Below are 56,263 nucleotides of genomic sequence, written 5' to 3' on the forward strand. Positions count from 1 at the left end.
GCACCCACCACAAACCCAGCCCGCCGCAGGCGCAACGGCGAACAACAACCGCGGCGGGACGGCCAAGTACGTGCGGGGCGCCGCAAAGCGCAACGGCGACCAAGCCCCGCGACGCAGCAGACGGCTACGTGCGGGGCGCCGCAAAGCGCGCAACGGCGAACAACCCCGACGGCGGGACAGACAGCCACGTGCGGCGCGCCGCCAAGCGCAGCGGAACGGCGGGAGAGACGGGTACGTGGGAAGTCAGCGCAGGCGCCAAACGCGTAGGCCGGAGGCCGGGGCGAGGGTGGCTGCGGAGGCGACCGTGCGGGGGCCGGTGGGGAGGTCGCGTACGTAGGCGATGCCGCCGGGGTGGGCCAGGGACGCCGGGATGACGACCTTGCCGTCGCGCGCCTCGCTCAGCGCGTCGATCTCGTCGGCGAGGGCCAGCCCGCCGCGGCCGGTCAGCCGCAGGGCCGCCTCCTTACGGGTCCACAGCTGGGCCAGCCGGTGGGCCCGCCGGTCCTCCGGGGCCTCCTGGACGTAACGGCGCTCCAACGAGGTGAAGGGCAGCAGCAGTTCGCCTACCGGGCCGCGCGGCACGGTGTGGACGGAGAGCGCCACCGGGAGGTCCCTGGACACGGCGAGGAACTGGCGCCCGGGGTCGGTGGCGATGCCGAGGCAGAGACGCGTGCCCGGAGGCCAGCCGGCCGCGGCCGGGGGCGCGGCGGACACCGGGCGGCCGAACCCGTCGTGGGTCACCGGAATATCCCGCGGAGAACACTCGAGTAACCGGCCGAGAAATTCTGTCAAACAGTGGGGTTGGCGAATGTCTTCGCCGTCCGACCAGAATATGTGTAATGCGCCGTCGGCTAATTCGTCGGTGCGATCCGGGTGCCAAATACCCTCGTCACCAGGCACGTTGGACGTGCCACCGGGGTCGGCGGGTATGAGCGAATGGCCGCTCGGGTGCGTGTCACAGAAAGGCTCGTCCCCCCGCATACATCCCCTCGCACCATGTCTCCTTTCTACGGATGGATGACATCCGAGAAAGCAGTGCACTGAGTCGATTTGATTTACCGTTCGGAGATCCTCAAGGTAACCCTGGTCTATGCCTGCGTCAACAAGCGACGACCGAAAATCAACTCTGGTTTACTCATCGGCATTACCAGATTTCGCCAAGTTTGTGGCCGAGGTGGCGATGCCGGGCGCTCCCCGGCCCTGCTCCGGCCAGGCCGACCGGGGGCGGCTCGCGCAGGGCCTTGACCTGCGAGGTAGCCGCAACTGCCGTGTGTGCGTTGCCAGTTGTGGCGCCTGACCGATATTCACATTCGCCGCCGCCCAGGGCGACAGCGGCGCGCTCCTGCCGGGCGGGACCGCACGCCGGCAGGAGCGCGCGCCGGCCCAGGGGACCGCGTGGCGTACGCGTTCCGGGCGGGCCTCAGGACGCCAGCTGCTTCTCGACCCGGAGCACAATGTCCAAAACTCTACGCATGTCCTTCATTTCCTCTTCGGGCAGTGCGATCCCGAAGCGCTCCTCGGCGACCACGATCACCTCGGCCATGGCCAGGGAGTCCACGTCCAACTCCTCGACCAGCGACTTCTCTTCGGTCACCTCGGCCGGTACGACGCCGGCCACCTCGTGCAGGATCTCTGCGAGCTGAGCAACGATCTCTTCTCTGGGTGGAACGGTCATGACGATCACCTCTCTGTCGGACACGGGCGGGGCATGGGCCTTCGGCCGGATGGACGGCCGCACGGGTGCCGGGCGTACGGCCCGAGCGTGGCCCGAGTACGGCCCGGGTGGGTGGCCGGGCGCACGGCCGGATGCACGGCCGAATGCACGGCGCCCGCACTGCCGCCCACGCGAAGTGACGGAGTGCGGCCGCGCCGGCGCGCATACGTGACCCAAGAGTCACTGTTTTGACTATGCTTGACTATTCCAGTCAACTGGAGGTCGGATAGGTTGTCAATGACGACCTATCAAGACCAAGGCCGGACATTGGTGTTGAGTTTTGTCCGGTGACTCTGAAGTCGAGGACGAGTCAGACGGAGGCACCGCATGAGCGGTCTGCTCGACGGAAAACAGCTGGTGATCACCGGTGTGATCACCGAAAGCTCGATCGCCTACGCGGTGGCCCGGCTCGCCCAGGAAGAGGGCGCCAAGATCGTCCTCACCGCGTACGGGCGGCCGAGTCTGGTGTCCCGGCTCGCCCGGCGGCTGCCGGTGGAACCGCCTGTCGTGGAACTGGACGTCACCGACGAAGCCCAGCTCAGCACGCTCGCCGACCGGGTCGGCGCCCATCTGGACGGACTCGACGGCGTACTGCACTCGGTCGCCCACGCCCCCGCCGCCTGCCTGGACGGCGGCTTCCTGACCGCCCCGTGGCGCGATGTGTCCGCCGCGCTGCACACCTCCACGTACTCCCTGGTGGCGCTCACCATGGCCTGCCGGCCACTACTGCGCCCGGGCGCCTCCGTCGTCGGCGTGGATTTCGACGCCTCGCGGGCCTGGCCCGGCTACGACTGGATGGGCGTCGCCAAGGCGGGGCTGGAGGCCTGTTCCCGCTATCTGGCGCGGGACCTCGGCGGCCACGGCATACGCGCCAACCTTGTCGCGGCCGGTCCGCTGCGCACCCTGGCCGCCCGGGGCATCGGCGGCGACGGCCCGTCCTTCGAGAAGAGCTGGTCGGCGCGGGCCCCGCTGGGCTGGGACCCGCAGGACGCGGAACCGGTGGCCCGTACCTGCCTGGCCCTGCTCTCGGACTGGCTGCCCGCCACCACCGGCGAGATCGTCCACGCGGACGGCGGCCACCACATGATCGGCGACTGACGCACGATGGCGGTCAGAGCGACCTCCGGGCCGGCCGACCGTCCGGCGCCCGACACCGGCACCCGCCCAGGCAGCACCGGCACCGTCCCCGGCATTGGCTCAGGTGGCGGGGCCGGGCCTACCAGGCCCGACGGCGGTATCCGCACCACCGGCCGGGCACCGGATGGCCTCCGCTGCGGCCCGTACGTGCTCGACCGGGCGCGGATCGCCGGGTTCGCCGCCGCGGTCGGCGACCCGCACCCCGCCTACACGGACCCGGTCGCCGCCCGCGCTCTCGGCCACCCCGACACGCTCGCCCCGCCCACCTACCTCGTCACCCTCGCGGCGCACGCCGAGGACCAACTGCTGTGCGCCCGGCCGGACATACCCGGTCTCGACGGTGCCGTGCACCGCGCCCAGAGCCTGCGGCAAGCCCGCCCCGCCCACGCCGGCGACGTCCTCCACGCGACCGTCCGCCTCACCGACGTCACGCACCTCGCCGGCCGTCGGCTCCTCACCCTCGACTGCGCCTTCCACGACGCGGACGGCCTGTGGGTGGCCACCACCACCTCCACCCTGCTGTGCCGCCCCCTCGCCCCCACGGGATCGGAGCACCCATGACCGACACCATCGCCCCTCCGGTCGCCGCCGCCCGGCTCGTCGACGGCACCGCGGCCCCGCGCGGCGGCACCCAGAACCCGCCCGACGCCGCCGGCGCCCTCGACGGACCGGCGCTCGGGCACCGGCTGGCGGCCACCGCGCACGCGCTGCACGGGCTCGGCATCCGCGCCGGTGACCGGGTCCTGGTCCAGGGCGACAACAGCATCGACTACGTCGTCACGCTGCTGGCCCTGATGCGGCTGGACACCTCACTCGTCCCGCTCGACCACCGGCTCTCCGCCGCCGACGCCGCCGCGGCCGCCCGCCAGGCCCGGGCCCGCTGGCTCGTCACCGCCGCGGACCGCACCACCGGCTTCCCCGGCATCCCCGACCACCGCATCGTCCACTACCCGCACCTCGCCCCCGTCCCCCCACCCCCGCCCTCATCCGTATCCGCGTCCGCGTCGGCGTCCGCCCTGGCGCCCCTGGCCCCCGGGGCCGACCCCCTCGACGCCTGGTTCCGCCGCCCCGACGCGCTCGTCCTGTGGTCCTCGGGCACCACGGGACGCCCCAAGGGCATCGTCAAACCCGGCCACGCCGTCCTCGACAACTCGCTGCGCACCATCCGTGCCATGGGCTACCGCGCGGACGACGTCCTCGCGCCGCTGCTGCCCTTCTCGCACCAGTACGGACTCTCCGTCATCCTGCTGTGGTGGCTGGCCCGTTGCACCCTGCTGGTCACCCCGTACCAGCGGCTCGACGCGGCGGTCGGCCAGGCCGCCGCGCACGGCGCCACCGCCGTGGACGCCGCACCGTCCACCTACCACTCGCTGCTCGGCGTCGTCCGCCGCCGCCCGGAAGTACGCGCCGGTCTCGCCGGCGTCCGCGTCTGGGGTGTGGGCGGCGCGCCCCTCCCGGCGCCCCTGGCCGAGTCCTTCCGCACGACAATGGGCCGCCCGTTGCTGGACGGCTACGGCCTGACGGAACTCGGCAACGTCGCACTGGCCACACCGGACTCACCGCACGGCTGCGGGCACCCACTGCCCGGCATACGGCTCCGCGTGCTGCGCCCGGACGGCACCGTTGCCGCGCCCGGCGAACTCGGCGGCATCGAGGTGCGCTCCCCCGGCCTGATGGCCGGCTACCTCCGCGAGGACGGCTCACTCAGTCCCGTCGACCCGGCCGCCTGGTACCCGACGGCCGATCTCGGCAGCGTCGACGCCGACGGCACCGTACGGGTGGCGGGCCGCAATCAGGCCGTGCACCGGCTGGGCTTCACGCTCTACCCCGAGAGCCTGGAGCGCCGTGCCGAGGCCTGCGGCCGCCCGGTCAAGGTCCTGGCGGTGGAAGACCAACGCCGCGGTAGCGCACTGCACTTCGTCGTCGCGGACCCGGAGGGCGGTGCCCCGCTCACCTGGCGCCGGCGCCTCGCCGAGCACCTCGCGGAGTACGAACAGCCCAACGCGGTCCATGTCGTCGACCACTTCCCCCTCACCGCCAACGGAAAGCCGGACACGCGTGCGTTGCGTGCTCAGCTGGGGCTGGGGTCCTGAGGGGGATGGATTCTCAAGTCTTTTGGGGTTGCAGGTTGTTCTTGTTCAGCTAGGGATGGTGCGTTGCACCGCACATCGTGCTGCAGCGGTGCCTCTGCGTCTCGTCTTGCCTCGTCTTGCCTTGGCTTGCTCTTCTTGCCTTGGCTTGCTCTTGTCTCGGCTCGGTTCGGCTCGGCTCGTCTCGGCGACGCGGAGCTGTCACGCGCCGTCCCGCCCGTGTCAGGGCCGGCGGGCCTGGCCGGTGGAAATGATCGCGAAGACCTGCCGCCGGGCTCAGACCGTACGGGCGGTGTGCGCACGGCGACGGGCCGCCGGGATGACCGCGGGGCGCGGGTTCACGGTGTCGGGGGTCTGCGGTGCGGCCCCGGCGGTGGCGGTGGGCAGCGGCTCGGTGCCGCGGATGCAGCGGCTGCGCAGACCGGGAGAGGCACCGTGCGCCTCGGCGTGGATGCGCTGCTTGATGGTGGGCGGCAGCTCGGGCCGGGTAAGCATCGGCAGGGCGGGTGCGGCGGTCTGGCCGTACCGCGTCACCGTGCGCGGCGCCGGCACCGTGGGCCCCTCGACGACCGGTGTCTCCAAGGCGGGCGTCTCCGCCCGCTGTGTCGGGGCAGCGGGTGCCGCCGCGACGGGTGTCCCTGGTGCCGGGGTATCCGGGCCCGGGCCGTCCGCGCCCCGCGGCTCGGTACCCGCGTCCGTCTTGCCCAGCGTCCGCTCGTAGAGCGCGGCCTCCCGGCGCGCCGCCGATGCCGGCGCGGAGACACCCAGCGATGCCAGCAACTTGCCGAGCACGGCAAGGCACATCGCCCAGAACGTCATGACCTTGTTCGCAGCCATGGCTCCTCACTTCCCATCAGGATCTCCGTAGTGGAGATCCGCTTGCTTCCCTCTGTACTTCGGTTGCACCGCCGCAGTTGCACCGCTCCGCTCGCATCGCTTACGTTGCGCCGCTTCTGTTGCGTTTTCTTATGATGAGTACGCAATGGGAGGATTCACGGACCGACGCCCCCGGGTCGGCGTTCTTCCGATGAACACCACCCGTACGCAGTAGCTGCCGCGGGTGCGCGCCGCGGACTCCCGGGTTATGGCGGGTCGGGGCAGCCGTGCCCGGCCCGCGATCCAGGCCGGTCGAAGCAGGGGGCGGGGCAGGGGCGGGGCAGAGGTCGATACAGGTCGGCGCAGCTCGGGCAGGCCGGAGCAGGCCGGAGCAGGCCGGGGCAGGGGCCCGCAGGCGGAGTGGGCCGGGGTTCAGGCCGGGGTGACCGGGTGCAGCGCTCCCGTGCGGGCCATCTCGGCCATCATGCGGACGGCCTCGGGTTCGGGGGTGGCGGGCGGGATGATCAGCAGGTCCCAGCGGCCGTGGCCGGTGGAGACGAGGCAGAGGGTGTCCGGGCCGTGGTGGCCGGTGGTCCGGCGCAGGCGGACGACGTGCCCGTCGACGATGATCCGGGCCGGCAGGGCGGGCCAGGCATCGCCGTTGACGGTGGCGTGGGTGATCCGCGGCCAGTCGAAGGGCAACGCCATCAGCAGCGCCGGGAGTTCGGCCAGCAGATCGGTCGAATGCGGCCACCAGACACCGTCGATGCGCCGGACCGTCTCGCTGTGCGGGGCGATGGCGACCCGGGCGACGGGCGGCGGGGCGTGGTGCTGCCCGGCGGTCGTCACAGGTCGCCACCCGTCTTGCCGGAGGGCGGTGGGGAGGGTGGTGGGCCGGCCAGTGGTCCCGGCCCGGCGCCGTCGCGCTGGCGCCTGCGGATCCGCTGCCGCATCGACTGCATCCGGTCCGCGTGCCGGTGGGTGGCCATCCGTCCGGCCTGCTGGGCATTCACCCGGGCGATGAGCAGCGCTCCCAGCGCGATCAGCGCCAGCAGTACGACCACGGTCAACAGAGTCTGCATGGTGCTCACCTCACTCGGGCGAACCGCGGCAGATCGGCGGACGGCGGACGGTCTGTGCGCGGCGGACGATCTCTGTACGGCGACCGATCGGTGTCCGGCAACCGCTCGGTGTCCGGCAATCGGTCCGTGTCCGGCAGACGATCATCCGGGTCCCACAGACGGTCGGTGGATCGCGGCCGATCCTGGTGCGCCCGGTGTTGTGGGTCCCCGAGTCCCTTGGTGCTTTTACGGTACCCCGCACGGGCCCGGCGCATCCCTCCGTAGCAGGTGAAGGGCCCTGTGCGCTCGGTAACGGGACCGACCGGGCCGCCTGCCGACCGGCCCTTGCCCAAGCCTGCCAACGGCCGGCGGCCGACGGCTGGCGGCCGGCGGCCGGCGGCCGGCGGCCGTGGTCCGCCAACTTCGACGCCAACTTCGACGTCGACTTCGACGTCGACTTCCATGCCGCCTTCTACACCGACTTCTACAAGCCTGTAGATTTTACTTCCGTACGGCCTCGGCGCACCTCAGGCGTCGGCGGGTGCCGGTGTCCAAGATGCCCCGGCGTCCCGGCCTGCGGGGCCCCGCGCGATGGGAGGCGGCGGCATGGGCGAGAAGCCCTTCGGCACGGCGCCCGGCGCCGGGGGAGCCGGCCACGGGGATCCGGGGCCCGGGGGTCCAGGTCGCGGGAAACCGGGACGCGGGGACCTCGGCTCGGCGGGGCGGGAGCACGGCCGCCGGCGCGGGCAGGGTCAGCTGGAGTCCCAGGTGCTGGCCGCCCTGCAGCACGCACCGGGGCCGGTCACCGCCGCCTGGGTGCGGGAACGAATCGGCGGCGACCTCGCGTACACGACCGTGATGACGATCCTGTCGCGGCTGCACGCCAAGCAGGCCGTCTCCCGCGAGCGCTCCGGCCGCGCCTACGTGTGGACCCCGGCCGCCGACGAGGCCGGGCTCGCCGCGCTGCGGATGCGCCGCGTCCTGGACGGCGAACCGGACCGGGACGCGGTCCTCACCAGCTTCGTCTCCACCCTCTCGCCCCACGAGGAGCAATTGCTGCGCACCCTCCTCGACCGCGCCACGGACGACTCCCCCGGCCAGGACGCGCCCACGGACGACACCCCCGGCCGGGACGTGGCCACGGGCGACGCCCCCGGCCCGACCCACCGGACGAAGCGCAGACTCTTCTGATCCGGTCCGTCCGGTCTGTTCTGATCCAGTCCGTCCGGTCTGCTCCCGTCCCTCCGCATCGGCGTTCTTCTACACCCATGTAGAACTTGCCGGTAGAGTTGCCCGCACATATGCGCAACAGGCTTGTCCGGAGGGGGCGATGGCGACGAGGTGCGGACTCCTGAGCCGGGACCGCCCGCCGCCCGAGGCGGAGGTGCGGTGGGTCTACCAGCCGGTGGAGGTCCAACTCCCGGACGATACCTGGGTCTTGGGCCGGATCAGCGGCTGGTGGACGGATGCCGCCGGCGAGGTGTGGTGCCGGCTGCGTACGCTGCCCGGCGGCGACGGCCCCCGCTGGTGCCCCTACGACCCGGAGTCCGTCCGGCTGTTGCCCAGCGCGGGCATCTGACCCGCCGCCTCCGCACCGGCCCGGCCGCGCCGGGCCGCGACTTTGGCGTCCTGTGCAACCTTCGGGCCGCCCTAACCATCTGCATCAGCAGACCGGCGCACTCCTCGTACCGAATGCGCCGGACATGAGCAGTTCGACCAGCACCATCCCCAGACCAGCAGAACCAGCAGCAGGACCGGCAGGACGAGCTTTCCCGGCAGGAACGGCTTACCCGGCGGGTCCGGCGCGACCAGAAGAGCCAGAAGGGCCATCCGCGTGCACGACAGGCAGCCGCACCAGCAGACGGCCCGATGGGACGACGACGCGACCCCCGACGCCACACCCCGCTCCTCCCCCGACGGGCCAGGCCGCCGCTCCGGTGGTTCCCGCAGGGCGGGCAGGGCGAAGCCGTCGGGCCGGAGGAACGCGTCGGAAGGGAAGGTCCGGATGACCCGCCGCGGCCGGATCGTGGCCTGGACCGGTGGTGTGCTCGGCGTCCTAATCCTCGGCACGGCCGGGGTCGGGGCGTGGGTCTACCAGCACCTGGACGGCAACATCCACGGCGTGGACATCGGCGTGGACGGCAAGCGGCCGGTCAACCTCAGCCCCGGCTCCAAGAACATCCTGGTCGTCGGGTCCGACAGCCGGGCCGGCGCCAACGCCAAATACGGCAAGGGCCTGACCACCATGCAGTCGGACACCCTGATGGTGCTGCACATCGCGGCCAACCATAAGTGGGCCACCGCGGTGTCCTTCCCCCGAGACTCATGGGTGCAGATCCCCGCCTGCACCCGCAGCAACGGCTCGAAGTCCTCCGTGCACCACTTCAAGATCAACGAGGCGTTCTCGATCGGCGGCGACGGCGGAAGCGTCACCAAGGCCGCGGCCTGCACCATCAAGACCGTCGAGAAGAACACCGGGCTGCGGATCGACCACTTCACCTCGATCGACTTCCAGGGCTTCAAGGGCATGGTCAACGCGCTCGGCGGCATCGAGGTCTGCCCCAAGCACGCCATCCACGACAAGAAGGCGCACCTGGACATGGACGCTGGCTGCCAGAACGTCCAGGACGAGAAGGCGCTCGGCTACGTCCGCACCCGCTACAGCGTCGGCGACGGCTCCGACCTCGGGCGGATCGGCCGCCAGCAGGAGTTCATGAAGGCGCTGGCCGCGAAGGCACAGTCCAAGCTGACCAGCCCGGGCGAGCTCTACGACTTCCTCGACTCGGCGACCAAATCCCTCACCACCGACAACGACCTGGCCGGGCTCAAGCAGCTCTACGACCTGGCCTCGACGGTCAAGGACATCCCCAGCGACCGCCTCACCTTCCTGACCGTGCCCAACTACTACCGCGAGGCCGACGTCCCCACCGACCACGCCAATGTGATCTGGCAGTACCCGCAGGCCGGCGAGTTGTTCAGCGACCTCGCCCATGACCGCGAGATCGGCGCGGCCGGCAAGGCGAAGTTCGCCGAGGCCGCCAAGAACCCGATGACCGCGCGCTCCGTGCGGGTACGCGTCCTCAACGGCACCGGCACCTCCGGCCAGGCCGCCACCGCCGCGGAGCAGCTGCGGCGGCTCGGCTTCACGGTCATCGGCACCGGCAACGCCCCGGCGACGGACCGGACCACGCTCACCTACTCGGGCTCCCTCCAGCCGCAGAGCGAGGTCCTCGCCGCCCGCCTCCCGGGCCTGAAGCCGAGCCGGTCCGCCGATGCGGCAGCGGGCGCGGTGACGCTGACCATCGGCCCGGACTTCACGGCGTTGATGGGCAGCTAGCCACGCGGCGGGCGGGGGCGTGCCTGCGCCCCCGTACACCCGCCGGACGCATCCGTACGCGCCCGGACGGCACGCCGTGCCACCAGCAGCACAGCGGGTCCGGGTCTCACCTTCACCTGCGCCTTCGCCCAGGCCTGCGCCTCAGCTGTGCCCCTCAGCCCTGCGCTTCAGCCCTGCGTGTTCCTCACGCCTGCAGCCGCTCCACCGGCCGGGCGGTGTGCACCTCGATGTCGTGTGCCGCCCGCTGCAGCAGCTGGTGGCTGAGGTCCGACATCGCGCGGGCCACGGCCAACTCGTCGCCGATGGCCGGGACGTTCTCGTCCGCGGGGTTGCACCGCGCCGAGCCCTGGCCGACCATCTGGCCGCCTTCCTTGCCGCGCAGCCTGGCCTCCGCCCGGACCTCGCTGCCGGTCTCGGTGATGCTGATCTCGGTGTTCCATGTCTTCGTGGCACTCACCGGAAGCCTCCTCATCCGCCCGTACGCAGCACATGTACCGCCCCCACGAAAATCCTCGCACCGGGGCCCGCGGGCCGCACCTGCAGCTTTCCGCACCCCCACTCTCGGGTTTTCCCCATGGTCCGTGCCCCCGCCGCCGCCTTAGTCTCTTTCCTCGCGGCCGTCCGGCGGCCCGCCTGTACCGACCACCAACTGCCGTTCACCCCGGGGGATTTCATGCATCACCGCCACCACCACCGCGCCCGCCTCCCCCGCCGCACCTTGGCGGCCACCGCGGCGGCCGTCGTCGGGGTGTGCGGGATCAGCGCCTGCGGTCTGCTGCCCGGGGAGACGTTCGAGGACGACGCCGTGGTGTCGAAGAAGATCACGGCCGTCCGCCTGGACTCCGACTCGGGCGGCGTCACGGTCCGCGGCGGCGAGGGCGGCGGCAAACACGGGGACGCGGTTTCGCTGCACCGCTCGGTGGAGTACCACGACGACCGCCCGGAGGGGGCGACGTACCGGGTCGAGGACGGTGTGCTGGTGCTCGGCGGCTGCGGCGACGCCTGCTCGGTGACGTACACGATCGAGCTTCCGGCGGGCATCCCGGTCAGCGGGGAGACCTCGAACGGGGCGGTGCACCTGAGCCGGGTGGGCGCGGTGAAGGTGAGCACCAGTTCCGGGGCCGTCGATCTCGACGGCGTCACCGGCCCGGTCGACGTGCGGACCAGCAACGGTGCGATCACCGGACGCGGCCTGTCCGGCGGGCACATCACCGCCGAGACGTCCAACGGCGCGATCGACCTGACCCCGGCCCGGCCGCAGGACGTCCGCGCGAAGACCTCCAACGGCTCGGTCACCGTACGGATGCCGAAGGGCCGCTATGACCTCTCCGCGTCCACCAGCAACGGCGCGAAGCACATCGGCCTGACCGACGACCCGTCGGGCCGCTACCGGCTGATCCTGACCACCTCGAACGGGGACATCACCGCGAAGGCGGCGTGACCGGCCGGTGCCCGGCCGGCCGGCCGGGCACCCGGGAACGCTACTCCTCGCCCTCCAGCTCGCCCTCGGTCTCCAGGAAGACGTCCCGCAGCGCGGCCAGGGTCTCCGCGTCCGGCTTCTCCCACATGCCGCGGGACTCCGCTTCCAGGAGGCGTTCGGCGATGCCGTGCAGGGCCCAGGGGTTGGCGTCCTGGAGGAAGGCGCGGTTCTCGGCGTCGAGGACGTAGGTCTGGGCGAGCTTGTCGTACATCCAGTCGGCGACCACGCCCGTGGTGGCGTCGTAGCCGAACAGGTAGTCCACGGTGGCGGCGAGTTCGAAGGCGCCCTTGTAGCCGTGGCGGCGCATCGCCTCGATCCAGCGGGGGTTGACCACCCGGGCGCGGAAGACCCGGGAGGTCTCCTCGACCAGCGTGCGGGTGCGGACGGTCTCGGGACGGGTGGAGTCGCCGATGTACGCGGCCGGGGCCTGGCCGCCGCGCAGCGCCTTCACCGTCGCCACCATGCCGCCGTGGTACTGGAAGTAGTCGTCCGAGTCGGCGATGTCGTGTTCGCGGGTGTCGGTGTTCTTGGCGGCGACCGCGATCCGCTTGTACGCGGCCTCCATCTCGTCCCGGGCCGGGCGCCCCTCCAGGCCGCGGCCGTAGGCGTAGCCGCCCCAGACGGTGTAGACCTCGGCGAGGTCGGCGTCGGTGCGCCAGTCGCGGGAGTCGATCAGCTGGAGCAGGCCGGCGCCGTAGGTGCCGGGGCGGGAGCCGAAGATGCGGGTGGTGGCGCGCCGTTCGTCGCCGTGGGCGGCCAGGTCGGCCTGGGTGTGGGCGCGGACGAAGTTGTCCTCGGCCGGTTCGTCCAGGCCGGCGGCGAGCCGCACCGCGTCGTCCAGCAGGCCCGTGACGTGCGGGAACGCATCGCGGAAGAAACCGGAGATGCGCAGTGTGACGTCGATGCGGGGGCGGCCGAGTTCGGCGAGCGGGACGGCTTCGAGGCCGGTGACACGGCGGGACGCGTCGTCCCATACGGGGCGGACACCGAGCAGGGCCAGGGCCTCGGCCACGTCGTCGCCGCTGGTGCGCATGGCGCTGGTGCCCCACAGGGACAGGCCGACGGACTGCGGCCAGTCGCCGTTGTCCGTGCGGTAGCGCTCCAGCAGGGAGTCGGCGAGGGCCTGACCGGTCTCCCAGGCGAGCCGGGAGGGGACGGCCTTGGGGTCGACGGAGTAGAAGTTGCGGCCGGTCGGCAGCACGTTGACCAGCCCGCGCAGCGGCGAGCCGGACGGGCCGGCCGGGACGAAACCGCCGTTCAGGGCGTGTACGGCGTGGTCGATCTCGTCGGTGGTGGCGGCCAGCCGCGGGACGACCTGGCGGGCGGCGAAGTCGAGGATGTCGGCGACCTGCGGGCCGTGGCCGGCGGCCACGCCGGGCACCGCGGCCGGGTCCCAGCCGGCGTCCTCCATCGCCTGGACCAAGGCGCGGGCCCGGGCCTCGGCGTCGTCGGCGGTGGTGCGGGTCGCGGCGGACTCGTCGAGTCCGAGGGCCTCGCGCAGGCCGGGCAGGGCGGAGGTACCGCCCCAGATCTGACGGGCGCGGAGGATGGCCAGGACGAGGTTGACCCGGGCCTCGCCGGACGGCGCGGCGCCCAGGACGTGCAGACCGTCGCGGATCTGGGCGTCCTTGACCTCGCACAGCCAGCCGTCGACGTGCAGCAGGAAGTCGTCGAAGCCGTCGTCGTCCGGGCGCTCCTCCAGACCGAGGTCGTGGTCGAGCCTGGCGGCCTGGATCAGCGTCCAGATCTGGGCGCGGATGGCGGGCAGCTTGGCCGGGTCCATGGAAGAGATCTGCGCGTACTCGTCGAGCAGCTGCTCCAGGCGCGCGATGTCGCCGTAGGAGTCGGCGCGGGCCATCGGCGGGACGAGGTGGTCGACGAGGGTGGCGTGCACCCGGCGCTTGGCCTGGGTGCCCTCGCCGGGGTCGTTGACCAGGAAGGGGTAGACGAGCGGGAGGTCGCCGAGGGCGGCGTCCGGGCCGCAGGCGGCGGACAGGCCGGCGTTCTTGCCGGGCAGCCACTCCAGGTTGCCGTGCTTGCCGAGGTGGACCATGGCGTCCGCGCCGAAGCCCCCGTCCTCGCGGGACGCGGCGATCCAGCGGTAGGCGGCGAGGTAGTGGTGGGAGGGCGGCAGATCGGGGTCGTGGTAGATCGCGATCGGGTTCTCGCCGAAGCCGCGCGGCGGCTGGATGAGGACCAGCAGATTGCCGCGGCGCAGCGCGGCGAGCACGATGTCGCCGTCGGCGTTGTGGGTGCGGTCCACGAACATCTCGCCCGGCGGCGGCCCCCAGTGCTCCTCCACCGAAGTGCGCAGCTCCTCCGGGAGGGTGGCGTACCAGCGCTTGTAGTCGGCGGCCGGGATGCGGACGGGGTTGCGGGCCAGCTGTTCCTCGGTGAGCCACTCCTGGTCGTGGCCGCCGGCCTCGATGAGGGCGTAGATCAGCTCGTCGCCGTCGCCGGATTCGAGGCCGGGCACCGGCTCGGCACTCTCGTCGCCGAAGTCGTAGCCGTCCGCGCGCAGCCGCCGCAGCAGTTCGACGGCGGAGGCCGGGGTGTCCAGTCCGACGGCGTTGCCGATGCGGGAGTGCTTGGTGGGGTAGGCGGAGAGCACCAGCGCGAGGCGCTTCTCGGCGTTGGGGAGGTGGCGCAGCCGGGCGTGGCGCACGGCGATGCCGGCGACCCGGGCGGCGCGCTCGGGGTCGGCGACGTAGACCGGGAGGCCGTCCTCGTCGACCTCCTTGAAGGAGAACGGGACGGTGATCAGCCGGCCGTCGAACTCGGGCACGGCGATCTGCGAGGCCGCGTCGAGCGGCGAGAGTCCCTCGTCGTTCTCCTCCCAGGCGCTGCGCGGCCCGGTCAGGCACAGCGCCTGGAGGATCGGGACGTCGAGGGCGGCCAGCGCGCCGGCGTCCCAGGACTCGTCGTCGCCGCCGGCGCCGGCCTCGGCGGGCTTGGTGCCGCCGGCGGCGAGGACGGTGGTGACGATGGCGTCGGTGGTCCGCAGCGCGTCGATGAGTTCGGGCTCGGGGGCGCGCAGCGAGGCGACGTAGAGGGGGAGCGGGCGGCCGCCGGCCGTCTCGATCTGCGCGCACAGTTCGTGCACGAAGGCGGTGTTGCCGCTCATGTGGTGGGCGCGGTAGTAGAGCACGGCCACGACCGGGCCGGTGCCGTCGACGGCCGGGCGCTCCAGGTGGCCCCAGGTCGGGGCGGGCTCGGGCGGTTCGAATCCGTGGCCGGTGAGCAGCACGGTGTCGGAGAGGAAGCGGGCGAGCTGTTCGAGGTTGCCGGGGCCGCCGTGCGCCAGGTAGGCGTGCGCCTCGGCCGCGATGCCGACCGGGACCGTGGACTGCTCCATGAGCTGGGCGTCCGGGGCCTGTTCGCCGGTGAGGACGACCACCGGCCGGTGCTGGCCCTCGGCGAGCAGCAGGTCGAGGCCCTCCTGCCAGGCACGGATGCCGCCGAGGAGGCGTACGACGACGAGGTCGGTGCCGTCGAGCAGGTCGGGCAGCCCGGAGACGTCGAGGCGGGCGGGGTTGGCGAGCCGGTACGCCACCGGGCCGGTGGCCGCGCGGGCACTGAGCAGGTCGGTGTCGGAGGTCGACAGCAGCAGGATTCGGGGGGCCGCGGGGTGGTCCCCGGACGAATGCAGCATGCGAGCGCTGGCCTTCCTCGGGGTGTCCGCGCCCCGGGTGGTCGTAAGGACGGCGGGAGTTCCTGACTCACCCGGCACCGGCCGGGTTCACAGTGGCGGGACCGCGCCGGATTCTCACCGGGCTTCCTCCCTCGGGCCCGAGGGCCCGGCGCCGTCGCTGGCGTCCGACGGGTCAGCCGACCCGCCGACCTGCATAGTAAGGGCTGCGGGCGGCGGAGGTAAGCGGGCCTTGGCGGGGGCGGGGCGCCGCCGCGGGCGGGGGCTTCCGTACGCCCGGGACGCGGGCCTACGGGGCCCATGCCGCGGTGGCCGGATTCGTCCGTTTCATGGCCGGATCCGCCCCGGATCGGTCGCGCACCGTCGTAGGTATGCTCGCCGCCATGCCGCCCTCCCCCTCACCACGGCCCCGACGGGCCGAACCGCCCGTACGGGCCCGCGGTGACGCCTGCCCGGGAGCCCTGCGGCTGCATCCGGCCGCCGACGGCCATCTCGCCCGAGTACGCATCCCCGCCGGGGACTTGACGGGCCATCAGGCCCAGGCGCTGGCCGATGCGGCGGACCTGCTCGGCGACGGCCGGCTGTCCCTGACCTCGCGCGGCAACGTCGAGCTGCGCGGCCTGCCGGACGGCTGCGGCGGCCACCTCGCCGAGCTGCTGCACGACGCCGGCCTGCTGCCGTCCGAACGCCACGAACGCATCCGCAACATCCTCGCCTCCCCGCTGGCCGGGCTGGACATGAACACCCCTGCTGACGTGCGGTGGTGGGCCCGCCGGCTGGACGAGCTGCTGTGCGCGAGCGACTCCGCGACCGCGCTGTCCGGCCGTTTCCTGTTCGTCCTGGACGACGGGCGGGGCGATGTGGCGGCGCTCGGCGGCGATGTGACCTTGGTCGCAGAATCGGGCAGCACGGGTGACGGGGTGACCGGCGGCGGGGCGCTGCTGCGGGTCGGCGACGACCCGGCGGCGCTGCGGATCGCCGGCCCGGACGCACCGCGCGCGGCACTGGCCGCCGCCGAGACGTTCCTGACCGCCGCGGCGGCCGGCGACACCGGCGCCTGGCGGGTGCGCGAACTCCCGGACGGCCACGCACTGTCGGCGCGGGACGTGGCGGAGGGACTGCGCGCGGCGGGGATCGAGGCGTCGTACGTACCGGACGGGGTGCGGGTGGCCGAGCCGGTGGTCCGCCACGCGGACTCCTCCGCCCCCGGCATCATCGAGGGCCGCGACGGCCGCCGCGCGCTGTCCGTACTGGCGCCGCTCGGCAGGCTGTCGGTGGCCCAGTGGCGGCTGCTCGCCACCCTCGCGGCCGACGAGGGGTCCGGCGAACTCCGCCTCACCCCGTGGCGCGGCATCGTCGTCCCCGGCCTGCCGGCCGCCGCGGCCGCGCCCCGCCTCCGCGAACTGGCCGCCGCCGGCCTCGTCACGGACCCCTCCTCCCCCTGGCACCGCATCGGTGCCTGCACCGGCCGACCGGGCTGCGCCAAGTCCCTTACGGACGTCCGCGCGGACGTGACGGCGGCGGTCGAGGCGGGCGTACCTCTGCCGCCGGGCCTCCCCGTATCCACCCCCGTACCGGAGGCAGCCCCCCTCTACTGGTCCGGCTGCGAACGCCGCTGCGGGCACCCGCACGGGACCTGGATCGACGTACTGGCGACGGAGGCGGGGTACCGGGTCACGGTCGTCGCCCCGGACGCATCGCGGCCGACGCCGCCAGCGACAGCAACACCGACCGCACCGACAGCACCACCCGCAACACCAGGAACGCCAGAAACGAGGCCAGAGTGACCGCGTTCGACTACGAGAAGGACGGTGCGGAGATCTACCGCCAGTCCTTCGCCACCATCCGCGCCGAGGCGGACCTCTCCGGCCTGCCCGCCGATGTCAGCCGGGTCGCGGTCCGGATGATCCACGCCTGCGGCATGGTCGACCTCGTACGCGATCTGGCCTTCACCCCCGGTGTGGTGACCGCCGCCCGCAAGGCGCTGCGCGACGGCGCGCCGATCCTCTGCGACGCCAACATGGTCGCCAGCGGCGTCACCCGCAAGCGGCTGCCGGCCGGCAACGAGGTGCTCTGCACGCTGGCCGACCCCGCAGTGCCGGACCTGGCCGCCCGTATGGGCACCACCCGCAGCGCCGCGGCGCTGGAACTGTGGCGGGACCGCATGGAGGGCGCCGTCGTCGCGTTCGGCAACGCCCCGACCGCCCTCTTCCGGTTCCTCGAAATGATCGAGGAGGGCGCTCCCCGCCCGGCCGCCGTGATCGGCATACCCGTCGGCTTCATCGGCGCGGCGGAGTCCAAGGACGCCCTCATCGCCCATCCGTCGGAGCTGGACCACATCGTGGTGCGCGGACGGCGCGGTGGCAGCGCCATGGCCGCGGCCGCCCTCAACGCCCTTGCTAGCGAGGAAGAGTGAGCGTGAGCGAGCAGCAGGAAACCGGCACCGGCTCCGGCGCCCGCACCGGGACCACCGGCCGTCTCTACGGCGTGGGCCTCGGCCCCGGCGACCCGTCCCTGATGACCGTACGAGCCGTCGAGGTCATCGCCGAGGCCGACGTCATCGCCTACCACAGCGCCCGCCACGGCCGCTCGATCGCGCGCTCCATAGCGGAACGGCACCTGCGCGCCGACCACATCGAGGAGGCGCTGGTCTACCCGGTCACCACCGAGTCGACCGACCATCCCGGCGGCTACCGCGGCGCGCTCGACGAGTTCTACGAGGAGGCCGCGGAGCGCCTGGCCGCGCACCTCGACGCCGGCCGCACGGTGGCGGTCATCTCCGAGGGCGACCCACTCTTCTACGGCTCCTACCAGCACATGCACAAGCGGCTCGCGCACCGTTACCCGACCGAGGTGATCCCCGGCGTCACCTCGATCAGCGCCGCCGCGGCCCGCCTGGGCAAGCCGCTCGCGGAGGCCGACGAGGTCCTGACGATCCTCCCCGGCACGCTGCCCGAGGAGGAGCTGATCGCCCGGCTGGCCTCGACCGACACCGCCGTGGTCATGAAACTGGGCCGCACCTTCCCGACCGTCCGCCGCGCCATGGAACGCGCCGGCCGCCTCCCCGAGGCGCACTACGTCGAACGCGCGACGATGGCGGGCGAGCGCACCGCCGAACTCGCCTCGATCGACTCCGACACGGTCCCCTACTTCTCCGTCACGGTCATCCCCAGCCGCATCGCGGCCCAGTCGGCACCGGAGCCGCCCGAGGCCCCGGCGGCCGAACGGGGGGCGAGCGAGGTGGGTGAAGTGGGCGAAGTGGTCGTCGTAGGCACCGGCCCGGCGGGCCCCCTCTGGCTCACCCCCGAGTCCCGCGGCGCCCTCGCCGCCGCCGAGGACCTGGTCGGCTACACCACCTACCTGGACCGCGTCCCGGCACGCCCCGGCCAGCGCCGCCACGCCTCCGACAACAAGGTCGAGTCCGAACGCGCCGAACTCGCCCTGGATCTGGCCCGACGCGGCCGCCGGGTGGCCGTGGTCTCCGGCGGCGACCCGGGCATCTTCGCCATGGCGACAGCCGTCCTCGAAGTGGCCTCCCAGGACCCGTACCGCTCGATCCCAGTCCGCGTCCTCCCCGGCGTCACCGCCGCCAACGCGGCCGCCGCCCGCGCCGGCGCCCCGCTCGGCCACGACTACGCGGTCATCTCCCTCTCCGACCGCCTCAAGCCGTGGGAGGTCATCGCCGAACGCCTCCACGCCGCCGCCTCCGCCGACCTGGCCCTCGCCCTCTACAACCCCGGCTCCCGCAGCCGCACCTGGCAGGTGGGCAAGGCCCGCGAACTCCTCCTGGAACACCGCGCCCCGGACACCCCGGTCATCCTCGCCCGCGACATCGGCGGCCCCGAGGAATCCGTCCGCACCGTCCCCCTCGCCGACCTCGACCCCGCCCAGGTCGACATGCGCACCCTCCTGATCATCGGCTCGTCCCAGACCCAGAAGGTACGGCGCGACGACGGCACGGAGATCGTCTGGACACCGCGGCGGTATCCGGAGAAGTAGCACGCAGGGGGTGTGACCCCCGGGAACGAACCCGGGGGTCACGCCCCTTGCCGGCAGATCTGGCACCGGTCCGTGCCGTCCCACTCCTCCCACCCGAAGACGGTGGGCGCGAAGGGACGGCCCTCCAGTTCTTCGCGCACGGCCACGCGGTAGGCCCAGACCGCGTCAAGGTAGGGGTGGTAGACGTCGTGGAAGGCCCGCGAGCTGTGCCGGGCGCCTTCCGCCACGGCTCGCTGGAGCGCCCGCAGCCGTTCGAACATGGCCTGCCCCGCGCCGGCGACGGCGGTGCTCGCATCGATGAACAGCCGCTCGCGCACCTCGTGGATCGCGGCGTCGGTCAGCGCCGCCCGAGCGGCGCCACCGGCATCCACCTCGTCACCTGTTCCCTGGGCAATCTGCCGAAGCCGCGCGTGGCACACCCCGGCAGCGGAGATGAACTCGATATAGACCGCCCGCCGCCGCTCCGCACTACTACGGGCCTTCTCGTGCCGCTGCTTGAGCTGATCCGCGAGCACGGTCCCGGAAATGGCGATCAGACCACCACTCACGGTCGCGACGAGCGTCCCCCAGTCCACGCGTCCCCCTTCACGGTGGCTATGAATGACGACCAGGCGGCAGCGGGGATGCGCAGTGCCGCACCGTCCGGGTCCTTGCTGTCGCGGACGGGGACGGTGTGCGGGGGCCCGTCGGCTACCTCCACGCAGTTGTCAGCTCCGCCGTCGCTGTAGCTGCTCTTGCGCCACACCGTGCCGCTCCGGCCAGGCAACGTCGTCACGATCGGCCGCCCTTCACCGTTTCTATGAACGACGACCAGGCGGCAGCAGGAAAGCAGAGCACCGGCCCATCCGAAACCTTGCTGTCACGGACGGGGACGACACCGGGGAAACCATCGGCAACCTCGATGCAGTTGTTGTCCCCGCCATCGCTGTAGCTGCTCTTGCGCCACACCGTTCCGCCCCACGCAGGCAAGGCCGTCAGGACCGGACTGTGTCTATGAACGACGCCCATGCGGAAGCCGGGAAGCAGAGCACCGGGCCGTCGGGAACCTTGCTGTCACGAACGGGCATCAGGCCAGGGAAACCGTCGGCGACCTCTACGCAGTTGTCGTCTCCGCCATCGCTGTAGCTGCTCTTGCGCCATGCCACGCCAGCCAGGTTGAGCGTCGTCTTCATGGGCTGCTCTCCTCCACCAACTGCTTGATCAGCGCTAATGAGTCACACGCCGACAGCGCCGCATCTCGCAGGTGATCGTAAGACAGTCGGTATCGCTGGACTTCTTCTGGCTCCTCGATCAGTTCACCCGATCCGTTGCCTTCCAAGTAGGCAACAGCACTGTCATCCGCCATCCACAGGAGCGCGAGCGGGCTGCCCGCCAAAGGTTGTACCCCGGCGGAGAAGGGAAGCACCTGGATCGTGATGTTTGGCTCTTCTGCGGCCTCCGCGATTCTGGCCAACTGGCCGTGCCAGGCCTCAGGATCAAGCACCGAACGCCGTAGGACCGACTCGTCGAGGATGAACCGCACACTGGGCGCCGGGTTGCGGCGCAACAGCTCCTGCCTGCCCATGCGTGCCGCTACGCTCTCCTCCAGCTCGTCACCGCTTATAGGCGTTGGTCCCATCGACAACGCGAAACGCGCGAAGGCCTCAGTCTGCAACAAGCCAGGGACGACCACCGAGTACTTGTGGATGATCACGGCCTTCGCCTCGTACCGCATGAACGCGCGGTACCTGTCCTTGAACGCATCCAGCCGTGCCAACCGCCACAACCGCACGAGCAGTTCCCCTGTCCCGTGGACCCGGTCGAGCGCTTCCATCACCGGTAGCTTCGAGAGGCGTTCGCCGGTCTCCAGGCGGTGCAGGTACGTGCGGTCGTAGTTGGTCTCCTCGGCCAGCTGGGCCAGGGACTTTCCGGCTGCCTCGCGTAAGCGGCGGAGTTCGCAGGCGAGGACCCGGCGGGCGGAATCCTCGTTCTCGGAATTCTTTTCGAGCATCCCCACTCTCCCTTTGTTGCCCTTTTCCACGGCAACGTCCGCCTACTTTCGCAAGCGTCGCCGCGCCGACAACTCTAGTGAGTGGCAAGGGCGTTGACATCACCCTCCAGGATCCGAACTTGGGAAGGGAAGAAATAGATGGTGGAGCGTAGTCGGGCGGCGAGGACGGTCAAGGATGCGGAGGAGGCGCGGGATGAGTTGCGGGTGGCGCTGAAGGGGGCGGGGGTGACCTTGCCCTCGCTGACCCTGGATGGCGTCTCGCTGGCGGGGGACTTTCCGCGGCCGCTCGTGGACCTGGGGCGTTGTACGCCGCAGACTGCGCGGCGGCTGGCCGAGGCATTGCGAGGCGGCGTTCGGTGAATGGTTCGGTGAGCGGCGAAGAGAAGGAGCCCGAGACGGCATGTGATCCGGAATGCGAGGCGCGGAATGGGGCAGCCACACGGCGGCTCGAAGAGCTGGTGCAGCGGGTGCGGGAAGCGAATCGTTTCAGTGTCCGGTGGCCTCGGTGAAAAGGCGCGCCCGGAGCCATTCCGCAGCCTCAACCGGAGTTGCCACCTCCGGAATTCCCGCCGGCGTCGGGGGCCGGCGTACGACCACTACCGGAATTCCGGCCTCGCGGGCCGCGGTCAGTTTCGGGGCCGTTGCCGCCGCGCCGCTGTCCTTGGTGACGAGGACGTCGATGCGGTGGGTGTGGAGGAGTTCGCGCTCGCCCTCCAGGGTGAAGGGGCCCCGGTCGAGGAGCACCTCCATCCGGGGCGGGTACGGGGGCTCGGGGGCGTCCACGGAGCGGACGAGGAACCAGAGGTCCGTGAGGTGGGAGAAGTGGGCCAGGCCCATGCGGCCGGTGGTGAGGAAGATTCGGGAGCCTTGGGCGGGGAGGGCCACCGCGGCCTCCTCCAGGGAGGCGACCTGGTGCCAGATGTCGTCGGGGCCCGGTACCCAGCCGGGACGGCGGAGCGCCAGCAGGGGAACATGGGCGTTGGCGGCCGCCTGGGCCGCGTGGAAACTGATCGTGCCGGCGAAAGGATGGGTGGCGTCGATGAGTGCGTCCACCGCGTGCTCGCGCAGCCAGCGGGCGAGGCCGTCCGGGCCGCCGAAGCCGCCGATGCGGACCTCCCCGTCGGGCAGGCGCGGCGCCGCCACCCGTCCGGCGAGCGACGACGTCACGCGCAGGGCCGGCTCGGCGGCCAGGGCGGCGGCCAGCCGGCGAGCCTCGGTCGTACCGCCGAGGATGAGTACGTGGCGTGGCGGGCGGGCTGCGTCGGACATGGGATGTGGGTTCCTCCGTGGGTGAAGCGCAACGGCGGCAGGGTACGGGGCGGCCGGATGGCGGGACGCCCGAGGGCGGGCAGCAACCGGCCGCGGGCGGGCAGCAGGCCGCCGCGGGAGGGCGGAGTGCGCAGCTTGCGCACACCGGACTGCGGCCTGGATGGACGACCGGTGCGTGTGCGACGGCGGCGAGCACGGCCGCATACACCGCGCTGCTGACCGGCGAGTTCCCGGACCCGGTGACGATCACCCTGCCGAAGGGGCAGACGCCGTCCTTCGCGCTGGCGGTGGAGGAGTTGGACGCCGGGTCCGGCAGCGCCATGGCCGGGGTGGTCAAGGACGCGGGGGACGATCCGGACGTGACGCACGGGGCGTTGATCCGGGCGCGGGTGCGGGGGCTGTCGCCCGGGTCCGGCGTGGTGTTCAAGGCCGGGCCGGGGGTCGGGACGGTGACCCGTCCCGGGCTGCCGCTGGACGTCGGCGAGCCGGCGGTCAACCCCGTACCGCGGCAGATGATGCGGGAGCACCTGACCGAGGTGGCCCGTCGGTACGGCGGCGCCGCGGAACCCGGTGCGGAGCCCGACATCGAAGTGGAGATCTCCGTCGATCACGGGGAGGAGATCGCCCGTAGTACATGGAATCCGCGGCTCGGCATCCTGGGCGGGCTGTCGATCCTGGGGACCACCGGGATCGTGGTCCCGTATTCGTGTTCGGCGTGGATCGATTCCATCCGGCGTGGGGTGGATGTGGCGCGTGCGGCGGGACGTACGCATGTGGCGGGGTGTACGGGGGCGACGTCGGAGAAGGTCGCGGTCGCGCTGCACCACCTGCCCGAGGACGCCCTGCTGGACATGGGGGACTTCGCGGGGGCGGTGCTCAAGTACGTGCGGCGGCACCCGGTGGACCGGCTCACGATCTGCGGCGGGTTCGCCAAGCTGTCCAAACTGGCGGCCGGGCACCTGGACCTGCACTCGGCACGGTCCCAGGTGGACAAGGGATTCCTCGCGGAGCTGGCCCGGCAGGGCGGGGCCGACGAGGCGCTGGCGGAGGCGGTGGCCGGGGCCAACACCGGGCTGGCCGCGCTGCAGTTGTGCACGGCGGCCGGGGTGCCACTGGGCGATCTGGTGGCGGCGAGGGCACGGGACGAGTCGCTGGCCGTGCTGCGCGGGGCGCCGGTGGCCGTCGACGTGATCTGCATCGACCGGGCGGGGATGGTGGTGGGCCGGGCGGAGCCGCGGGGGCCCGGGGGCAGCGGCAGGCGCCGCTGAACGCCGGACGGGGCCCGGGGCCGGCGGCAGGCGCCGCTGACGGCGGACCGGGGCCCCGCGGCACGCGCCCGTGACCTTCAGTGCCTGGCGCGGAGGACGTCCTTGCGCCCTGCCTGGGCGGCGTCGCGGAAGCGGTAGCCCATGCGTTCCCGCACGCAGTCGGGGCCGTTGGTCAGGCTGCCCAGGACCGTGCCGAGGGCGCAAGTGGCGAGGCGCAGCGGGCTGTCGCGCATCCAGTCCGTGCGGTACCGGCGCTCGCTGGTCCGGTGCTCGCTGGTCCGGCCGTAGTCGCGCAGGCCCGAGGTGTCGTGCGTCCGGGCCGCCGTGTCGGTGCTGCCGCCCACCGGTGCGGGGTCGGTCTTCGGCCGGGCGCCTGCCTGGTGGGCCGGGGTGTCGGCGACGGCGACGGTGCCGCCGGCAAGGGTGAGCAGGGCTGCGGCGGCGACGGATCCGGCGGCCAGTCTCGTGCGGGTGCGGGTGCGCATCGTGGGTGCTCCTTTGCTCGGGTGCCGCGGGCTTCCCTTGGTCCGCGCGTGTCCACGTTCCTTACCGGCCCCCGAGCGGCCGGTAACGGACATTCACCCCGATGCGGTCATATGATCAGTCAGACGTCCGAGCGGCGGGGCCGGACGTCCGATCAACCCGCGTCGGACGCCTGAATCAACTCACGTCGGACGCCGTACGTCCGCCCGAGACGGCCCCCGGCGCGCCGCCGCACGGTCCGTGCGGGCGTTCGCGGTCCGCCGAGTACAGGTGGCTGTCGCGGAACTGCTCGGCGCCCAGCGTGCGGCCGACCATGATGACCGCCGTACGGACCACGCCCGCGGCCTTCACCTGGTCCGCGATGTCGGCGAGGGTGCCGCGCAGGACGAGTTCGTCGGGGCGGGAGGCCATGGCGACGACGGCGGCCGGGCAGTCGGCGCCGTAGTGCGGCAGGAGTTCGGCGACGACCCGGTCGACGTACATCGCCGCGAGGTGGAGCACCAACAGGGCTCCGCTGCGCCCGAGGGTGGCGAGGTCCTCGCCCTCGGGCATCGGGGTGGCGCGCTGGGCGACGCGGGTGAGGATGACGGTCTGGCCGACGGTGGGCACGGTCAGTTCGCGCTTGAGCGCGGCGGCCGCGGCGGCGAACGCGGGGACGCCCGGCACCACCTCGTACGGCACACCGGCCGCGTCCAGGCGGCGCATCTGCTCGGCGACGGCGCTGAAGACGGACGGGTCGCCGGAGTGCAGCCGGGCGACGTCGTGGCCCTCCTCGTGGGCGCGGACCATCTCGGCCGTGATGGTGTCGAGGTCCAGCTGCGCGGTGTCGATGAGCCGGGCGCCGGGCGGGCACTCGGCGAGCAGTTCGCGCGGCACCAGGCTGCCGGCGTAGAGGCAGACCCCGCAGGAGGCGAGCGTGCGGGCGCCGCGGACGGTGATCAGGTCGGCGGCGCCGGGGCCGGCACCGATGAAGTGGACGGTCATGGTCGTTCGGTCTCCTGGGAGGCGGCGATACGGGAGGCGGACGCTACGGGGGCGATATGGGGAGGCGGTGGTAGCGGGGACGGGGTTACGGCCGGTCTTCCGGTGGTTTGACCGCCGCCCACTGGGTCACCGGCATCGCCTGCCGCCAGCCCGTGAAGCCGCCGACCGGGGCGGCGTGGGCGACCGCCAGCCGGACCAGTTCGCCGCCGTGCCGCCGGTACCGGTCGGCGAGCAGCGCCTCGGACTCCAGCGTCACGGTGTTCGCGACGATCCGGCCGCCCGGTGGCAGCGCCTCCCAGCAGGCGTCCAACAGGCCGGGGGCGGTGAGCCCGCCGCCGATGAACACCGCGTCCGGGGTGGGGAGGCCGGCCAGCGCGGCGGGCGCGGGTCCCTGGACGACGCGCAGCGCCGGGACGCCGAGGGTGTGCGCGTTGCGGCCGATCCGCTCGGCCCGTACGGGGTCGCGTTCGACGCTGACGGCGCGGCAACTACGGTGCGCGCGCAGCCACTCGACGGCGATGGAGCCGGAACCGCCGCCGATGTCCCAGAGGAGTTCGCCGGGTGCGGGGGCCAGCGCGGCGAGGGTGGCGGCGCGGACGTGGCGCTTGGTGAGCTGGCCGTCGTGCTCGTAGGCGGTGTCGGGGAGGCCGGGGACGGTGGAGAGCGGCACGGTGCCGGGCTCCCGGGCGCAGTCGAGGGCGATGACGTTGAGCGGGTCGCCGGGCGCCCGGCCCCAGTCGGCGGCGTGGCCCTCGGCCATCTGCTCCCGCTCGCCGCCGAGTTGCTCCAGTACCCGCATCCGGGTCGGCCCGAAACCGTGCGCGCGCAGGAGGGCGGCGACCTCGGCGGGGGTGCCGGCGCCGGCGGACAGGACGAGCAGCCGGTGGCCGTCGTACAGGGCGCGGGCCAGGTTCTCGACGGGCCGGCCGACGAGCGTGACGACCTCGGTGTCCTCGACCGGCCAGCCGAGCCGGGCGCACGCGTAGGCGACGGAGGAGGGGTGGGGCAGGACCCGGAGCCGGTGCCCGGTGCCGCTCTCCGCCAGGACCTCGGTCAGCGTCCGCCCGATCCCGTAGAACATCGGGTCACCGCTGGCCAGGACGCACACCCGGCGTCCGGCGTGCGCGGCGAGCAGCCCGGGGACGGCGGGGCGCAGCGGCGAGGGCCAGGTCACGCGCTCACCGGGGCACTCCCCGTCGGGCAGCAGCGCGAGCTGACGGGCGCCGCCGATGAGGACCTCGGCCGCCCGCAGCACCTGCTGCGCTGCCCCGGACAGACCCGCCCAGCCGTCGGCTCCGATGCCGACGACGGTGAGGTGCTCGGAACCGGCCGGTGCGGATGGTGCGGGGCTCACTGCCGATTACCTCTTGCCTCTCGCCTCGGGACCTCAAGCGCGTGTCGTACGGGAGCGGAAACTCTACTGACCGGGGCGGGCGCGGCCACGACCGGGACGGCCCCCACCGCGCCTCGTACCGCCCGCAAGGTTTCCGCAAGGGTGCGGCAAGGCTTTCGTCCGGGCCTACGGGCATTCCCCCCACGACGGACCGTCCATGACGGTTCGAGCAGCGTCGACATCGCACAGACTGGGGGATGCCATGACGGCATTGCGGGTGTTCGAAGGCAGGCAGCACCAGTTACGGGAGTGGCTGACGCTCCCGGGACGCAAACGCGTCCTGGTCGTCGTGCACACCGTGACCTACGGGAAGCGGCTGCAGGAGGTCTGCTGCCTCCTGGAGTCGGACCTCCGGGTCCAGGTGGTCTTCACCGCCCCGCCACACCCGTTCAGTGACGGGGTGGCACGGCTCTTCGAGCGGCTGGGCGGAGCCGTACTGCCGTGGGAGGAAGCGGTCCGGATGGAGTTCGATCTCGCGCTGGCGGCCGGGCCGCGCGGTGTGGAACAGGTCCGGGCGCCGCTGATCATGCTTCCGCACGGTGCCAACTTCCTGAAGCGCGTCACGGAGGGGGCGGACACCCGCGTGGCGGGGCTCGGCCGCCAGGACCTCAGGCCGGGTGGCAGGGCGCTGCCGGCCGCGGTGGTCCTGCCGCACCGGGACGACCTGGCGGGCCTGGCGCACTCCTGCCCCGAGGCGCTGCCGGTGGCGACGGTGGTCGGGGACCCCGTCCACGACCGGATGGTGGCCAGTCTGCCCCGGCGCGGTGCCTACCGCCGCGCGCTGGGGCTCGACAAGGGGCAGAAGCTGATCGCGGTCGTCTCCACATGGGGGTCCGGTTCGTCCTTCGGAGCGATCGAGGCGCTGCTGCCCCGGCTTCTGGAGCTGGTGGGCCGGAACCGCAAGGTGGCGGTCCTGGTGCACCCCAACGTCTGGTCCGGGCACGGCGCCTGGCAGGTCCGGGCGTGGTTGGCGCAGTGCGTCCGCCGGGGCGTCGCGGTGGTGCCGCCGGAGGCGGACTGGCGCTCCGTACTGATCGCGGCGGACGCGATCATCGGGGACCACGGGTCGGTGACGCTCTACGGGACGCTGACCGGGGTGCCGATCCTGCTGGCCGCCTCTCCGGAGCAGGAGATCAACCCCGCGTCCCCGGCCGCCGCGCTCGCCCGTACGGCGCCCGCGCTGTCGGCGGCCCACTCCCTGAAGAGCCAGCTGGCGTACGCGGCGTCCGAGTACCACCGGCAGCACCGGAGGGAGTACGCGCCCATCGCCGCACGCATCACCTCCGAGCCCGGCCGGTTCAGCCGGAACATGCGCCGGCTGCTCTACGGCCTGCTCGGCCTCGGCCAGCCCGCCCATCCCGTGCCCACCCTTCCGCTGCCGCTGCCACCGCCGCTGGCGGCCTGGTCGGCGGCGTCCAGCGACAGGTACGGCCCGGACACCGGGACGGGGGTGTCGGCATGACGACCACGGCCACCACGGGTGCCGCCTGGGCCGTCCGCGGACACCGTCGGGTGCGGGTCGCACCGTGCCGGGCGACCGGGAACGGCGCCTCGATCGCCGTCACGGTCTCCGTCGGGGAGCCCGCGGGCGCCGCCCCGGCCGATGCGCGCTTCCGCAGCAGCGGAGGCGGGCCGACCACCGGGGAGGCCGCCGACATCGACGAGCACTTCGCGGTGGACGCCGAAGGCTGCACCGACGAGCGGTTGCTGGCCTGCGCCGACGTGCTGCACGGCGGGCGGCCCCGGCCGGCCGGTAGCGCGGTGGCCTGGGCGCGGGAGATCCTGCTGCGCTACCCGGGATGCCGGCTCGCCGGGGTGCCGCTCATCGGAGGCGGCTGGGTCGTCGCGGAACGCTTCGGGAGCTGCCGGCTGCTCCCGACGGTGTTCCGCCGGTCGCCGCTGGCGTACCCGCAGCGAGGGCGGGCGGCGTGGGAGTACTCCCTGATGGCCTCGTGCCTGCACGGTCTGGTCCTGACCGGGCACTCGCTGGACGAGCTCCTGCCCCTCACGGTGCTGTCGCTCGCCCGGCACGGCGCACCGCCGGCCCGTCGGGCATAGAGGCGCGCTCAGCCGGGCGCCGTCCCCTCAGGATCTGCTGGCTCCGCCGGAGCGGCGGCCAGCAGATCCGTCATCCGTTGCGCATCGGACGGGCTCTGCCGGGCGTACAGGTCCCTGGCCCGTACGAAGCAGTCGCGCGCCGTCCGGGGGTCCGTGTGCTCCGCGGCGCTTCGTCCCAGCATCTCCAGCACGCGCGCCTGCCACGGCGTGGCCCCGGCCTCCTCGAAGACCAACAGTGCCGCCGCCAGCTCGGAGACACCGTCCTCGTAGGCGCCGGCGACGGCCCGGGCCCGCCCGTGGAAGGCGAGGGCACGGGCGGCGTCGTAGGGATCGTCCACGGCGAGGAGCGTCGTCCGGGCCCGGTCGAAGTACTCCGCCGCGGGCCGCCCGTTCCAGGTCGCGCCCGGTGACTCCAGCGCCATCTCGCCCAGGACGATGCGCGAAAGGGCCGCGCCACGCGGGTATCCGACGGCCTCCCAGGTCTCGATGGCCTGGTGCAGGAAGGTGCTCGCCTCGGGGAACCGGCCGGCCTGCCGGTGCGCCGAGCCGAGCCCGTGCAGGGCCTGGCCCTCGTCCCGGGCGTCACCGGCCTCGCGGGCGGCGTCCAGTGACCAGGAGAACCATCGAATGGCGTCGTCGACGCGTCCGGCGACGCTGAACCCGATGGCGCCGGAGTTGAGCATCTGGCGCTCCGCGACCCGGTCCTTGCTGCGCCGGGCGGCCCGCAGGCCCACCGCATGGGCCTCCAGCCACAGCTCGTGGTGGCGCAGCCGGTGGAAGAGCGGCCAGAGCGCGTCGACGAGTTGCCAGGCCAGCTCGTCCCAGCCTTCCTCGTACGCGGCACGCACGGCCGCGAGGAGGTCCAGACGGTGCCCGTCGAGCCAGCCGAGCGCGCCCGAGGAGTCCGTGAAGGGGCAGGGCAGCTCGGGCGGGTGGACGTACGTGCGGCGCAGCGTCAGCTGGATCGGGGACAGGTGCCGCTGGGCCTCGGTAGCGGTCGCCAGGTACCAGTCGCAGACCCGCCGTAACGCCTCGCTACGGGCCTCGGGAGGCTCCTCCGCCCGTCCCCGCTCCGCGGCGTGCAGGCGCACGAGGTCGTGGAAGCGGTAGCTGTCCGGGCCGATGTCCTCCACGAGGTTGGCCTCGACCAGGGCGTCGAGGAGCTGTTCGGCCTCCTCCAGCGGGACCGCGCAGGCCGATGCGGCGAGGCGGGCCTCCACGGTGCGGGCCGGCAGCAGCGCCAGGCGGCGGTACAGCCGCGCGGCGTCGTCCGCCAGCACCGCGTAGGACGCGTCCAGCGCGTGGTGCACGGAGGATTCCCCCTCGATCGTCAGTGCGGCCAGCCGGCGCCGGCCTTCGGTGAGCGACTCCACCAGGGAACGCATCGGCTGCCGGGGGCGGGACGCCAGCCGTGCGGACGCCAGGCAGAGGGCCAGCGGGAGCCCGCCGCAGAGGGCGATCAGCCGGTGCGCGTCCCGCGCTTCGCTCCGCACCCGGTCGGCCCCGACCCCCCGGGAGAGCATTTCTTCCGCAGCGGCCGGGTCGAGCAGGCCGAGTTGGTGGTAGAGCGCGCCGTCCGCGCGCAAGCCGGTGAGGCGATGTCTGCTCGTCGCCACGATCAGGCCGGTGCGGCCGTCCGTCAGCAGCGGGCGGACCTGTGCGGCCGAGAACGCGTTGTCCAGCATCACCGAGACCCGTAGTCCTGCGGTGACCGAGCGCCAGAGCGCGGTCTGCTCGCCCAGCCCCGCCGGTACCGGGCCGATGCCCAGCGCCCTCAGGAACTGGCCGAGCACTTCGGACGGTGCGGCGGGGCCGTCGGCGGAGTGGCCGCGCAGGTCCGCGTACAGCTGGCCGTCGGGGAACTGCTCGGCGAGGCCCCGCAGCCATCGGGACACCAGCGCGGTCTTCCCTATGCCGGCCGGCCCGGAGACGACGATCAGCGGCGTCGACTCGTCCGGCCGGCGGGTGCGGAGCCCGTTCAGCGCGGCGAGGTCCCCCTCGCGGTCGGTGAAGTGCGGGGACACCGGGAGGAGCTGACGCGGCACCGGAAGCCGGGCCGGCCGGCCCGCCGGATCGCGCGCGTGGATGTGGATGCCGCCGTGGATCTCGCCGGCCTGGACGCTGGACCCCTCGATCCTTGCCGAGCCCCCTATGGCATTGCCGTCCCGATGCATCTGCCGCCCCCGTTCCGATCGGTCACGGATCGCTTCAGCCCTTCCCCGAGGAGAGGGGCGGGAGTCCCCCGCACGGGTCGGGCCGCTCGATCCCGGCCAGCCCGAGGCTCTCTGGCCTCTGCCACCGGCGAGTGCCATGCTCGCTACAACAGATGGTGCGCCGATCAGGGGGAGGCGCTGATGGACATCTACGTACTCGGCCCCATTTGTCTCGGAACGGAACAGCGCAGAATCGGCCTCGGCTCCGACAAGGAACGCTGCGTGCTGGCCTCGCTCGCCTTGTCGGCCGGCCGGCCGGTGGCCCTGGAAACCCTCGTCGACCGGCTGTGGGACGACACCCCACCGGCCAAGTCCCGCCAGTCCGTGCACACCTACGTCTCGCGGGTCCGCAGGGCGATCCGTACGGCCGGGCCGGACACCGCACCGCGGATCACCCAGCACGCCCACACCTACACCCTGGCCATCTCACCGGACCGCGTCGACTGGCACCGCTTCCAGCGGCTGACGGCCCGGGCCCGGGCCCAGTCCGCGAAGGGGGACGACAGCTCCGCGGCAGCCCTGCTCCACGAGGCCGAGAGCCTCTGGGACGAGGAAGCCCTGGCGGGGCTGCCGGGGCTGTGGCCGGAGCGGATGCGGGCCCGGATGGCCGAGGAACGCCTCGGCGCCGCGATCTCCCGGATAGCCGCCGAGCTGCGGTTACGGCGGTTCCACGGGGTGCTCGGCCCGCTGTCCTCGCTCGTCGGCCAGCACCCGCACGACGAAATGCTGCTGGAATACCTGATGTTGGCCTATTACGGCTGTGGGCGGCACGCCGATGCGCTGCGCGTCTACCAGAGGGCCCGCCGTCGGCTGCGCGAGGACCTCGGCGCCGACCCCAGCGCCGAACTGACCCGCGTCCACCAGCACATCCTCCGCCGCGCACCGCTGGCTGAACTGCTCGGCCCGCCGGCCGTTCCCCGCCACACGGCCAAACCCGCCCCCGCCGGCCCCCGGAACCTGCCCCGCCACACCACGCTCGTGGGGCGGCGTACGGAATTGCGGCGGCTCTGTGCGGCCATCGACGATGCGGCCGGCGCCCCCGGCCCCGGCGCGGTCATCGCGCTGGAGGCGATCTCCGGAATGGCCGGGGTGGGCAAGACCGCCGTGGCGGTGGCCGCCGCGGAACGCCTCGGTGAACGCTTCCCCGATGCCCAGCTCTATCTGGACCTGCGCACCCATGCCCACGTCCACGAGCCGCTGAACGCCGGGGCGGCGCTGGCACAGCTGCTGCGCCAACTGGGGACCGCACCGGATGCGGTACCCGGGGAGACCGAGGAACGCAGCGCGTTGTGGCGCACGTTGATGGCGCAGAAACGGGCGGTGGTCATCCTCGACGACGCCGGCGACACCGACCAGGTACGGCCGCTGCTCCCCGACCGTGGCTCGTCGTCGCTGGTCATCATCACCAGCCGCCGCCATCTGGCCGGTCTGCCCGGAGCCCACTGGCTGGCTCTCGACGTGCTCCCCCCGGACGACGCGACGGCGCTGTTCCGGAAGTTCGCCGGGGAGGAACGCACCCACGACGACGCGGCGGTCCACCACGTCGTGCGGCTGTGCGGCTATTTGCCGCTGGCGATCGAAATCGCGGCGAACCGGTTCAACGCCCGGCCGTCGTGGACCTTGAGCACACTGCGGGAACTGCTCTCCCGGGGCCCCGGGAGGATCAGCGAATTACGCGACGGCTATTCGGAGATTGCCCGCGCATTCGAGATGTCGTACCAGACCCTGACCGCGCCCCAGCAGATCATCTTCCGGCGGCTGGCCCTGCACCTGGGCTCCGAGTTCGGACCGCACGCCGCAGCGGCCCTGGTGGATCTTCCGTTGCCCGAAACGGAGCGGCTGCTGGAAACGCTGCTGCACTGCCACTTGCTCCAGGAGCCCACGCCACACCGCTATCGCTTTCACGATCTCCTCGCGGAGTACGCCCGCATGCTGGCCTTCTCCGAGGACACCGAGGAGCAGCGCGGCGCCTCGCTCCGGCGGCTGGTGGACTTCTACCTCCGGGCGGCGGACGCCGCCGACCGGCTGCTCTACCCCCGCCGCCTGCGCCTCCCCCCGCCCGAGCCCCACAGCGCCCTACCGCCCCTGCCCTCCTTGCCGCACGCGGAAGCCGCCAAGGACTGGCTGACGACGGAGCGTGCGAACCTCCTCGCCACCGAGCGCCACGCCCGCACGCACGGCCCGTCCGACCGGGCCGCGATCCTGAGCCACGTGCTCGCGGGCTTCCTGGACGCCGAGTGCCATTGGACGGACACCGACCGGATGCAACGCCGTGCCGTCGAGCACTGGGAAGGCGTGGGCGATCGCCATGCGATGTGCCTGGCGCTGCTGGACCTCAGCGGCACCCACGCCAACACCTCGCGCTACCCCCAGGCAGAAGCGGCCGCCCGAAGGGCGCTCGAACTCGCCCGCACGGTGGGGGCGCCGGACGCGGAGGCGGAGGCGCTGCGCGGGCTGGGGGTCCTGCAATGGCACCTCGGGCGGAACCACGAGGCACTGAGCCTGCACCAGGAGACGCTCGGGATCCACCTGCGGTCGGGCGACACCTGAGCCCGGGCCCGCTGCGAGAACAACATCGCCATTGCGCTGCTCTTTCTCGGCGAACATCAGGACGCCCTCCAGCATTTCACCCATGCCATCCACAACTTCCGGCTCGCCGGAGACGAAAGAAACGCCGGAAAATGCATCAACAATCTCGGTGATTTGCATATGCGTACGGGAAATCTGGAATGTGCGAGGAATTCTTACGAGGAAGCCCTCACCATCGCTCTCACCTTCGGCAGCGTCGCCGACCAGGTCACCGCTCAGACAAATCTCGCCGGACTTCTCCTGATGTCGGACGATGCCCACGACCTCACCTCAGGCCTGGATATGTACCAGGAATGCCTCTTCACCTTCCGCCGGCTCGGTGACCGCCGGAACGAGGCCAATGCACTGATCGGGATCGGCATCGGCCACCACCGGCTCGGCCGTTACCCGGAGGCCGCCGGACACCACACCCGGGCGCTGGAGCTGGCACGCGACATCGGCGCGGCCCACGAAGAGGCCCATGCCCTGCACCGACTCGGCGTCGCGGAGGCGGCCCTGGGGAACCTGGGCGAAGCCGCCGGCCATCTTGAGATGTCCCTCGCGCTCGCGGACCGCACCCAGGAACGGGAGCAGCAGGCCCGTTCACTGGACGCGCTCGCCGGCGTACGACTGCAGGAAGGGCGCCGCGAAACGGCCCAGGAGTTGTGGCAATATGCCTTTGGCATATTCCAAGAACTCGACACCTCGGAAGCCGCCCGGATCGGCCGCAAGCTGGCCTCCCTCACCGAAACGGAACCGCACTCCAAACGCCGCCACCGCAGCACCTGAGATGGATTGCTACATATCCACGCTTTGCGGAAGTTACTGGCTAGTTCCGTTTGCGTCGCGCGCTTCCTCCATGGTCAACTCCTCTCGCCCCCCGTAGCTTTGAACAGCGTTGTTTAGGGACGAAGTTGAGCAATTATCTGAAGCGTGCCGGGACGAGTGCTGCAGTAATCACCGCCGGCACGATGGCGGCAACGCTGGGTCTGCAGGCCCTCGGTGCCCAGCCCGCCGCTGCGGCCCGGCCCGCCGCAGCCGAACGACCGATAGCCGCCGCGGCCCCCAGAAGCACGTCGGACACGATCTGCATCCCGACGTTCGCCCGCGGGGACTGACACCCGCGGGCCGACGGGCGGCCGCCCCGCAGCGCGACCGCCCGTCACCCGCCGCTCGGGCTCACCTCGGCGCCGCGGTCACGACCGCCCCGCAGCGCGACCGCCCGTCACCCGCCGCTCGGGCTCACCTCGGCGCCGCGGTCACGACCGCCCCCTCACCGCTCTGACCAGGCACGATACGCCGTTCGACGGTAATGACAACGGTCACCGGTGCAGCCTTTGGATCTTTTGCCGAAGTGCTGTTTGCTTCGCAAGGAGGGGACCGGAGGAAGGAGCGCCATGGGCGGCGACGCGCACAGCCACGGGCACGGCCACGGGCACGGGCACAGCCATGCGCACGGAGTGGCGCCGGACGCCGACCGGCGGTGGCTGCGGGCCGCGCTCGGGCTGCTCACCGCGTACATGGCGGTCGAGGTCGTCATCGGTGTGCTGGCCGGGTCGCTGGCGCTGATCTCGGACGCCGCCCACATGCTCACCGACGCGGTCTCGATCCTGCTGGCCCTGATCGCGATGCGGCTGGCGGCGCGGCCGGCGCGCGGCGGGTACACGTACGGGCTCAAGCGCGCCGAGATCCTGTCCGCGCAGGCCAACGGCATCACCCTGCTCCTGCTGTCGGTCTGGCTGGCGTACGAGGCGGTGCAACGGCTGATCTCGCCGCCCGCGGTGGGCGGGGCGATGGTCCTGTGGACCGCGCTGTCCGGGATCGTGGTGAATCTGATCTGCACCTGGCTGCTGTCCAAGGCCAACCGCTCCAGCCTGAACGTCGAGGGCGCCTACCAGCACATCCTCACCGACCTGTTCGGCTTCGTGGCCACCGCGCTCTCCGGTCTCGTCGTACTGACCACGGGCTTCGAGCGGGCCGACGCGATCGCCACGCTCGTCGTCGTCGCGCTGATGCTGCGGGCCGGTACGGGGCTGGTGCGGGAGTCCGGGCGGATCTTCATGGAGGCCGCGCCGGCCGGACTGGACCCGGACGCGCTGGGCGACCGGCTGGTCTCCCAGGACGAGGTCGTGGAAGTGCACGACCTGCACATCTGGCAGATCACCTCCGGGCAGCCGGCGCTCTCCGCGCACATCCTGGTGGCCCCCGGCGGCGACTGCCACAAGGTGCGCCGCGGGCTGCAGGAGTTGCTGAGCGGCGAGTACCGCATCACGCACGCCACGCTCCAGGTCGATCACGTCGGGGAGCAGGCCGAGGCGGGCGAGGTGCTGACTCTCGGCCCGCGGCCCGGCACCGGGTCAGGGGCCGAGCCGCCCGGCGCCCCCGACCACTGCGCGGACGCACACGGGCCGGTGCACCGGCCCGGGCCGCACCGGCACTAGGACCCCCAGGTGCCGCGGGCCCGTGGTCCCCGCTGCGCCCTCACTCGGGTGAACCCGGAGCGGTGGCGGGCCGCCTGACACCGGTCGCGGGCGGCGCGATGCTGCGATGGCGGGATGAGAACCGGCATGAGAACCGGCATGACGGCCGCCGTCGTCTGCGCGCTGCTGTGCGCCGCCACGCTCCCCGGCCCGTCCGCCCTCGCGTACGCCCCGCAGGTCGCGCCGGCGCCGCCGGCCGTCTCCGTCACGGTCGCGGTGACGGACGGGACCGACGACGCCGAGGCGGGGCGGCGGCTCGACTACCGCGTGACCGTGCACAACATGGGGGCCGCCGACGTCCGCGGGGTCCGGATCGAGCAGCGGATGCCCGCGACCACGACCTCCGCGACCGCACCCGACGGCGTCGTCGAGGGCCGCGGTACGGAGGAGCGGAAGGTCACCTGGCACGCCGATCTGCCGGCGCACGACATCCAGGTGTTCACCGCCGAGGCCGTGCTCGGCGACCGTCCCGCCGGCGCCGCCACCGCCGCGCCCGGGACCCTGCGGGCCGCCGCCACCGCCTGCGTCTACCTGGGCGGTTCCTACGCGCCGGTGGCCTGCTCGGGCGATGTGGACGACCTGCCGGAGTCCCGGGCCGAGGCCGCGGGCGGTGGTGGCTGGGCGTGGTGGGCGACGGCCGCCGCGGCCTCGGCGCTGCTCGCGCCGGGGGCGGTGCGGGCGGTGCGCCGCCGGCGGGCGGCCGGCCCGGGCGCCACCGGCTGACCCACCGCCGACGGCCGGGCCCGGGGCCGAGCTCACCCATTGGCACCGGTCCCGGTCGCGGGCGCCGGGCGTTCGCACTTGCCTGGAAGGTGGTCGCCGTGATCGCCGTGCAGGAAAGGACAGGACGCAATGCCAGCGAGCGCACCCGTACGCCTGGGCGGGCGGGTGACGGAGGGGGACGGGCCGCCGGCCGGACCGCGGTGGCCGGGGCGCGCGCTGGCCGGCGGGGTGCTGCTGGTCGTGGGGGCGCTGCTGCTGCCGCTGAGCCTGGCCGCCACCTGGGCGCGGTACCGACTGACCGAGACGGACGGCTATGTGGCAGCGGTGGCGCCGCTGGCCGGGAACGTCGCCGTGCAGCAGGCCGTGGTCGACGACGTGACGGACTCGGTGATGGCCCACGTCCGGATCGACGGGCTGCTGAAGGCCGTCAGCCCCGCCCGGCGGCCCGCGGTGCGCCGCCATTTCACCCGCGGCATCCGGGAGTTCGTGGCCAAGCAGGTGCGGCAGGTGGTCACCGGGCGCGGCTTCCCGGCGATGTGGAAGGGCGTGCACCGGTCCGCGCACCGGACGCTGGACGGCAGCCTCGCCGCGTCCGGCGCCCCCCGTTCCCCGGTCACGCTCGATCTGACCCCCGTCGTCGAACGGGTCCGCCGTCAGGTGGCGCACAACGGCATGGGGCTGGACCTGCTCCGCCGGGTGCCGCGGGCCGGGGTGGAGATCGTGCTGCTCAAGGCCCCCGACGTACCGCGGATCCGGGCCGGCTACGAGGTCGTCCGCAGGGGGGCGGTGCTGCTGCCGCCGGCCGCCGCGCTGTGTCTGGGCGGCGGGCTGCTGCTGGTGCGGCGCCGGCGGCGGGCGCTGGTCTGTGCCGGTACGGGCTGCGCGGTGGCCGCCGCCCTGCTCGCCGTGGCGCTGGCGCTGGTGCGCGGCCGCACGCTGGCGGCGCTGCCCACGATGATCTCCCGCCCCGCCGCCGGGGCGTACGCCGATGCGCTCACCGGGCCGCTGCGTACCGGGGTCTGGCTGCTGGCCGGCGCGGGGGCGCTCACCGCGGTGCTGGCCGCGGCGGGGCCGCCGGCGGTGCGGGCCTGGCGGAACCGGAGCTGACGCCCGGTCGGGTCGCTCAGACCGTCAGGACGGTCTTGCCCTGGGCGCGGCCGGTGCGGCTGGTCTCCAGGGCTTCGAGGGCCTCTTCGAGGGGGACCTCGCGGCCGACGAGGACCGTCAGGCGGCCCGCGTCCACGTGCCCGGCCAGGATCTCCAGGAGCTGCGGCGAGGGGCGGTTGACGAAGTTGAAGCCACGCAGGTTCTGTTCGGTCAGCTCGTCCGCGTCCGCCGAGCCGATCAGCGAGACGGCGGTGCCCCCGTCGCGTACGGCCCGGGTCAGCTCAGCGAACTCGGCGGGGCCGCCGGTCATGTCGATCAGCACGTCCACGCCGTCCGGGTGGGCCGCGAGGACCTGGTCGGCGACCGGGCCCGCGGTGTGGTCGACGGTCTCCGCGGCACCCAGCGTGCGCATCAGCTCCGCCTTGGCCGGGCGGGCGGTGGCGATCACCTCCGCGCCGCGACCGGCCGCCAGCTGGGTGGCGAAGGTGCCGACGCCACCGGTCGCACCGACGATCAGGACTCGCTTGCCCTCGCCGATCCGGGTCTCCTCGACGAGGTTGTACGCGGTCATGCCGGCCGTCGGCAGCGCCGCGGAGGTCGCGTAGGTGACGCTGCGGGCGGCGTGCGCGATGCGGCTCTCGTCGGCGAGGGCCAGTTCGCAGTACGAACCGCCGCCCCGCTCCGGCCGCTGGAACTGGCCGAACACCGCGTCGCCGACGGTGAACCGCCGGACCCCGGTGCCGATCGCGAGCACCTCGCCGGCCCCGTCCGTGCCCAGCACCAGGGGAAAGGCCACCGGAACGGCGTCGCCGAACATGCCGTCGGCGATCTTCCAGTCGACGGGGTTGAGTCCGGCGGCGGCCAGCCGCACCAGGACCTCGCCCGGCCCTGGTTCGGGCTGCGGCAGATCCATGAGCTGCGGCCGTTCACCGAATGCGCTGACTGCTACGGCTCTCATCGTGGCGTTCCCTTCCACCCTGTCGACCGGTGGCCGGAGTGGATCGTAAGCACGCCGGTGCGGCCGGACGCGGCAGGAGGAGAGGCGGTGCGGCGGAAGCAACTCGTACGGCCCCCGGGCCATGCGCCCAGCCGGGCCGGGGCATGCCGCCAGCCGGGGGGGCCGCCGCGCCGCCCCTCCCGCCGGCCGCCCGGCCGGGCAGGCCGGTGGCGGGCCCGCTGTGGTGGCCAGCACTCCAGCGCGGTGAATTCGCTGGTCCGCGGCGTTGCGGCGAAGGGCGTTCACCTCGGGGAAAGGTGCCCCTCGGGTACACATGACGCCATGCGCGTTCTGGTGGTGGCGGACGAGGAATTCCTCGCGGAGCTGATCGCGGCCGGCCTGCGCCGCGACGCGATCGCCGCGGACATCGCCCACGACGGCCGGGAGGCGCTGGCCAAGATGCGGCTCGGCGCGTACGACGTACTCGTCCTGGACCGCGATCTGCCCGGTCTGCACGGCGACGACATCTGCCGGCACGTCGCGGAACGGGGCCTGCTGACCCGGATGTTGATGCTCACCGCGTCCGACACGGTCCACGACCGGGGGGAGGATCGGATGGAGAGTCTGGGCCAGGGCCTGGGCGCCGACGACTACCTCAGCAAGCCGTTCGCGTATGAGGAGTTGCTCGCCCGGGTGCTGGTGCTGGGCCGGCGGGCCCGGCCCGCGCCGCCGCCGGTCATCGAGCGGGCCGGCGTCATCGTCGACACCGCCCGCCGGCTCGCGCTGCGCGACGGACGGCCGCTGCCGCTGTCCCGCATGGAGTTCGGGGTGCTGGAGGTGCTGCTGCGGGCCCAGGGCGCGGTGGTCAGCGGGGACGATCTGATCGAGGAGGTGTGGGAGGAGCACACCAGCTACCGCACCAACGCGGTCCAGGTCACGCTCAGCACGCTGCGCGCCAAGCTCGGCGACCCCCCGGTGATCGAAACCGTGCCGGGTGCCGGCTACCGGCTGCGCGACCGGCCGGGGCCCGCACAACGCGCCGCGCCGGCTCCCACGCCGGGGTCGGACCACCGGCCGGGCGGCGACCGGTGAGGCTACCCGGCTGCCCGGCAGAGCACGGGGGCATGACCCGATTGCCTGCATGACGCGAAGGGGCGCGAGCAGCGGGATTCAATGGGCCAATGATCCGGTTCGAGTCCGTCACCAAGCAGTATCCCGACGGCACCACCGCCGTGGACGACCTGTCCTTGGAGGTCGAGGAGGGCGAGCTGGTGACCCTCGTGGGGCCGTCCGGCTGCGGCAAGACCACGACCATGATGATGGTCAACCGGCTCATCGATCCCACCCGCGGACGGATCTTCGTCGACGGTGCGGACATCGCCGGCGTCGACCCCGTCCGGTTGCGCCGCCGGATCGGCTACGTCATCCAGCAGACCGGCCTCTTCCCGCACCGGACCGTCCTCGACAACACCGCCACCGTGCCCTTCCTGACCGGCTGGAAGAAGGCCACGGCACGGGCCCGGGCCGCCGAACTCCTGGACCTGGTGGGGCTGGACCCGGACGTCTACGGCCCGCGCTACCCCGACCAGCTCTCCGGCGGCCAGCGCCAGCGCGTCGGGGTCGCCCGGGCCCTCGCCGCCGATCCGCCCGTCCTGCTGATGGACGAGCCGTTCGGGGCGGTCGATCCGGTCGTCCGCGAGCGCCTCCAGAAGGAGTTCCTGCGGCTGCAGGCCACCATGCACAAGACGGTGCTGCTGGTCACCCACGACATCGAGGAAGCCATCCGGCTCGGCGACCGGATCGCCGTCTACGGGGCCGGCCGGATCGAGCAGTACGACACCCCCGCCAGCGTCCTGGGCGCCCCCGCCACGCCCTACGTCGCCGAATTCGTCGGCACCGACCGGGCGTTGAAGCAGCTGTCGGTCACCGGGATCGACCGCGGCGACCTCGAACGCCCGCCGTTCGCCCGCCTCGGTGAACCGGCGTCCGAGGCGGCGCGACGGCTACGGGCCGAGGGCGCCCGGTGGGCGGTGGTGCTGGACGAGGACGGTGAACTGCACGGCTGGGTGGGCGCCGAGGAACTGGCCGGCGCCGGGGGCACGGTCGCCGGGCACGCCCGGCGGATGGAGGCGTGGGTGCCGTTCACCGGCACGTTGAAGGCCGCGTTCAGCGAGATGCTCAAGCACGACGCCGGCTGGATCGCGGTCCTGGACGGCCACCGCTTCCTCGGCGTCCTCACCCCGACCAAGTTGCACGAAGCGCTGCGCCGCACCATCGACTCGGACGAGCGGGGGGTGCCGCGGGACCGGGCGCGGGTGGACTCGGTACCGACGCAGTGAGGCGCGCTCACACGCCTTCACGGCCGGCTGTTTCACGTGAAACGCCGCGGTGGCGAAGTGGGGCTGGTTCACGCGAGACGGCGCGATGCGGAACAGGGTGCCGGTTTCACGTGAAACATGCAGCCGCCGCAGCCCGCCGGCCGCCGCCCCCTCAGCCCTTCGGCAGCAGCCCCTTCTCCCGCAGGTAGTGACGCGCCACATCCGCCGGCAACCGTCGCCAGCTGTCCACCTGCTCGTCGAGATGTGCCAGGTCAGCCGTGGTCAGGACCGTGTTGAGGCGGTTGAGTGCGGCGGCCGGCCGGGCGCTGCCCGCGCGGGCCCGGTTGACGACGGGCAGCACGTAATCGGCGTTCTGCAGCTTCCTGTCGTCGGCCAGCAGCACCAGTCCGAACTGGTCCAGGGTCGCATCGGTGCTGGTGGTCAGCACCATCTGGTCCTGCCCGTTCTGCACGGCCTGCTTGGCGGGGGTGGTGCCGACGCCCTTGGGGTCGATGGCGGTGAGGTTGATCCCGTACTTCTTCCGCAAGCCCGGGGCACAGAACGGCCGTTGTACGCATTCCTCGCCCGCCGCGAGGCGCACCGGCAGTTCGGCACGGCCCAGGTCGCTGAGGGTCTTGAGGTGGTGCGTGCGGGCGTACGCGGCGCTCACCGCGAACGCGTTCTGGTCCACGGCCCGGCCGGGCGGGAGCACGGTCAGCTCGCGGGGCCCGGCCAGCCGGCGTAGTGCGCGCAGCGTCGCACCGAGGTCGGGCGAGGCGACCGGGGGCGCCGTGGAGCCGTGCTTTTTGGCGTTGAGCCAGTCCGCGAAGGTGGCCGCGTACTCGGGCACGACGTCGATCTGACCGGCCTCCAGCGCCGGTTCGTACAGTTCGCGGTTGCCGACGGTGAGGACGTGGGTGCGGTACCCGGCGTGGTCGAGCAGTGCGGCGTACATCTGGGCGAGCAGCTCGCTCTCGGTGAAGCCGGCCGAGCCGATCGCCAGATCGCGGCTGTCCCCCGGCGGGGCGGTGATCCGGGAACGGGTCTCCAGCGAGGGGCCGGTGCCGCAGCCGGCGAGCACCGGCAGCGCGACCAGACCCAGCGCCGCGAGGGCAGCGGCGGCCGCCCCGGCCCTCACCGGCCCCGCCCCCGCGCCCAGCCGCCCGGTGCATACCGTTCGACGAGCTCGAACCCGGCCTCCATCAGCAGGGCGAACACCGCGACCAGCACCGCACCGGCGACCACCTGCGGGGTGCTGGCGAGGCTGAACCCCGCGGTGATGATCCGGCCGAGCCCGCCGCCGCCGACCAGCGCGGCGAGCGTGGCGGTCGCGACGAGCTGGACCGCGGCGATCCGTACGCCGGTCAGGACGAGCGGGAAGGCGAGCGGCACCTCGACCCGCCACACCAGCTGCGCCCCGGTCATCCCCATGCCCCGCGCGGCCCGCACCACGTCCCGGTCCACGTCGCGCATCCCGACGTACGCATTGGTCAGCAGCGGCGGAACGGCGAACAGCACCAGCGCGATGATCGTCGGCCACTGCCCGTGCCGGCCGACGGGGGTGAGCAGCAGCAGGACCAGCACGGCGAAGGTCGGGACGGCGCGGCCGACGTTGGCGAGATTGACGGCCAGCGCCCCGCCACGCCCGAGATGACCGAGGGTCAGCGCGACCGGCAGCGCGATCAGCGCGCTGATGAACAGGCAGGAGACGGTGAGGACGAGGTGCTGGACGAGGCGGTGCCAGACGCCGTTCTCCCCCGCCCAGTTGGCGCCGGTGGTCAGCCAGTCCCAGACCGCGGAGAGGGTGTTCACGCCCGCCGCCCCGACGCCGCCCCGACCGGCTGTTCGCGCCCCACCACGGCGCGGTCCCGCCGCCGTGCCCGCCGCCCCCGCGCCGTACGGCTCGCCCGCCGCCAGGGCGTGAGCAGCCGTTCCGCGCCGAGCAGCAGCAGGTCGAAGGCGATCGCGATCAGGACGCACAGCACGGACGCGGTGAGCACCTGCGCCTTGAAGAAGGAGTTCATCCCGGCGTAGATGAGGTTGCCCAGCCCGCCGTAGCCGACGATCGCGCCGACGGTGGTGAGCGCCACCGCCGAGACCGTCGCGATCCGCAGCCCGGCCATCGCCGCGGGTACGGCCAGCGGCAGTTCGACGGTGAGCAGTTGGCGCAGCGGGCCGTAGCCCATGCCGCGGGCGGCGTCCCTGGCCTCGGCCGGTACGCCGTTCAGCCCGGCCAGGAGGTTCCGTACGAGCAGGGTGAGCGAGTACAGGGCCAGCCCGACCACGACGAGCGTGGCGGACAGCCCGTAGACCGGCAGCAGCAGCGAGAACATCGCCAGCGACGGGATCGTGTAGAGGACGGTGGTCACACCGAGGACCGGCCCGACCGTCCAGCGCCACCGCCGGGCCAGCAGCGCCAGGGGCACCGCGAGAAGCAGCCCGAGCGCCACCGAGACGACGGTCAACTGGACGTGCTGGAGGACCGCGTCGAGCAGGATCTGCCGGCGTGTGGACAGGTAGTCGCCGCAGATCCACTCGTTACGGGCCAGACAGTCGTCCGGCGGCGGTGCGGTCACGGTAGAAGTCCACCCCGGCGGGATCCGAGTGTCGCGGCGGACGCGTCCGATCGTGCCCTGGGGTCGCCCGCGTGACTCTCTCCACTCCATGTATACATCGAGTGTGTACTACGTGTGTATAGTCCGGGAAGTGCGACAGCCACCCGCAACCGGGCCGGCCCGTACGCCCCCCACCGTCCGCAGCATGAGCACCCGAGAGAGCCCCGTATGCCGAAGCACTTCCGCACCACCGGCCGCAGGCGCCGCACCTCCATAGCCGGGCTGCTGACGGCGGCCTCCCTGGCCCTCGCCGTCAGCGGCTGCGCCTCGTACGACGTGACCGCACCGGCCGACGCCCGCGCCGACGCGACGGGCAGCACGACCGGGGCGAAGAACGGGAAGGGAAAGGGTCAGGAGGGCGGCGGTCAGGACGTCGACTGCCGCAAGGCCCAGTGCGTCGCGCTCACCTTCGACGCGGGCCCCAGCGAGAACACCAACCGCCTGCTGGACATCCTGAAGAAGGAGAAGGTGCACGCGACCTTCTTCATGCTCGGCAAGAACCACATCGCCAAGCGCCCCGCCGAGGTACGGCGGATCGACGCCGAGGGCCACGAACTGGCCAACCACACCTGGTCGCACCAGATCCTCACCGAGATCGAGCCCGCCGAGGTCAAGCGCGAGCTCTCCCGGGTCCAGGACGCGGTCCGCAAGATCACCGGAAAGACGCCCACGCTGATGCGCCCACCGCAGGGCCGCACCGACGACAAGGTCTCCGAGATCAGCAAGAAACTCGGACTGGCCCAGGTCCTCTGGAGCGTGACCGCCAAGGACTACGAGACCAACGACTCGGCGCTGATCACGAAGCGGGTGCTGGAACAGACCGAACGCGACGGCATCATCCTGCTGCACGACATCTACCGGGGCACGGTCCCGGCCGTCCCGGGCATCCTCAAGGAGCTGAAGAAGCGCGGCTACACGATCGTCACGGTCTCCCAGCTGCTCTCCCCGGCGAAACCGGAGCCGGGGATGGTGTACCGGCCGTAGCAGAAAAGGCCGTTACCGGCGCGGGCACGCCGGCCCGCCCGGAAAAACGCCGTGAGCCCGGCCCCTTCCTGGGGCCGGGCTCACGGCTACGACTACCGGCGTCTTCCGGCGGGTTCAGGCTCGCTCAGCCCTGCGGCCGCTCGGCCTCCACCCGCCGACGGCCCTTGTCATCGGCCGCCCCAGGGGCCTTGGCCGGACCGGTCGGCTTCGCCGGAGCGCCGCCCTGGCCCACCTTGGCCCCCGGCTTGCGCTGCGCCGGCAGCGGCACGGTGTCCTGCGGGAACGTCAGCTGCTGGCTCTGCCACTCCAGGGCCGGCACGACCTCGCGCCGCCAGGTCGTGAACTGGTGGCTGCCCTGCGGCAGGATGATCGAGTCCACCGACATCGGCGCCTTGACCGCGTGGATGAACTGCATGGTGGCGCCGTAATCGGCCTCGCCCTTACGGCTGCTGGCGACCAGCGTGGAGACCTGCGGCGCGGGCAGGTGCTTCAGCCGCCACAGCAGGTCGTGCTCGCGCTCGCGCTGGGCACCTTCCGGGCCGGCACCGAAGAGGCTGCCGGTGGTCAGGTCGTCCTTGATCGCGTAGTCGCCCGAGAGCGAGACCGCCGAGGTGTACACCTTCGGGTTGCGCATCGCCAGCTGCAGCGAGCACGTACCACCCGACGAGTACCCGAACGCGCCCCAGGCACTGGGGTCATGACCCACCCGGTACGTCGCCTTCATCGCGTCCGGCAGGTCCTTGGTGAAGAACGTCTCCGCCTGCGGCCCGCCCGGCACGTCCACGCACTCGGTGTCGCGCGGCGGTGCGATCGTCGGCCGCACCATCACGATCACGGTCGGCTGCATCCGTCCTTGCGCGATCAGCCGGCCGGCGTTCTGCGGCACCTGCAGATGCTGCGCGAGGTTCATGATCCCGCCCGGGTAGCCGCTGATGACGACCATGACGGGGAACCGCTGCCGGCGGTACTGCTGCTGGAAGTACTGCGGCGGCAGATAGACGAACCCGGGGTTGATGGCCCGCGTACGGCGCCCGATGATCCGTACGGACTCGATCTTGCCGACCCTGTTGGCGGGCCCCTTGGGCAGGCCGGTCACCCGGTCCAGCCCCTGGGGACCGGCCGGCTGGATCAGCCCGCCCTTCATGTTCCCGACCGACGCGTACTGCCCGCCGCCCTGGCTCACGGCCACCGGCGGCGCCTTCTCGTTGTTGCCCAGCAACTCGTCCCAGTTGCCGTAGAACTCGAAGTTCGTATTCACGGCGAGCGCGAGCGCGCACACGATGGACACCTGGGTGACCACGATGGCGCCCAGCCGGCCCAGGACGGGTCCGATCCCGCGCCGCGACAGCCGGGGCCACAGCCACACCGTGGCGGCCACGCAGGCAACCGCCAGCACGATCACCGTGTATTCGAGCGACTGACTGGTCAGCCCCATGCGCCCACATCTCCCGTCACCCTCGGAAGGGTTCTTGCCTTCTTACGGCCGCCTAAGGCACAACGGGCGGCTCCGGACAATGGTCACCGGAGAAGACGGGCACACCTGCGCATCGGATACCTGAACGACTCAGTTCTTACTTACCTCTTGCCACATCGTTTCCGCGGCGTGATGTGCGAGCACCCCGGAAGGCTCCCCGGAAGCACTCGCACCCGCACAGGTCCAGACCAACTCCCCCTCCACCGCGGCCTCCACGCTCCGCCCCCGGGACCTGCCATCACGGATGTGATATCCCGGCGCGGTGCCACAGCGATGTCACGCCGGCCCCGGCCGAAACCCGACCCGACACCGGATCGCCCTGGATGGCCCCCGTATAGCCCCCGGATGGCCCACCACACGAGCCGCAGGGTCCCACGATGAGGCCACTCCTGGCCGCTACGCTTACGTATCCGTCCTGGTCAGGGACATGTCCGTGCTTCACGGACATACGCCGCACCGCACCCACCACACGCAAGAGAGGTTCGCCGATGGGCATTCGGAGTCTGCTGCGCAACGCTTTCGGTCGCTCCAAGGCGACCCGTGAAGAAACCGGCGCGGCACAGAACAGCGCCGCCCCGGAATCCGCGACCATCCCCGAGGCCCGCGAGGAGTCCACCCCGGCCGCGCCCGCCACCTCCCCCGAGCCGTCCGGCAAGCCTGCCGAGGCCGAGGTCCCGGCCGCCCGCACGGCACCCGCGGAGCACCCGAGCCCCGAGCCGGCCCCGGCGCCCACCCTGCCCGCCCAGGGCTCCCCCGTGGACCGCGCGGAGACGCCCGTACGGGAGAACGAGGCAGAGCCCCGGGCCAAGGACGACGACAAGGCCGAGGCCCACGCCCCCGAGGCGGACACCGCCGCGCCCGACACCGCCGCCTCCGACCTCGTGAGCCAGGCCTTCGACAACCCGGCCCCGGCCACCAAGCCGGAGCCGTCCACCGCCCCTGAGCCGCAGGCGACCCCTGAGGCGGAGGCCACCCCGGAGGCGGAAGCCCTTCCTGAGGCGGAAGCCATTCCTGAGGCGCAGACGAGCGCCGAACCGGCGGCCACGACGGACGCCGAAACCGTGGCGCCGGAGGCGGAGGCCGACGAGCAGGCGGAGCCGGAGGCCGAGACCAAGGCCGAGCCGGAGGCTGAGGCCGAGCCGGAGCCCGTGAAGGACGTGACGCCGGAGCCGGTACAGGACGTGACGCCGGAGCCGGCTGCCGAAACCCCGGCAGCCGAGCCCGAGCCCGAGGCCACCCCGAAGGCAGAGGACGCGACGAAGGCCGAGGACGCGACCGACGTCGAGCCCGCCCCTAAGACAGAGGACGCCCCGGAGGCCGAAGCGGCACCTGAGCCGGAGGCCGAAGCGGCGCCGGAGCCGGAGGCCGCGCCCGTTCCGAAGGCGAAGGGGGTTCCCGCCGGCCTCCGCGCCCTCCACACCGCTGCCGGCGCCACCCTGGAGAAGCACGGTCTCACCGCCCAGCGCGCCGTCGTCTACCTCGTCCTCGACCGCTCCGGCTCGATGCGCAACTACTACAAGGACGGCACGGTCCAGAACCTCGCCGAGCAGGCCCTCGCCCTCTCCGCGCACTTCGACGACGAGCCCACCGTGCCCGTCGTCTTCTTCTCCACCGACGTCGACGGCACCGCCGATCTGGACCTCACCAACTACGAGGGCCGCATCGAGGAACTGCACGCCGGCCTCGGCCACATGGGGCGTACGAACTACCACTGGGCCGTCAACGCCGTCGTCGAGCACTACAAGAAGTCCGGCACCACCGCCCCGGCCTTCGTCATCTTCCAGACCGACGGCGCCCCGACCTCCAAGCCGGCCGCCGAAAAGGCACTCTGCGAAGCGGCGAAGCTGCCCATCTTCTGGCAGTTCATCGGCTTCGGCGACCCGGAGGCCAAGGGCTTCGACTTCCTCCGCAAGCTCGACGACCTGACCGTGCCGGAAAAGCGCGCGGTCGACAACGCGGGCTTCTTCCACGCCGGCCGCGACCCCCGCAGCCTCTCCCACGACGAGCTCTACCAGCAGCTGATGGTCGAGTTCCCCGAGTGGCTCACCGAGGCCCGCGCCGCCAAGGTCCTCAAGGACGACTGACCCGTCCCCGTCCCCCTCACCCCCTCCGGCCGCGGCCGGGCCCCACGGCCCGACCGCGGCCGCGTGGCTGTGAGGGGAGGGGCCCGCTGCGGCAGCCCGTCCCCCTGCCGGAAGGGCGAGCCCCGCACCGTCGAGCCGCCGCGGGCGCTGTCCGCACTGCAAAACAGCCGCGCGGGTACCCCCACCCCGTCCAGTACGATATTGACGTTCCGTAAAGCAAATCCTCACTCACCGTAGCGACTTGGGAGCAGCCGGCAATGGCTCGACACCTCATCACCAGCGCCCTTCCGTATATCAACGGGATCAAGCACCTGGGCAACATGGTGGGGTCCATGCTCCCGGCCGACGTGTATTCCCGGTATCTGCGGCAGCGGGGCCACGACGTGCTCTACATCTGTGCGACGGACGAGCACGGGACCCCGGCCGAGCTGGCGGCGAAGGAGGCCGGGCAGTCGGTCGACGCGTTCTGCGGTGAGCAGCACGAGAAGCAGAAGGCGATCTACGAGGGCTTCGGGCTGCGGTTCGACTACTTCGGGCGGAGCTCCTCGCCGGAGAACGTCGAGCTCACGCAGCACTTCGCGCGGAAGCTGCAGGAGAACGGCTTCATCGAGGAGCGGGCGATCCGGCAGGTCTACTCCATCGCCGACGAGCGCTTCCTGCCCGACCGCTACATCGTCGGCACCTGTCCGCACTGCGGCTACGACAAGGCGCGCGGCGACCAGTGCGAGAACTGCACCCGGGTACTGGACCCGACCGACCTGATCGACGCCCGGTCGGCGATCAGCGGCAGCGGTGACCTGGAGGTGCGGGAGACCAAGCACCTGTTCCTGCTCCAGTCGAAGCTGCAGCACGAGGTCGAAGGCTGGCTGGAGGGCAACGGCAGCAAGGAGTGGCCGACCCTCGCGTCCTCGATCGCGCACAAGTGGCTGACCGAGGGCCTGCAGGACCGGGCGATCACCCGTGACCTGGACTGGGGCGTCCCGGTGCCGGCGGACGTGTGGCCGGAGCTGGCGGCCGAGGGCAAGGTCTTCTACGTCTGGTTCGACGCACCGATCGAGTACATCGGCGCGACGAAGGAGTGGGCCGACGTCGACCCGGAGAACCGCGACTGGAAGTCGTGGTGGTACGAGGCCGAGGACGTCCGCTACACGGAATTCATGGCCAAGGACAACGTGCCGTTCCACAGCGTGATGTTCCCGGCGACGCAGCTGGGGACCCGCGAGCCGTGGAAGAAGGTCGACTTCCTCAAGGCCTTCAACTGGCTGAACTACTACGGCGGGAAGTTCTCCACCTCGCAGCGCCGGGGCGTCTTCACGGACGCGGCGCTGGAGCTGCTGCCGGCCGACTACTGGCGTTACTTCCTGATGGCCCACGCGCCGGAGTCGGACGACACCTCCTTCACCTGGGAGCTGTTCTCGTCGTCGGTGAACAAGGACCTCGCGGACACGCTCGGCAACTTCGTCAACCGGGTGCTGTCGTTCTCCCGCAAGCGGTTCGGCGACGAGGTTCCGGCGGGTGCCGAGGCCGGCGCCGCGGAGCAGAAGCTGGGCGAGGAGATCGCCGGGCTGCTGGCGGAGTACGAGGGCCACATGGAGGCCCTGCAGTTCCGCAAGGCGTCGGCCTCGCTGCGCGCCCTGTGGAGCGCGGGCAACTCCTACCTGGAGGAGAAGGCCCCCTGGCTGGAGATCAAGACGGACAAGGACGCGGCGGCGCTGACGCTGCGCACCGCGATGAACCTGATCCACCTGTACGCGGTGGTCTCCGAGCCGTTCATCCCGGCGTCGGCGAAGGCGATGCGGAGCGCGTTCGCGCTGGCGGACGACACTGCCGTGTGGGTCTCGCAGGACGAGGCGAAGGCGCTGGCGTCGGTGCCGGCGGGGACTCCGTTCACGGTGCCGCCGGTGCTCTTCGCGAAGATCACTGACGAGGACCTGGACTCGTACCGCGAGCGTTTCGGCGGTGCGGAGGGCTGATCGTCCTCGTCGCCGACTGGTCGGTCCCCCTGCCTGTATGCGCCCGTCCCGCCCTTGAGGGTGGGGCGGGCGCATGTGCGAGGCAGGCTGCCGGCGGGCGGCGCTCAGGGCTTGGTGCCCGGTGAGACGTAGGCGGTCAGCCGCTTCAGGCCGGGGGTCGGTGGGAGGGAGACCTTGCGCCAACCGCGGGCGTAGTGCGGGGGCCGCTGGCCGGCCACGAGGAGGACGGCGGCGGGGCGGCGGGTGCCGAGCCGGGTCAGGGCGGTCGGGGTGATGCTGGCGTCGTGGCCGGCGGGCTGGCGGGACGCGCAGCCGGCCTGGTACGCCACGCGGACCGCTTCCTCGCCGCTGACGGCGCACGGCGGCCGGAGACCGGCGGTGCGCAGGGTCCGGGCGATCCGGGCGATGTCGGTCTGGGCGCGGACCGTTCCGCGCTGCATCTTGTGCAGGATCGCCAGCTGGACCGCCTCGTGGCCGAGCAGCACGAGGGCCAGCAGGGCCACCGCCGCGGCGTGCCGCCGGCGGGGGAGGAGGGCCAGCCGGCACAGGAACCAGGCGGCGGGCATCATCAGCAGGGCGTACGCGGGCAGCAGGAAGCGCGGGGCGGCGTAGTCGACCGCCAGGAGGTAGGGGGCGGCGAGGCAGAGGCCGACCAGTGACGGGAGCACGACGGGTGCCGCGCCGTAACGGTGCAGCGAGCCGTCGGGGTCGTGGAGGCGGAGGGTCGGCCAGGTCTGCCCGTCCCGTTGCCCTGCGCCGCCGGTGGCGAGGCGGTCGGCCCGGGCCGCGTCCAGGACGAGGCTGCCCAGCCGTACGGGGTCGAGCCAGAGGCCGTCGCGCCGGCCGGGGTGCGCTCCGTGGCCGGGCGGCCACACCGGGCCGTAGCGGTGCAGCGCTCCGCCGGGTTCGCGGGCGCGTACCGCGGCCCAGACCGCGCCGATCACCGCCAGTGGGAGCGCGCACCACCATGCCGCCGCCACCGGATGGTCCCAGGCCAGATGGCAGGGGCGGCACAGGGTCTTTCCCTGGAGCGCCCGGGCGTGATCGGCGAAGGACGGGTGCCAGCCGAGGCCGCCCTGGATCTCCGCGGCCTGCCGCAGCCGGGCGGGGAAGCCGCCGTACGAGAGGTACGCCTCGATGATCCACTCGGCGCATCCGAGGACGAGACCGGCCGGGAGGGCGAGCAGCACGGTGGACCGGCGCCAGGTCGGTACGACGAGCCCGGCCACGAAGAGCGGAACGGCCAGCCATACCGCGTCGGTGGGGCGCATCAGCGCGACCAGTGCCACCGCGGCGGCGAGGCCGGTGGCGGCGCCCCGGCCGGCCTCCGGGGCCAGCTGTACGGGCGGCTGGCGCACCGCGAGCAGGAAGCAGCCGGTGGCGATGAGCGCGGCGTAGCCGACCCACAGGTTCGGCATGGCCTGCGGACCGTAGAAGAGGGTGACCCAGAGCCCGGCGAACAGCGCGCCGCCGAGCGCCGGGACGGGCGGCGGCAGCAGGCGCCGCCAGATGCAGAGGGTGAGCAGGAGCCCGGCGCCGGAGAGCAGCGCGAGGTAGCAGTGCAGCGCGGGGGCCGAGGTCGTGAGGGCGACGACCGGGGCGAGGAGGAGGGTGACGCCGCGGGCGCGCGGGGCGCTGAAGTACGCGGCCGGGGTGTGCGGGTCGACCTGGCTGACGTAGACCGTCTCGTCCCATCCCAAACCGGGGGTGGAGACGGCGAAATAGAGCTGCCCGGCGGTGAAGACGGCGGCCACGGTGATCAGCCATCGCAGATCACTGCCCGGTGCGGGGCGCGTCGGATGGGCCCGCGGGGCCAGGCCGGTCGTGCCGGGGAGGAGGCTGGCTTGCTGCATGGGCACCACAGTGCGTGCGCGGCCGGAACCCGGCCACACATGTGGTGCGGTTGGAGCACGCGGCCGCTTACGCCGAAGGGGCGGTGTTTCACGTGAAACACCGCCCCTCGGCGTCTGTGCGGCTCCGCCGGCGCTACTTCACCTGCGGCTTGCGGATGTTGAGGTGGAGCTCCTTGAGCCGGGCTTCTTCCAGCTCGGTCGGCGCGCCCATCATCAGGTCCTGCGCGTTGCCGTTCAGCGGGAACGCGATGGTCTCGCGGATGTTCGGCTCGTCCGCGAGCAGCATGACGATGCGGTCGACGCCGGGGGCGATACCGCCGTGCGGCGGGGCGCCGAAGCGGAAGGCGCGGAGCATGCCCGCGAACTTCTCCTCGACGGTCTCACGGTCGTAGCCCGCGATCTCGAAGGCCTTGATCATGATGTCCGGCTCGTGGTTCCGGATCGCGCCGGAGGACAGCTCGACGCCGTTGCAGACGATGTCGTACTGCCAGCCCAGGATGTCCAGCGGGTCCTTCTCCTCCAGGTCCTTCATGCCGCCCTGCGGCATCGAGAAGGGGTTGTGGGAGAAGTCGATCTTGCCGGTCTCCTCGTCCCGCTCGTACATCGGGAAGTCGACGATCCAGCAGAAGCGGAAGACGTTCTCCTCGAAGTGGCCGGCGCGCTTGGCGGCCTCGACGCGGACCGCGCCCATGATCTTCGAGACCTCGTCGAACTCGCCCGCGCCGAAGAAGACCGCGTGACCTGCCTCCAGCCCGAGGCGCTCGGTGAGGACCTTGACGTTCTCCTCGGTGAGGAACTTGGCGATCGGGCCGGTCAGCGAGCCGTCTTCACCGACGCGCACCCAGGCCAGGCCCTTGGCACCCTGCTGGACCGCGTAGTCGCCGAGCTGGTCGAAGAACTTGCGCGGCTGGTCCTGGACGGCCGGCACCGGCAGCGCGCGGACGTGCTTGCCCGCGAACGCCTTGAACTCCGAGCCCTCGAAGACGTCGGTGATGTCGACCAGTTCGAGCTGGGCGCGCAGGTCCGGCTTGTCGGAGCCGTACTTCAGCATCGCCTCGCGGAACGGGATGCGCGGGAACGGCGAGGTGACGTGCCGGCCGCCGCCGAACTCCTCGAACAGCTCGGTCATCAGCTTCTCGACCGGCTGGAAGACGTCCTCCTGCTCGACGAAGGACATCTCGATGTCGAGCTGGTAGAACTCGCCCGGCGAGCGGTCCGCGCGGGCGTCCTCGTCGCGGAAGCACGGGGCGATCTGGAAGTACCGGTCGAAGCCCGAGATCATCAGCAGCTGCTTGAACTGCTGCGGGGCCTGCGGCAGCGCGTAGAACTTGCCCGGGTGGAGGCGGGACGGCACGACGAAGTCGCGGGCGCCCTCCGGGGAGGTGGCGCTGAGGATCGGCGTCGCCATCTCGTTGAAGCCGAGGGCGACCATCTTCTGGCGGATGGACGCGATGACCGCCGAGCGCAGCATGATGTTGCGGTGCATCCGCTCGCGGCGCAGGTCGAGGAAGCGGTACTCCAGGCGCCGCTCCTCGTTGACGCCGTCGTCCGCGTTGATCGTGAACGGGATCTGCTGGGCCGCACCCAGGACCTCGACCTCGGTGACCTCGATCTCGATCTCGCCGGTGGGCAGCTCCGGGTTGACGTTCTCGGCACCGCGCGAGACGACCTTGCCGTCGACGCGGACGACCGTCTCCTTCGTCAGCTTGTCGAGCGCCTCGGCGCCGGGGGTGCCGGGGCGGGCCACGAGCTGGACGAGACCGTAGTGGTCGCGCAGATCGATGAAGAGGATGCCGCCCAGGTCACGACGATTGTGCAGCCAGCCGCTGAGGCGGACGTCGGTGTCGACGTCCGCGGCTCGGAGCTCGCCGCAGTTATGGGACCGGTACCGGTGCATCGCTCATCCAAGTCGTCGCGAGTGTCGAGGTGAGGAGTTGTCGGGAGGGGGGCGGGGGTCGGGATCCGGTGCGGACGCCCGGCCGCTCTCCCCGTGGATCACCCGAAAGGCCACCCCAGGATTGACATAACCGCTCCAGGTTACCGCCCCGGCCCCCGGCGCTTCGTTGACATATACGCATCAGCGATTCCCGGCGGGTTCCCGGCACGATTCCGGCGCGATCACCGGGGTGCGCCGGGGGGCGGCGACTGCGACGAGGGTCACGCTCCGTTCTCTGGTCGGCCTCCGGCAAACGCCCCTAAAGTGAGGCAATGCGCACCAAGGACCTCCTGGCTGCCATCGCAACCGGCCTCTGGCGCTGGGACAACGCCACGGGACGGGTGAGCCTCGACGCCGAGGCGGCCCGGCTGCTCGGGTTGCCGGCCGAGCCGGTGGAGCTGACCGAGGCGGCGGTGCGTTCCCGTTTTCATCCCGTCGACTTCGCCGAGGTCAACGGCATCGTGCAGCTCGCGGTCGCCGAGGAGACCCTGGCCGAGGCCCGGCTGCGGGTCGTCGACGAGCAGGGGCAGGTACTGCGGCTGGTCCGCTCCCGGTCCCGGCCCCGCCTGGTCGACGGTGATTTCGAGCTGGTCGGCACCCTTCAGGAGGTGCCCGAGCCGCTGCCCGGCACCTCCGCCGCACACACCCCGATCACCGGCGACTGGCGCCGCTCGCGCGAGGCGTTCCTGCTGGACGCGGGGCGGGCGCTGGCCGAGGCCCGGTCCACCGCGGAGGTGCTGCGGGTGGCGGCGAGGCTGTCGATGCCCGGTTTCATGCCGGAGGGGCTCGCGGTCTTCGGAATCGAGGGCGACCGGGTGTCGGTCATCGGCCACCACGGCCACCGGCCCGGCGACGAGCAGCCGTTCCTCGACATGCCGCTGGAGACGGAGTACCCGGCCGCTGAGGTGATCCGCACCGGCCGGGCCATCTATCTGCCCACACCCGAGGAGTACCGCGGCCGCTACCCGGCCACCTGGCCGCTGGCCGCCCGCTTCGGCCGGATGTCGTGGGCGTTCCTGCCGCTGGTCAATGCGGGCCGGACGATCGGTGCCTGGATGGCGGGGTTCGCCGAGCCGGTCGCCTTCACGCCCGACGAGCGCTCGGTGCTGACCACCGTCGCCCGGATGCTGGCGCAGGCGCTGGCCAGGGCCGGGATGCAGGAGGAACAGCAGGAGCTGGCGCTCGGGCTGCAGCGCAGCATGCGGCCCACGGTGCAGCCGGACATCCCGGGGATGACGGTCGCGGCGCGCTACGTCCCGACCGGCGGCGGGCTGGAGGTGGGCGGCGACTGGTACGACATGATCCCGCTGCCGTCGGGCCGGATCGCGCTGGTCATCGGGGACGTGCAGGGCCATGACGTACGGGCCGCGGGCCTGATGGGGCAGCTGCGGATCGCGCTGCGGGCCTATGCCTCCGAGGGGCACCACCCGGACGCGGTGCTCTCGCGGGCGTCCCGGTTCCTGGCCGGGATCAACGCGACGGAGTTCCGCGGCCACGGCGAGGACCAGCGGTTCGCCACCTGTCTGTACATCGAGGTGGACCCGTCGACCGGGCTGCTGGACATCGCACGGGCCGGCCACCCCGACCCGGCGATCCGGCTGTGCGACGGCACGATGCTGATCCGTCCGACCGCGGGTGGGCTGCCGCTGGGGATCGTCCCGGACGCCGACTACCCCACCACCCGCCTCGTCCTGGAGCCCGGCGAAACGATGATGGTCTGCACCGACGGGCTGATCGAGACCGGCGGGCACGACCTGGAGACCGGATGGTCGCGACTGCGCGGCATCATCGAGTCGCACGAGGTCGGCGCGGACGAAGGGGATCTGGAACGGCTCGCCGACGCCCTGGTCCAGGCCGTGCACGGCCCGCCCTCCCACCACACCACCGGACCGCTGGTGGACCGCCGCGAGGACGACATAGCCCTTCTGCTGCTGTGCCGTGAGGGCGGCAGCTGCGGCGTCGGCACCGGGGGACCGCCGGCGCAGCAGCCCGTACGGCGCACCGCGCTCTCCGTGGCCCAGGCCGAACCGCACCGGATAGCCGAGGCGCGCCGGCAGGTCCGCGAGGTGCTGCACGACTGGGCCGACCCGGACCAGGTCGACTCGGCGGTGCTGATGGTCTCCGAAATGGTCACCAACGTCCTGCTGCACACCGACGGGGACGCGCTGCTGGTCGCCGAGATCTCCGGGGAGCTGGGCGCGCGCCGGGTCCGGGTCGACGTCTCCGACAGCAGCGACGAGCTGCCGCACCGGCGCAGTCCCGGCGAACTG

Annotated in this window: 49 protein-coding genes and 1 riboswitch (1 of these 50 cut by a window edge); of the genes, 25 read left to right on the forward strand and 24 right to left on the reverse strand. The window is 72.5% G+C overall.

From position 1 onward, the window contains the following. Nucleotides 1-243: 243 nt before the first annotated feature. Nucleotides 244-741, reverse strand: a complete 498-nt coding sequence (locus IG62_RS0116490; protein WP_030802691.1) for a 4'-phosphopantetheinyl transferase superfamily protein — start codon at nt 739-741, stop codon at nt 244-246. Between the two features lie 679 nt (nt 742-1,420). Beyond that, a complete protein-coding gene (locus tag IG62_RS0116495; RefSeq protein ID WP_030802694.1) occupies nt 1,421-1,675 on the reverse strand; it encodes an acyl carrier protein in 255 nt (84 codons plus the stop codon). A gap of 366 nt (nt 1,676-2,041) precedes the next feature. Here IG62_RS0116495 and fabI point away from each other — a divergent pair, with 366 nt between their 5' ends. Genes fabI through IG62_RS0116510 form a run of 3 tightly spaced genes read left to right on the forward strand, consistent with a single transcriptional unit; the run spans nt 2,042 to nt 4,944 of the window. Next, nucleotides 2,042-2,812: an enoyl-ACP reductase FabI gene (fabI, locus tag IG62_RS0116500; RefSeq protein WP_030802697.1), complete on the forward strand. Its 771-nt coding sequence runs from the start codon at nt 2,042-2,044 to the stop codon at nt 2,810-2,812. Nucleotides 2,813-2,818: 6 nt separating this feature from the next. After that, nucleotides 2,819-3,412: a MaoC family dehydratase gene (locus IG62_RS0116505; protein ID WP_078872041.1), complete on the forward strand. Its 594-nt coding sequence runs from the start codon at nt 2,819-2,821 to the stop codon at nt 3,410-3,412. Beyond that, entirely contained in the window at nt 3,409-4,944 is a 1,536-nt protein-coding gene (locus tag IG62_RS0116510) for a class I adenylate-forming enzyme family protein (protein ID WP_030802703.1), read from the forward strand. Before IG62_RS0116505 ends, IG62_RS0116510 begins: the two co-directional genes overlap by 4 nt. 273 nt (nt 4,945-5,217) lie before the next feature. Here the strand turns inward: IG62_RS0116510 and IG62_RS0116515 are convergent, their stop codons facing one another. The 3 genes from IG62_RS0116515 to IG62_RS0116525 form a co-directional block, all read right to left on the reverse strand. After that, nucleotides 5,218-5,778, reverse strand: coding sequence for a DUF6344 domain-containing protein (locus IG62_RS0116515; protein WP_030802706.1), 561 nt, complete (start codon nt 5,776-5,778; stop codon nt 5,218-5,220). A 411-nt stretch (nt 5,779-6,189) separates the two neighbouring features. Further along, nucleotides 6,190-6,606 carry a DUF5994 family protein gene (locus IG62_RS0116520; RefSeq protein ID WP_030802709.1) on the reverse strand — a complete coding sequence of 139 codons (417 nt, stop codon included), beginning with the start codon at nt 6,604-6,606 and terminating at the stop codon, nt 6,190-6,192. Continuing rightward, nucleotides 6,603-6,839 carry a hypothetical protein gene (locus IG62_RS0116525; RefSeq protein WP_234326565.1) on the reverse strand — a complete coding sequence of 79 codons (237 nt, stop codon included), beginning with the start codon at nt 6,837-6,839 and terminating at the stop codon, nt 6,603-6,605. The genes IG62_RS0116520 and IG62_RS0116525 overlap by 4 nt, the downstream gene beginning before the upstream one ends. 585 nt (nt 6,840-7,424) lie before the next feature. Here IG62_RS0116525 and IG62_RS41950 point away from each other — a divergent pair. The 3 genes from IG62_RS41950 (at nt 7,425) to IG62_RS0116540 (ending at nt 10,155) form a co-directional block, all read left to right on the forward strand. Then, nucleotides 7,425-8,009 (forward strand): BlaI/MecI/CopY family transcriptional regulator, encoded by a 585-nt coding sequence (locus IG62_RS41950; RefSeq protein WP_078872042.1) that lies wholly within the window; start codon nt 7,425-7,427, stop codon nt 8,007-8,009. A 139-nt stretch (nt 8,010-8,148) separates the two neighbouring features. Continuing rightward, entirely contained in the window at nt 8,149-8,397 is a 249-nt protein-coding gene (locus tag IG62_RS0116535; RefSeq protein WP_234326566.1) for a hypothetical protein, read from the forward strand. Nucleotides 8,398-8,823: 426 nt separating this feature from the next. Then, nucleotides 8,824-10,155, forward strand: coding sequence for an LCP family protein (locus IG62_RS0116540; RefSeq protein WP_078872043.1), 1,332 nt, complete (start codon nt 8,824-8,826; stop codon nt 10,153-10,155). A gap of 184 nt (nt 10,156-10,339) precedes the next feature. Here the strand turns inward: IG62_RS0116540 and IG62_RS0116545 are convergent, their stop codons facing one another. Further along, nucleotides 10,340-10,612, reverse strand: coding sequence for a DUF1876 domain-containing protein (locus IG62_RS0116545; RefSeq protein ID WP_199812482.1), 273 nt, complete (start codon nt 10,610-10,612; stop codon nt 10,340-10,342). A 216-nt stretch (nt 10,613-10,828) separates the two neighbouring features. Here IG62_RS0116545 and IG62_RS0116550 point away from each other — a divergent pair, with 216 nt between their 5' ends. Beyond that, nucleotides 10,829-11,596: a DUF4097 family beta strand repeat-containing protein gene (locus IG62_RS0116550; RefSeq protein ID WP_037838459.1), complete on the forward strand. Its 768-nt coding sequence runs from the start codon at nt 10,829-10,831 to the stop codon at nt 11,594-11,596. Nucleotides 11,597-11,636: 40 nt separating this feature from the next. Here the strand turns inward: IG62_RS0116550 and cobN are convergent, their stop codons facing one another. After that, the gene (cobN, locus tag IG62_RS0116555; RefSeq protein ID WP_051798143.1) at nt 11,637-15,287 is read right to left on the reverse strand and encodes a cobaltochelatase subunit CobN; all 3,651 of its coding nucleotides are present in this window, start codon (nt 15,285-15,287) and stop codon (nt 11,637-11,639) included. Between the two features lie 36 nt (nt 15,288-15,323). Next, nucleotides 15,324-15,452: riboswitch (cobalamin riboswitch) on the reverse strand. A 203-nt stretch (nt 15,453-15,655) separates the two neighbouring features. Between cobN and cobG the strand changes: the two genes are divergently transcribed. Genes cobG through IG62_RS0116570 form a run of 3 tightly spaced genes read left to right on the forward strand, consistent with a single transcriptional unit; the run spans nt 15,656 to nt 19,283 of the window. Further along, entirely contained in the window at nt 15,656-17,071 is a 1,416-nt protein-coding gene (gene cobG, locus IG62_RS0116560) for a precorrin-3B synthase (protein ID WP_051798147.1), read from the forward strand. Beyond that, a complete protein-coding gene (locus tag IG62_RS0116565; RefSeq protein ID WP_030802746.1) occupies nt 17,068-17,700 on the forward strand; it encodes a precorrin-8X methylmutase in 633 nt (210 codons plus the stop codon). Before cobG ends, IG62_RS0116565 begins: the two co-directional genes overlap by 4 nt. Next, a complete protein-coding gene (locus tag IG62_RS0116570) occupies nt 17,697-19,283 on the forward strand; it encodes a precorrin-2 C(20)-methyltransferase (protein WP_030802749.1) in 1,587 nt (528 codons plus the stop codon). Before IG62_RS0116565 ends, IG62_RS0116570 begins: the two co-directional genes overlap by 4 nt. A 38-nt stretch (nt 19,284-19,321) precedes the next feature. Here the strand turns inward: IG62_RS0116570 and IG62_RS0116575 are convergent, their stop codons facing one another. The 5 genes from IG62_RS0116575 to IG62_RS0116585 are packed head-to-tail and all read right to left on the reverse strand — an operon-like array spanning nt 19,322 to nt 21,273. After that, nucleotides 19,322-19,858 carry a hypothetical protein gene (locus tag IG62_RS0116575; protein WP_030802752.1) on the reverse strand — a complete coding sequence of 179 codons (537 nt, stop codon included), beginning with the start codon at nt 19,856-19,858 and terminating at the stop codon, nt 19,322-19,324. Then, a complete protein-coding gene (locus IG62_RS44770; protein ID WP_078872044.1) occupies nt 19,828-20,058 on the reverse strand; it encodes a DUF397 domain-containing protein in 231 nt (76 codons plus the stop codon). Before IG62_RS44770 ends, IG62_RS0116575 begins: the two co-directional genes overlap by 31 nt. Further along, nucleotides 20,055-20,291: a DUF397 domain-containing protein gene (locus IG62_RS44775; protein ID WP_199812483.1), complete on the reverse strand. Its 237-nt coding sequence runs from the start codon at nt 20,289-20,291 to the stop codon at nt 20,055-20,057. The genes IG62_RS44770 and IG62_RS44775 overlap by 4 nt, the downstream gene beginning before the upstream one ends. Next, a complete protein-coding gene (locus IG62_RS0116580) occupies nt 20,258-20,455 on the reverse strand; it encodes a DUF397 domain-containing protein (protein WP_030802755.1) in 198 nt (65 codons plus the stop codon). Before IG62_RS0116580 ends, IG62_RS44775 begins: the two co-directional genes overlap by 34 nt. Beyond that, the gene (locus tag IG62_RS0116585; protein WP_030802758.1) at nt 20,452-21,273 is read right to left on the reverse strand and encodes a helix-turn-helix domain-containing protein; all 822 of its coding nucleotides are present in this window, start codon (nt 21,271-21,273) and stop codon (nt 20,452-20,454) included. Before IG62_RS0116585 ends, IG62_RS0116580 begins: the two co-directional genes overlap by 4 nt. Nucleotides 21,274-21,411: 138 nt before the next feature. Here IG62_RS0116585 and IG62_RS0116590 point away from each other — a divergent pair, with 138 nt between their 5' ends. Continuing rightward, nucleotides 21,412-21,633, forward strand: coding sequence for a hypothetical protein (locus tag IG62_RS0116590; protein ID WP_030802761.1), 222 nt, complete (start codon nt 21,412-21,414; stop codon nt 21,631-21,633). 126 nt (nt 21,634-21,759) lie between these two features. Here IG62_RS0116590 and IG62_RS0116595 read toward each other — a convergent pair whose 3' ends face one another. Beyond that, nucleotides 21,760-22,542: a cobalt-precorrin-6A reductase gene (locus IG62_RS0116595; RefSeq protein WP_030802764.1), complete on the reverse strand. Its 783-nt coding sequence runs from the start codon at nt 22,540-22,542 to the stop codon at nt 21,760-21,762. A 149-nt stretch (nt 22,543-22,691) separates the two neighbouring features. Here IG62_RS0116595 and IG62_RS0116600 point away from each other — a divergent pair, with 149 nt between their 5' ends. Next, the gene (locus tag IG62_RS0116600; protein ID WP_051798167.1) at nt 22,692-23,810 is read left to right on the forward strand and encodes a cobalt-precorrin-5B (C(1))-methyltransferase; all 1,119 of its coding nucleotides are present in this window, start codon (nt 22,692-22,694) and stop codon (nt 23,808-23,810) included. Between the two features lie 77 nt (nt 23,811-23,887). On the opposite strand, the gene IG62_RS0116605 is transcribed toward IG62_RS0116600, so the two are convergent. The 3 genes from IG62_RS0116605 to IG62_RS0116615 form a co-directional block, all read right to left on the reverse strand. Next, nucleotides 23,888-24,295, reverse strand: a complete 408-nt coding sequence (locus IG62_RS0116605; RefSeq protein ID WP_051798149.1) for a hypothetical protein — start codon at nt 24,293-24,295, stop codon at nt 23,888-23,890. 175 nt (nt 24,296-24,470) lie between these two features. Then, complete coding sequence (cobM, locus tag IG62_RS0116610; protein ID WP_051798150.1) at nt 24,471-25,277, reverse strand: precorrin-4 C(11)-methyltransferase; 807 nt, start codon at nt 25,275-25,277, stop codon at nt 24,471-24,473. 85 nt (nt 25,278-25,362) lie between these two features. Then, the gene (locus IG62_RS0116615) at nt 25,363-26,631 is read right to left on the reverse strand and encodes a bifunctional cobalt-precorrin-7 (C(5))-methyltransferase/cobalt-precorrin-6B (C(15))-methyltransferase (RefSeq protein ID WP_030802776.1); all 1,269 of its coding nucleotides are present in this window, start codon (nt 26,629-26,631) and stop codon (nt 25,363-25,365) included. A 241-nt stretch (nt 26,632-26,872) separates the two neighbouring features. On the opposite strand from IG62_RS0116615, the gene IG62_RS0116620 reads away from it, so the two are divergent. Together IG62_RS0116620 and IG62_RS43250 are read left to right on the forward strand one after the other, a co-directional pair. Beyond that, the gene (locus tag IG62_RS0116620) at nt 26,873-28,132 is read left to right on the forward strand and encodes a hypothetical protein (RefSeq protein ID WP_199812484.1); all 1,260 of its coding nucleotides are present in this window, start codon (nt 26,873-26,875) and stop codon (nt 28,130-28,132) included. Further along, entirely contained in the window at nt 28,129-28,728 is a 600-nt protein-coding gene (locus tag IG62_RS43250) for a hypothetical protein (RefSeq protein ID WP_051798152.1), read from the forward strand. The genes IG62_RS0116620 and IG62_RS43250 overlap by 4 nt, the downstream gene beginning before the upstream one ends. An 8-nt stretch (nt 28,729-28,736) precedes the next feature. On the opposite strand, the gene IG62_RS0116630 is transcribed toward IG62_RS43250, so the two are convergent. Continuing rightward, nucleotides 28,737-30,902, reverse strand: coding sequence for a tetratricopeptide repeat protein (locus tag IG62_RS0116630; protein WP_234326568.1), 2,166 nt, complete (start codon nt 30,900-30,902; stop codon nt 28,737-28,739). A gap of 180 nt (nt 30,903-31,082) precedes the next feature. On the opposite strand from IG62_RS0116630, the gene IG62_RS41955 reads away from it, so the two are divergent. The 5 genes from IG62_RS41955 (at nt 31,083) to IG62_RS0116650 (ending at nt 37,819) form a co-directional block, all read left to right on the forward strand. After that, nucleotides 31,083-33,491: an AfsR/SARP family transcriptional regulator gene (locus tag IG62_RS41955; RefSeq protein WP_051798155.1), complete on the forward strand. Its 2,409-nt coding sequence runs from the start codon at nt 31,083-31,085 to the stop codon at nt 33,489-33,491. A gap of 135 nt (nt 33,492-33,626) precedes the next feature. After that, on the forward strand, nt 33,627-34,298 hold the full coding sequence (locus IG62_RS48715; RefSeq protein WP_324604633.1) for a tetratricopeptide repeat protein: 672 nt from the start codon (nt 33,627-33,629) through the stop codon (nt 34,296-34,298). Between the two features lie 608 nt (nt 34,299-34,906). Beyond that, on the forward strand, nt 34,907-35,950 hold the full coding sequence (locus IG62_RS0116640) for a cation diffusion facilitator family transporter (protein WP_030802788.1): 1,044 nt from the start codon (nt 34,907-34,909) through the stop codon (nt 35,948-35,950). A 126-nt stretch (nt 35,951-36,076) separates the two neighbouring features. Beyond that, nucleotides 36,077-36,712, forward strand: a complete 636-nt coding sequence (locus IG62_RS0116645) for a hypothetical protein (RefSeq protein WP_234326570.1) — start codon at nt 36,077-36,079, stop codon at nt 36,710-36,712. A gap of 129 nt (nt 36,713-36,841) precedes the next feature. Continuing rightward, nucleotides 36,842-37,819 carry a hypothetical protein gene (locus IG62_RS0116650; protein WP_030802794.1) on the forward strand — a complete coding sequence of 326 codons (978 nt, stop codon included), beginning with the start codon at nt 36,842-36,844 and terminating at the stop codon, nt 37,817-37,819. Nucleotides 37,820-37,835: 16 nt separating this feature from the next. Here the strand turns inward: IG62_RS0116650 and IG62_RS0116655 are convergent, their stop codons facing one another. Continuing rightward, nucleotides 37,836-38,777, reverse strand: coding sequence for an NADP-dependent oxidoreductase (locus IG62_RS0116655; protein ID WP_030802797.1), 942 nt, complete (start codon nt 38,775-38,777; stop codon nt 37,836-37,838). Between the two features lie 321 nt (nt 38,778-39,098). Here IG62_RS0116655 and IG62_RS0116660 point away from each other — a divergent pair, with 321 nt between their 5' ends. Next, nucleotides 39,099-39,848: a response regulator transcription factor gene (locus IG62_RS0116660; RefSeq protein WP_030802800.1), complete on the forward strand. Its 750-nt coding sequence runs from the start codon at nt 39,099-39,101 to the stop codon at nt 39,846-39,848. A gap of 89 nt (nt 39,849-39,937) precedes the next feature. Further along, nucleotides 39,938-41,095 carry an ABC transporter ATP-binding protein gene (locus tag IG62_RS0116665; RefSeq protein WP_030802803.1) on the forward strand — a complete coding sequence of 386 codons (1,158 nt, stop codon included), beginning with the start codon at nt 39,938-39,940 and terminating at the stop codon, nt 41,093-41,095. Nucleotides 41,096-41,246: 151 nt separating this feature from the next. Here IG62_RS0116665 and IG62_RS0116670 read toward each other — a convergent pair whose 3' ends face one another. Genes IG62_RS0116670 through IG62_RS0116680 form a run of 3 tightly spaced genes read right to left on the reverse strand, consistent with a single transcriptional unit; the run spans nt 41,247 to nt 43,650 of the window. Then, entirely contained in the window at nt 41,247-42,212 is a 966-nt protein-coding gene (locus IG62_RS0116670) for an ABC transporter substrate-binding protein (protein ID WP_420711069.1), read from the reverse strand. Then, nucleotides 42,209-42,886 carry an ABC transporter permease gene (locus tag IG62_RS0116675; RefSeq protein WP_030802809.1) on the reverse strand — a complete coding sequence of 226 codons (678 nt, stop codon included), beginning with the start codon at nt 42,884-42,886 and terminating at the stop codon, nt 42,209-42,211. Before IG62_RS0116675 ends, IG62_RS0116670 begins: the two co-directional genes overlap by 4 nt. Continuing rightward, the gene (locus IG62_RS0116680; protein WP_030802812.1) at nt 42,883-43,650 is read right to left on the reverse strand and encodes an ABC transporter permease; all 768 of its coding nucleotides are present in this window, start codon (nt 43,648-43,650) and stop codon (nt 42,883-42,885) included. The genes IG62_RS0116675 and IG62_RS0116680 overlap by 4 nt, the downstream gene beginning before the upstream one ends. A 207-nt stretch (nt 43,651-43,857) precedes the next feature. Between IG62_RS0116680 and IG62_RS0116685 the strand changes: the two genes are divergently transcribed. After that, complete coding sequence (locus IG62_RS0116685) at nt 43,858-44,673, forward strand: polysaccharide deacetylase family protein (RefSeq protein ID WP_030802816.1); 816 nt, start codon at nt 43,858-43,860, stop codon at nt 44,671-44,673. Between the two features lie 124 nt (nt 44,674-44,797). On the opposite strand, the gene IG62_RS0116690 is transcribed toward IG62_RS0116685, so the two are convergent. Then, nucleotides 44,798-46,108 carry an alpha/beta hydrolase gene (locus tag IG62_RS0116690; protein ID WP_030802819.1) on the reverse strand — a complete coding sequence of 437 codons (1,311 nt, stop codon included), beginning with the start codon at nt 46,106-46,108 and terminating at the stop codon, nt 44,798-44,800. A gap of 527 nt (nt 46,109-46,635) precedes the next feature. Between IG62_RS0116690 and IG62_RS0116695 the strand changes: the two genes are divergently transcribed. Both IG62_RS0116695 and metG read left to right on the forward strand, forming a co-directional pair. Continuing rightward, nucleotides 46,636-48,231, forward strand: coding sequence for a VWA domain-containing protein (locus tag IG62_RS0116695; protein WP_030802822.1), 1,596 nt, complete (start codon nt 46,636-46,638; stop codon nt 48,229-48,231). A 257-nt stretch (nt 48,232-48,488) separates the two neighbouring features. Beyond that, entirely contained in the window at nt 48,489-50,204 is a 1,716-nt protein-coding gene (gene metG, locus IG62_RS0116700; protein WP_030802825.1) for a methionine--tRNA ligase, read from the forward strand. A 104-nt stretch (nt 50,205-50,308) separates the two neighbouring features. Here the strand turns inward: metG and IG62_RS43260 are convergent, their stop codons facing one another. Continuing rightward, nucleotides 50,309-52,057: a hypothetical protein gene (locus tag IG62_RS43260; protein WP_051798159.1), complete on the reverse strand. Its 1,749-nt coding sequence runs from the start codon at nt 52,055-52,057 to the stop codon at nt 50,309-50,311. 133 nt (nt 52,058-52,190) lie between these two features. After that, nucleotides 52,191-53,954 (reverse strand): aspartate--tRNA ligase, encoded by a 1,764-nt coding sequence (aspS, locus tag IG62_RS0116710; protein WP_030802832.1) that lies wholly within the window; start codon nt 53,952-53,954, stop codon nt 52,191-52,193. Between the two features lie 311 nt (nt 53,955-54,265). Between aspS and IG62_RS0116715 the strand changes: the two genes are divergently transcribed. After that, nucleotides 54,266-56,263: the 5' portion of an ATP-binding SpoIIE family protein phosphatase gene (locus tag IG62_RS0116715; protein ID WP_030802835.1), read on the forward strand. 174 nt of this gene lie beyond the right edge of the window; the window shows 1,998 of its 2,172 coding nt (coding positions 1-1,998); its start codon is at nt 54,266-54,268; its stop codon lies off the right edge, out of view.

The organism is Streptomyces sp. NRRL S-337 (genome assembly GCF_000720175.1).
Classification (GTDB): domain Bacteria; phylum Actinomycetota; class Actinomycetes; order Streptomycetales; family Streptomycetaceae; genus Streptomyces; species Streptomyces siderophoricus.

What these genes read in the sequence shown, in the direction of transcription:
- IG62_RS0116495 (WP_030802694.1), bottom strand. Translation starts at nt 1,675, where the DNA reads ATGACCGTTCCACCCAGAGAAGAGATCGTTGCTCAGCTCGCAGAGATC.
- fabI (WP_030802697.1), top strand. Translation starts at nt 2,042, where the DNA reads ATGAGCGGTCTGCTCGACGGAAAACAGCTGGTGATCACCGGTGTGATC.
- IG62_RS0116505 (WP_078872041.1), top strand. Translation starts at nt 2,819, where the DNA reads ATGGCGGTCAGAGCGACCTCCGGGCCGGCCGACCGTCCGGCGCCCGAC.
- IG62_RS0116510 (WP_030802703.1), top strand. Translation starts at nt 3,409, where the DNA reads ATGACCGACACCATCGCCCCTCCGGTCGCCGCCGCCCGGCTCGTCGAC.
- IG62_RS0116515 (WP_030802706.1), bottom strand. Translation starts at nt 5,778, where the DNA reads ATGGCTGCGAACAAGGTCATGACGTTCTGGGCGATGTGCCTTGCCGTG.
- IG62_RS0116525 (WP_234326565.1), bottom strand. Translation starts at nt 6,839, where the DNA reads ATGCAGACTCTGTTGACCGTGGTCGTACTGCTGGCGCTGATCGCGCTG.
- IG62_RS41950 (WP_078872042.1), top strand. Translation starts at nt 7,425, where the DNA reads ATGGGCGAGAAGCCCTTCGGCACGGCGCCCGGCGCCGGGGGAGCCGGC.
- IG62_RS0116535 (WP_234326566.1), top strand. Translation starts at nt 8,149, where the DNA reads ATGGCGACGAGGTGCGGACTCCTGAGCCGGGACCGCCCGCCGCCCGAG.
- IG62_RS0116540 (WP_078872043.1), top strand. Translation starts at nt 8,824, where the DNA reads ATGACCCGCCGCGGCCGGATCGTGGCCTGGACCGGTGGTGTGCTCGGC.
- IG62_RS0116550 (WP_037838459.1), top strand. Translation starts at nt 10,829, where the DNA reads ATGCATCACCGCCACCACCACCGCGCCCGCCTCCCCCGCCGCACCTTG.
- cobN (WP_051798143.1), bottom strand. Translation starts at nt 15,287, where the DNA reads ATGCTGCATTCGTCCGGGGACCACCCCGCGGCCCCCCGAATCCTGCTG.
- cobG (WP_051798147.1), top strand. Translation starts at nt 15,656, where the DNA reads ATGCTCGCCGCCATGCCGCCCTCCCCCTCACCACGGCCCCGACGGGCC.
- IG62_RS44775 (WP_199812483.1), bottom strand. Translation starts at nt 20,291, where the DNA reads ATGGGCGTCGTTCATAGACACAGTCCGGTCCTGACGGCCTTGCCTGCG.
- IG62_RS0116580 (WP_030802755.1), bottom strand. Translation starts at nt 20,455, where the DNA reads ATGAAGACGACGCTCAACCTGGCTGGCGTGGCATGGCGCAAGAGCAGC.
- IG62_RS0116585 (WP_030802758.1), bottom strand. Translation starts at nt 21,273, where the DNA reads ATGCTCGAAAAGAATTCCGAGAACGAGGATTCCGCCCGCCGGGTCCTC.
- IG62_RS0116590 (WP_030802761.1), top strand. Translation starts at nt 21,412, where the DNA reads ATGGTGGAGCGTAGTCGGGCGGCGAGGACGGTCAAGGATGCGGAGGAG.
- IG62_RS0116595 (WP_030802764.1), bottom strand. Translation starts at nt 22,542, where the DNA reads ATGTCCGACGCAGCCCGCCCGCCACGCCACGTACTCATCCTCGGCGGT.
- IG62_RS0116605 (WP_051798149.1), bottom strand. Translation starts at nt 24,295, where the DNA reads ATGCGCACCCGCACCCGCACGAGACTGGCCGCCGGATCCGTCGCCGCC.
- cobM (WP_051798150.1), bottom strand. Translation starts at nt 25,277, where the DNA reads ATGACCGTCCACTTCATCGGTGCCGGCCCCGGCGCCGCCGACCTGATC.
- IG62_RS0116620 (WP_199812484.1), top strand. Translation starts at nt 26,873, where the DNA reads ATGACGGCATTGCGGGTGTTCGAAGGCAGGCAGCACCAGTTACGGGAG.
- IG62_RS43250 (WP_051798152.1), top strand. Translation starts at nt 28,129, where the DNA reads ATGACGACCACGGCCACCACGGGTGCCGCCTGGGCCGTCCGCGGACAC.
- IG62_RS0116630 (WP_234326568.1), bottom strand. Translation starts at nt 30,902, where the DNA reads ATGCATCGGGACGGCAATGCCATAGGGGGCTCGGCAAGGATCGAGGGG.
- IG62_RS41955 (WP_051798155.1), top strand. Translation starts at nt 31,083, where the DNA reads ATGGACATCTACGTACTCGGCCCCATTTGTCTCGGAACGGAACAGCGC.
- IG62_RS0116640 (WP_030802788.1), top strand. Translation starts at nt 34,907, where the DNA reads ATGGGCGGCGACGCGCACAGCCACGGGCACGGCCACGGGCACGGGCAC.
- IG62_RS0116645 (WP_234326570.1), top strand. Translation starts at nt 36,077, where the DNA reads ATGAGAACCGGCATGACGGCCGCCGTCGTCTGCGCGCTGCTGTGCGCC.
- IG62_RS0116650 (WP_030802794.1), top strand. Translation starts at nt 36,842, where the DNA reads ATGCCAGCGAGCGCACCCGTACGCCTGGGCGGGCGGGTGACGGAGGGG.
- IG62_RS0116655 (WP_030802797.1), bottom strand. Translation starts at nt 38,777, where the DNA reads ATGAGAGCCGTAGCAGTCAGCGCATTCGGTGAACGGCCGCAGCTCATG.
- IG62_RS0116660 (WP_030802800.1), top strand. Translation starts at nt 39,099, where the DNA reads ATGCGCGTTCTGGTGGTGGCGGACGAGGAATTCCTCGCGGAGCTGATC.
- IG62_RS0116665 (WP_030802803.1), top strand. Translation starts at nt 39,938, where the DNA reads ATGATCCGGTTCGAGTCCGTCACCAAGCAGTATCCCGACGGCACCACC.
- IG62_RS0116685 (WP_030802816.1), top strand. Translation starts at nt 43,858, where the DNA reads ATGCCGAAGCACTTCCGCACCACCGGCCGCAGGCGCCGCACCTCCATA.
- IG62_RS0116690 (WP_030802819.1), bottom strand. Translation starts at nt 46,108, where the DNA reads ATGGGGCTGACCAGTCAGTCGCTCGAATACACGGTGATCGTGCTGGCG.
- IG62_RS0116695 (WP_030802822.1), top strand. Translation starts at nt 46,636, where the DNA reads ATGGGCATTCGGAGTCTGCTGCGCAACGCTTTCGGTCGCTCCAAGGCG.
- metG (WP_030802825.1), top strand. Translation starts at nt 48,489, where the DNA reads ATGGCTCGACACCTCATCACCAGCGCCCTTCCGTATATCAACGGGATC.
- IG62_RS43260 (WP_051798159.1), bottom strand. Translation starts at nt 52,057, where the DNA reads ATGCAGCAAGCCAGCCTCCTCCCCGGCACGACCGGCCTGGCCCCGCGG.
- aspS (WP_030802832.1), bottom strand. Translation starts at nt 53,954, where the DNA reads ATGCACCGGTACCGGTCCCATAACTGCGGCGAGCTCCGAGCCGCGGAC.